At 53.7% G+C, this 57,671-nt stretch carries 50 protein-coding genes and 2 pseudogenes (2 of these 52 only partly in view); 17 read left to right on the top strand and 35 right to left on the bottom strand.

All coding sequences use genetic code 11. The features are described 5' to 3' along the window. From K6K13_RS05430 to K6K13_RS05415, 4 genes and pseudogenes are all read right to left on the bottom strand, one after another. Window positions 1-94 carry the 5' portion of a carbohydrate ABC transporter permease gene (locus tag K6K13_RS05430; RefSeq protein WP_434064605.1) on the bottom strand. Its footprint begins 791 nt before the window's first position, so only the first 94 of its 885 coding nucleotides appear in the window; the start codon lies at window positions 92-94; its stop codon lies beyond the left edge, outside the window. A 22-nt stretch (window positions 95-116) separates the two neighbouring features. Next, a pseudogene (locus K6K13_RS05425) lies at window positions 117-879 on the bottom strand (carbohydrate ABC transporter permease). Between the two features lie 217 nt (window positions 880-1,096). Next, a complete protein-coding gene (locus K6K13_RS05420; RefSeq protein WP_222160975.1) occupies window positions 1,097-2,374 on the bottom strand; it encodes an ABC transporter substrate-binding protein in 1,278 nt (425 codons plus the stop codon). A gap of 465 nt (window positions 2,375-2,839) precedes the next feature. Continuing rightward, the gene (locus K6K13_RS05415) at window positions 2,840-4,132 is read right to left on the bottom strand and encodes a Gfo/Idh/MocA family protein (RefSeq protein ID WP_222159865.1); all 1,293 of its coding nucleotides are present in this window, start codon (window positions 4,130-4,132) and stop codon (window positions 2,840-2,842) included. Between the two features lie 240 nt (window positions 4,133-4,372). Between K6K13_RS05415 and K6K13_RS05410 the strand changes: the two genes are divergently transcribed. Beyond that, window positions 4,373-5,236 (top strand): IclR family transcriptional regulator, encoded by an 864-nt coding sequence (locus K6K13_RS05410; protein ID WP_222159864.1) that lies wholly within the window; start codon window positions 4,373-4,375, stop codon window positions 5,234-5,236. A 59-nt stretch (window positions 5,237-5,295) separates the two neighbouring features. Here the strand turns inward: K6K13_RS05410 and tkt are convergent, their stop codons facing one another. Further along, the gene (gene tkt / locus K6K13_RS05405; RefSeq protein WP_222159863.1) at window positions 5,296-7,290 is read right to left on the bottom strand and encodes a transketolase; all 1,995 of its coding nucleotides are present in this window, start codon (window positions 7,288-7,290) and stop codon (window positions 5,296-5,298) included. Window positions 7,291-7,660: 370 nt separating this feature from the next. Here tkt and loiP point away from each other — a divergent pair, with 370 nt between their 5' ends. Both loiP and K6K13_RS05395 read left to right on the top strand, forming a co-directional pair. Continuing rightward, the gene (gene loiP, locus K6K13_RS05400) at window positions 7,661-8,413 is read left to right on the top strand and encodes a metalloprotease LoiP (protein ID WP_222159862.1); all 753 of its coding nucleotides are present in this window, start codon (window positions 7,661-7,663) and stop codon (window positions 8,411-8,413) included. 569 nt (window positions 8,414-8,982) lie between these two features. Next, a complete protein-coding gene (locus K6K13_RS05395; protein WP_222159861.1) occupies window positions 8,983-9,570 on the top strand; it encodes a helix-turn-helix transcriptional regulator in 588 nt (195 codons plus the stop codon). Window positions 9,571-9,640: 70 nt separating this feature from the next. Here K6K13_RS05395 and speA read toward each other — a convergent pair whose 3' ends face one another. Then, entirely contained in the window at window positions 9,641-11,617 is a 1,977-nt protein-coding gene (speA, locus tag K6K13_RS05390) for a biosynthetic arginine decarboxylase (protein WP_222159860.1), read from the bottom strand. 1,014 nt (window positions 11,618-12,631) lie between these two features. Between speA and metK the strand changes: the two genes are divergently transcribed. The 7 genes from metK (at window position 12,632) to ruvX (ending at window position 18,309) form a co-directional block, all read left to right on the top strand. Beyond that, entirely contained in the window at window positions 12,632-13,783 is a 1,152-nt protein-coding gene (metK, locus tag K6K13_RS05385) for a methionine adenosyltransferase (RefSeq protein ID WP_222159859.1), read from the top strand. A gap of 227 nt (window positions 13,784-14,010) precedes the next feature. Continuing rightward, window positions 14,011-14,523: a SprT family zinc-dependent metalloprotease gene (locus K6K13_RS05380; RefSeq protein ID WP_222159858.1), complete on the top strand. Its 513-nt coding sequence runs from the start codon at window positions 14,011-14,013 to the stop codon at window positions 14,521-14,523. 102 nt (window positions 14,524-14,625) lie between these two features. Continuing rightward, window positions 14,626-15,324 carry a deoxyribonuclease I gene (gene endA / locus K6K13_RS05375; RefSeq protein ID WP_222159857.1) on the top strand — a complete coding sequence of 233 codons (699 nt, stop codon included), beginning with the start codon at window positions 14,626-14,628 and terminating at the stop codon, window positions 15,322-15,324. A 122-nt stretch (window positions 15,325-15,446) separates the two neighbouring features. Continuing rightward, window positions 15,447-16,181 carry a 16S rRNA (uracil(1498)-N(3))-methyltransferase gene (gene rsmE / locus K6K13_RS05370; RefSeq protein WP_222159856.1) on the top strand — a complete coding sequence of 245 codons (735 nt, stop codon included), beginning with the start codon at window positions 15,447-15,449 and terminating at the stop codon, window positions 16,179-16,181. Between the two features lie 12 nt (window positions 16,182-16,193). Beyond that, on the top strand, window positions 16,194-17,153 hold the full coding sequence (gene gshB, locus K6K13_RS05365; protein ID WP_222159855.1) for a glutathione synthase: 960 nt from the start codon (window positions 16,194-16,196) through the stop codon (window positions 17,151-17,153). Between the two features lie 164 nt (window positions 17,154-17,317). Beyond that, the gene (locus tag K6K13_RS05360; protein ID WP_222159854.1) at window positions 17,318-17,881 is read left to right on the top strand and encodes a YqgE/AlgH family protein; all 564 of its coding nucleotides are present in this window, start codon (window positions 17,318-17,320) and stop codon (window positions 17,879-17,881) included. Beyond that, window positions 17,881-18,309 (top strand): Holliday junction resolvase RuvX, encoded by a 429-nt coding sequence (gene ruvX / locus K6K13_RS05355; protein WP_222159853.1) that lies wholly within the window; start codon window positions 17,881-17,883, stop codon window positions 18,307-18,309. The genes K6K13_RS05360 and ruvX overlap by 1 nt, the downstream gene beginning before the upstream one ends. 96 nt (window positions 18,310-18,405) lie before the next feature. Here the strand turns inward: ruvX and fbp are convergent, their stop codons facing one another. Beyond that, window positions 18,406-19,410: a class 1 fructose-bisphosphatase gene (gene fbp / locus K6K13_RS05350; protein WP_222159852.1), complete on the bottom strand. Its 1,005-nt coding sequence runs from the start codon at window positions 19,408-19,410 to the stop codon at window positions 18,406-18,408. Between the two features lie 166 nt (window positions 19,411-19,576). Between fbp and mpl the strand changes: the two genes are divergently transcribed. Beyond that, window positions 19,577-20,968 (top strand): UDP-N-acetylmuramate:L-alanyl-gamma-D-glutamyl-meso-diaminopimelate ligase, encoded by a 1,392-nt coding sequence (gene mpl / locus K6K13_RS05345; RefSeq protein WP_222159851.1) that lies wholly within the window; start codon window positions 19,577-19,579, stop codon window positions 20,966-20,968. A gap of 57 nt (window positions 20,969-21,025) precedes the next feature. Here mpl and K6K13_RS05340 read toward each other — a convergent pair whose 3' ends face one another. The 11 genes from K6K13_RS05340 to nnr all read right to left on the bottom strand — a co-directional run bounded on the left by K6K13_RS05340 (window position 21,026) and on the right by nnr (window position 33,428). Further along, window positions 21,026-22,324: an adenylosuccinate synthase gene (locus K6K13_RS05340; RefSeq protein WP_222159850.1), complete on the bottom strand. Its 1,299-nt coding sequence runs from the start codon at window positions 22,322-22,324 to the stop codon at window positions 21,026-21,028. A gap of 98 nt (window positions 22,325-22,422) precedes the next feature. Further along, a complete protein-coding gene (locus tag K6K13_RS05335; RefSeq protein ID WP_222159849.1) occupies window positions 22,423-22,623 on the bottom strand; it encodes a DUF2065 domain-containing protein in 201 nt (66 codons plus the stop codon). 79 nt (window positions 22,624-22,702) lie between these two features. Then, the gene (hflC, locus tag K6K13_RS05330) at window positions 22,703-23,692 is read right to left on the bottom strand and encodes a protease modulator HflC (protein ID WP_222159848.1); all 990 of its coding nucleotides are present in this window, start codon (window positions 23,690-23,692) and stop codon (window positions 22,703-22,705) included. Between the two features lie 2 nt (window positions 23,693-23,694). Beyond that, window positions 23,695-24,942: an FtsH protease activity modulator HflK gene (gene hflK / locus K6K13_RS05325; RefSeq protein WP_222159847.1), complete on the bottom strand. Its 1,248-nt coding sequence runs from the start codon at window positions 24,940-24,942 to the stop codon at window positions 23,695-23,697. A 91-nt stretch (window positions 24,943-25,033) separates the two neighbouring features. Then, entirely contained in the window at window positions 25,034-26,314 is a 1,281-nt protein-coding gene (gene hflX, locus K6K13_RS05320; protein WP_222159846.1) for a ribosome rescue GTPase HflX, read from the bottom strand. Between the two features lie 92 nt (window positions 26,315-26,406). After that, window positions 26,407-26,706, bottom strand: a complete 300-nt coding sequence (gene hfq / locus K6K13_RS05315) for an RNA chaperone Hfq (RefSeq protein ID WP_222159845.1) — start codon at window positions 26,704-26,706, stop codon at window positions 26,407-26,409. A gap of 149 nt (window positions 26,707-26,855) precedes the next feature. Continuing rightward, on the bottom strand, window positions 26,856-27,800 hold the full coding sequence (miaA, locus tag K6K13_RS05310; protein WP_222159844.1) for a tRNA (adenosine(37)-N6)-dimethylallyltransferase MiaA: 945 nt from the start codon (window positions 27,798-27,800) through the stop codon (window positions 26,856-26,858). Beyond that, window positions 27,797-29,710, bottom strand: a complete 1,914-nt coding sequence (mutL, locus tag K6K13_RS05305; protein ID WP_222159843.1) for a DNA mismatch repair endonuclease MutL — start codon at window positions 29,708-29,710, stop codon at window positions 27,797-27,799. Before mutL ends, miaA begins: the two co-directional genes overlap by 4 nt. Before the next feature lie 42 nt (window positions 29,711-29,752). Next, on the bottom strand, window positions 29,753-31,426 hold the full coding sequence (gene amiB / locus K6K13_RS05300; protein WP_222159842.1) for an N-acetylmuramoyl-L-alanine amidase AmiB: 1,674 nt from the start codon (window positions 31,424-31,426) through the stop codon (window positions 29,753-29,755). Beyond that, window positions 31,423-31,905 (bottom strand): tRNA (adenosine(37)-N6)-threonylcarbamoyltransferase complex ATPase subunit type 1 TsaE, encoded by a 483-nt coding sequence (gene tsaE, locus K6K13_RS05295; protein ID WP_222159841.1) that lies wholly within the window; start codon window positions 31,903-31,905, stop codon window positions 31,423-31,425. The genes amiB and tsaE overlap by 4 nt, the downstream gene beginning before the upstream one ends. Then, window positions 31,902-33,428 (bottom strand): bifunctional ADP-dependent NAD(P)H-hydrate dehydratase/NAD(P)H-hydrate epimerase, encoded by a 1,527-nt coding sequence (gene nnr, locus K6K13_RS05290; RefSeq protein ID WP_222159840.1) that lies wholly within the window; start codon window positions 33,426-33,428, stop codon window positions 31,902-31,904. Before nnr ends, tsaE begins: the two co-directional genes overlap by 4 nt. Before the next feature lie 203 nt (window positions 33,429-33,631). On the opposite strand from nnr, the gene queG reads away from it, so the two are divergent. After that, window positions 33,632-34,771 carry a tRNA epoxyqueuosine(34) reductase QueG gene (gene queG / locus K6K13_RS05285; RefSeq protein WP_222160974.1) on the top strand — a complete coding sequence of 380 codons (1,140 nt, stop codon included), beginning with the start codon at window positions 33,632-33,634 and terminating at the stop codon, window positions 34,769-34,771. Window positions 34,772-35,199: 428 nt separating this feature from the next. On the opposite strand, the gene K6K13_RS05280 is transcribed toward queG, so the two are convergent. The 5 genes from K6K13_RS05280 to K6K13_RS05260 all read right to left on the bottom strand — a co-directional run bounded on the left by K6K13_RS05280 (window position 35,200) and on the right by K6K13_RS05260 (window position 39,354). Further along, entirely contained in the window at window positions 35,200-35,871 is a 672-nt protein-coding gene (locus K6K13_RS05280; protein WP_222159839.1) for a methionine ABC transporter permease, read from the bottom strand. Continuing rightward, complete coding sequence (locus K6K13_RS05275) at window positions 35,856-36,650, bottom strand: methionine ABC transporter ATP-binding protein (RefSeq protein WP_222159838.1); 795 nt, start codon at window positions 36,648-36,650, stop codon at window positions 35,856-35,858. Before K6K13_RS05275 ends, K6K13_RS05280 begins: the two co-directional genes overlap by 16 nt. Then, a complete protein-coding gene (locus K6K13_RS05270; RefSeq protein WP_222159837.1) occupies window positions 36,647-37,459 on the bottom strand; it encodes a MetQ/NlpA family ABC transporter substrate-binding protein in 813 nt (270 codons plus the stop codon). Before K6K13_RS05270 ends, K6K13_RS05275 begins: the two co-directional genes overlap by 4 nt. Window positions 37,460-37,532: 73 nt before the next feature. Next, window positions 37,533-38,564: an isopenicillin N synthase family dioxygenase gene (locus K6K13_RS05265; RefSeq protein WP_222159836.1), complete on the bottom strand. Its 1,032-nt coding sequence runs from the start codon at window positions 38,562-38,564 to the stop codon at window positions 37,533-37,535. 610 nt (window positions 38,565-39,174) lie between these two features. After that, the gene (locus K6K13_RS05260; RefSeq protein WP_222159835.1) at window positions 39,175-39,354 is read right to left on the bottom strand and encodes a TetR family transcriptional regulator C-terminal domain-containing protein; all 180 of its coding nucleotides are present in this window, start codon (window positions 39,352-39,354) and stop codon (window positions 39,175-39,177) included. Between the two features lie 39 nt (window positions 39,355-39,393). On the opposite strand from K6K13_RS05260, the gene K6K13_RS05255 reads away from it, so the two are divergent. The 3 genes from K6K13_RS05255 (at window position 39,394) to K6K13_RS05245 (ending at window position 42,599) form a co-directional block, all read left to right on the top strand. Further along, window positions 39,394-40,566, top strand: a complete 1,173-nt coding sequence (locus K6K13_RS05255) for an MFS transporter (protein ID WP_222159834.1) — start codon at window positions 39,394-39,396, stop codon at window positions 40,564-40,566. Window positions 40,567-40,822: 256 nt separating this feature from the next. Continuing rightward, complete coding sequence (locus K6K13_RS05250; protein ID WP_252120428.1) at window positions 40,823-41,203, top strand: 1,2-dihydroxy-3-keto-5-methylthiopentene dioxygenase; 381 nt, start codon at window positions 40,823-40,825, stop codon at window positions 41,201-41,203. A 229-nt stretch (window positions 41,204-41,432) separates the two neighbouring features. Then, window positions 41,433-42,599: a nucleotide sugar dehydrogenase gene (locus K6K13_RS05245; protein ID WP_222160973.1), complete on the top strand. Its 1,167-nt coding sequence runs from the start codon at window positions 41,433-41,435 to the stop codon at window positions 42,597-42,599. On the opposite strand, the gene nhaA is transcribed toward K6K13_RS05245, so the two are convergent. The 8 genes and pseudogenes from nhaA to K6K13_RS05205 form a co-directional block, all read right to left on the bottom strand. After that, window positions 42,596-43,963 carry a Na+/H+ antiporter NhaA gene (nhaA, locus tag K6K13_RS05240; RefSeq protein WP_222159833.1) on the bottom strand — a complete coding sequence of 456 codons (1,368 nt, stop codon included), beginning with the start codon at window positions 43,961-43,963 and terminating at the stop codon, window positions 42,596-42,598. The two genes, K6K13_RS05245 and nhaA, sit on opposite strands and share 4 nt — an antisense overlap. 136 nt (window positions 43,964-44,099) lie before the next feature. Beyond that, on the bottom strand, window positions 44,100-46,775 hold the full coding sequence (gene kdpD / locus K6K13_RS05235) for a two-component system sensor histidine kinase KdpD (protein ID WP_222159832.1): 2,676 nt from the start codon (window positions 46,773-46,775) through the stop codon (window positions 44,100-44,102). A 43-nt stretch (window positions 46,776-46,818) separates the two neighbouring features. Further along, complete coding sequence (gene kdpC / locus K6K13_RS05230) at window positions 46,819-47,394, bottom strand: potassium-transporting ATPase subunit KdpC (RefSeq protein ID WP_222159831.1); 576 nt, start codon at window positions 47,392-47,394, stop codon at window positions 46,819-46,821. Between the two features lie 11 nt (window positions 47,395-47,405). Then, on the bottom strand, window positions 47,406-49,454 hold the full coding sequence (kdpB, locus tag K6K13_RS05225; RefSeq protein WP_222159830.1) for a potassium-transporting ATPase subunit KdpB: 2,049 nt from the start codon (window positions 49,452-49,454) through the stop codon (window positions 47,406-47,408). A gap of 15 nt (window positions 49,455-49,469) precedes the next feature. Beyond that, entirely contained in the window at window positions 49,470-51,155 is a 1,686-nt protein-coding gene (kdpA, locus tag K6K13_RS05220) for a potassium-transporting ATPase subunit KdpA (protein ID WP_222159829.1), read from the bottom strand. Further along, the gene (kdpF, locus tag K6K13_RS05215; RefSeq protein WP_196907966.1) at window positions 51,155-51,244 is read right to left on the bottom strand and encodes a K(+)-transporting ATPase subunit F; all 90 of its coding nucleotides are present in this window, start codon (window positions 51,242-51,244) and stop codon (window positions 51,155-51,157) included. The genes kdpA and kdpF overlap by 1 nt, the downstream gene beginning before the upstream one ends. Window positions 51,245-51,405: 161 nt before the next feature. After that, window positions 51,406-51,699 (bottom strand): annotated as a pseudogene (locus K6K13_RS05210) (YciI family protein). Between the two features lie 108 nt (window positions 51,700-51,807). Continuing rightward, window positions 51,808-52,011, bottom strand: a complete 204-nt coding sequence (locus tag K6K13_RS05205) for a helix-turn-helix domain-containing protein (protein ID WP_222159828.1) — start codon at window positions 52,009-52,011, stop codon at window positions 51,808-51,810. A 106-nt stretch (window positions 52,012-52,117) separates the two neighbouring features. Here K6K13_RS05205 and K6K13_RS05200 point away from each other — a divergent pair, with 106 nt between their 5' ends. Then, entirely contained in the window at window positions 52,118-52,390 is a 273-nt protein-coding gene (locus K6K13_RS05200) for a helix-turn-helix domain-containing protein (RefSeq protein ID WP_222160972.1), read from the top strand. A 42-nt stretch (window positions 52,391-52,432) separates the two neighbouring features. Next, the gene (locus tag K6K13_RS05195; RefSeq protein ID WP_222159827.1) at window positions 52,433-53,269 is read left to right on the top strand and encodes a hypothetical protein; all 837 of its coding nucleotides are present in this window, start codon (window positions 52,433-52,435) and stop codon (window positions 53,267-53,269) included. Between the two features lie 299 nt (window positions 53,270-53,568). Here the strand turns inward: K6K13_RS05195 and K6K13_RS05190 are convergent, their stop codons facing one another. From K6K13_RS05190 to K6K13_RS05175, 4 genes are all read right to left on the bottom strand, one after another. Further along, window positions 53,569-53,901 carry a hypothetical protein gene (locus K6K13_RS05190; RefSeq protein WP_222159826.1) on the bottom strand — a complete coding sequence of 111 codons (333 nt, stop codon included), beginning with the start codon at window positions 53,899-53,901 and terminating at the stop codon, window positions 53,569-53,571. Beyond that, entirely contained in the window at window positions 53,882-55,585 is a 1,704-nt protein-coding gene (locus tag K6K13_RS05185; protein ID WP_222159825.1) for an AAA family ATPase, read from the bottom strand. The genes K6K13_RS05190 and K6K13_RS05185 overlap by 20 nt, the downstream gene beginning before the upstream one ends. A gap of 326 nt (window positions 55,586-55,911) precedes the next feature. Continuing rightward, complete coding sequence (locus tag K6K13_RS05180) at window positions 55,912-56,787, bottom strand: integrase domain-containing protein (RefSeq protein ID WP_222159824.1); 876 nt, start codon at window positions 56,785-56,787, stop codon at window positions 55,912-55,914. A gap of 782 nt (window positions 56,788-57,569) precedes the next feature. Continuing rightward, window positions 57,570-57,671 carry the 3' end of a helix-turn-helix domain-containing protein gene (locus tag K6K13_RS05175; RefSeq protein ID WP_130640756.1) on the bottom strand. 144 nt of this gene lie beyond the right edge of the window, so only the last 102 of its 246 coding nucleotides appear in the window; its start codon lies off the right edge, out of view — the gene reads right to left on this strand; its stop codon occupies window positions 57,570-57,572.

The raw sequence follows: 57,671 nt of genomic DNA, 5'->3' as shown, positions 1-57,671 counted from the left end.
TCAGCAGGATGGTGTAGCGGATGCTGGCATTGAATTTTTCACGGCGTAACGTCCGGCGCACTTCTGCCGCGGCAATCGCTTCAGCGGACGACATACCCGCGTGGCTTTGAGGTAAATCAGCCATTTTTGCCCCCTTTATCAGCAGAGTAGAACACCCAGTATTTCGATGATTTAAACGCCACCGCCGGTTATCACATAGGGCGCGGTAAACTCCTGAAACGCCTGGGTGGTCTGCATAATAAAGTTAAAGAAGATCACCGGCGTAATCAGCGGCACGGTCACTTTGATGAACATCTGCCATTTGGTGGCACCGTCAATCATCGCCGCTTCGTACTGCGATTGCGGCACGTTTCGCAATGCGGCCAGGAAGATCACCATCGCGGAACCAAACTGCCAGACGCGCAATAGGGTCACTGACATCAGCGCCAGCGACGGTTCACCCAGCCAGTTCACCGCTTCAATGCCGAGAATGCCAAGGAAACTGTTCAGCAGTCCATCAATGGCAAACAGGGCGCGCCACAGCACGGCAATCGCCACGCTACTGCCGAGAATTGACGGAATATAATAGGCGGTACGGAAAAAACCGATGCCGCGCAGCTTGAAGTTAAGAACGAACGCAATGCCTAATGCAAACGCCAGTTTTAACGGAATGGTCAGAAAAACATAGGCAAAGGTTACGCCCATGGATTTCCAGAACAAGGCGTCCTCTGTCAGCATATAACGGTAGTTTTCCACCCCGTTAAATACGGGCGGATTCATTAAATCATATTCAGTAAAACTCAGTACAAACGATGAGACAAAGGGGAATGCCGTAAATATCAACAGCCCTATAATATAGGGTGAGACATAGGCCAGACCCAATAGCTTGTTTTCATTCATGGGTACTTACCTGTTGAGATGTAACAGAGTAATGTTATTTACCCTGTTACAAATAAAAGCCCTGGTGTTGAATATCCCCGCTGATTGACTCATATCAGCGGGAACGTGCGTAACAAATTAAAAAAGTACTCTTGTCGTCGGGTGAAGGTACTGCCTACGCCCGGCATTATTTTTTTGCAGAAAATCAGTGTTTTCTGTCAGATTTTATCAAATACCATCAGATGATTCTTTTCAGTACACGTTCACCTGCTTTCGGGAAACCGGTCGCAACGTCTTCGATAGACAGTTTTCCGTAATCATATTGCTGGAGATAATCCAGGAATACCGACAGCAGTTTTTGGTTCTCAAAATAAGAGGAAACTTTTACATCACCAGACAGCTTATTCACTTGCTCCAACGACTGCGCCTGAATATCACCGCTTTTCAAGATGCCCTCTTTTTCCAACGTCGCGACAGCGATTTTGCTCAGCGGAATACCGCGTTGCAGACCCATGGTTTTGATGCCAGCAGGATCGTTAAGCATGTAGTTAATGAACTTGGCCGCTTCTTCTGGGTTTTTGGTGTTATTCCCGATAGAAAAAATCTGTGAAGGTTTAAAGAACAAACCGGAATCTTTCGCCCCAGGCAGCATCGGGTACGGTCCCAGCACCAGCTGTGACGGCGCCTTAAGGCTGTCAGCGTAAGTGCCTTCAGTGGTCCAGATGTAGGTGCCACCCAGTTTGCCTTCCAGCCACGGGCGAATCTCCCAGGCGTTGGCTTTACCAAAGGCGGTGAAATACTTCATGGAAGGAATAACGTGGTTATCCACCAGCTTTTTATACAAGCCAAAGAATTCCAGCCACTGTTCCGGGGTGTAATTAAACTGTTTTTTCTCTTCATCGATCATGGCGATGTTGTATTTCTGCACCATGTACGAATTGAGGAAGGTCAGAATCGAGGTATCCACCGCGCCGAGGAAGAACGGATAGTATTCATCCCCCAGTTTGCTTTTAAATACCGGACCAGCTTTCAGGATATCATCCCAGGTTTGCGGATATTCCAACCCTGCCTGCTGCCAGACGTTGGCGTTGTAATACATTAAACGAGCAGTTAGCGCGATAGGAATACCGTTCAGTTTTCCACCGCGTGTTACCAGGTTTTTGCCCTGATCGGTAAACTGGCTCAGGTCTATGTACTGAGACAATTTATTCAGATCGTAAAACCCTTCACCATTTTTGGAAAAAAGCTCTAACCAGTTCCAGTTAATCTGCATCACATCAGGTTCTGTTGAACCCGCGAGCTGAGTACTGACGCGGGAAAGATAGCCATCCCACCCGCTTGGCTCTGCTTTTATCGTAACGGTTGGATGTTGCACTTTATACTGATCGATGGTGGCGCGTGTCGCTTCATGGCGTTGGTTCCCTCCCCACCATGAAAAACGCATTTCAGTGTCAGCGTGGCTCAGCGCTGGCGACAACATCATCAATAAAGCGGAATAACGCAGGAGCTTTTTCATTTTCATTTATATCATTCTCCATCATTGATACGTATTGGCAATGTCAGGCATTTATCCGCAGAGTCATATGATGAAGACGTATTAGGACTCACTGCGTGTAGGGTGCGGATAAAGATCTGTTCTTAAAATCGCTATACCCTAAATAATTCGAGTTGCAGGAAGGCGGCAAGGGAGCGAATCCCGATGAGCTTACATAAGTAAGTGATTCGGGTAAGCGAGTGCAGCCAACGCGCATGCAACTCGAATTATTTAGGGTATAATTGGCTATCCATTTCCTCCGATATATCCCCCAGTGTAAGATTGACCCTCTGGTTATACCCTAAATAATTCCAGTCGCGGGAAGGCGGCAAGCGAATGAATCCCGATGAGCTTACTCAAGTAAGTGATTCGGGTGAATAAACACAGCCAACGCACCTGCAACTTGAAGTATGACGGGGATAGAGGGCCATCATGTTAAATAACCACCTATTTACGCGGTGGCAGTTTTACCGCCAGATCCTTAATCCGCACAGGTAATTCAGTACGTAAAGAGCGGTTGGCCGCGATACCAGTCAGAATGGAAAGTGCGCCATCCTGATAATCCGCAGCACGGTTTAGCGGATCGGGTTCCGAGATACCAAACAGATGGCGCAGCATCACATCATCACCGCCGCCGTGCCCGCCAACGCCTTGCACCACGGGGACGACATACGGCTCGTCAAACATCGGGAACACTTTGATTTCACAGCCGCGCAGTGCGCCTTCGTCTGATTTTTTGCCGCCGCCGTTAACGTAGGATTTCTCGACCAGTTTCATCTCGATACGACCGCGGCTGCCGTTAAACACCACGTTCAGCCCTTCCCACGGCAGATAAGCATTCAGCGAGTAGGTCATGATGGCTTTGCTTTTGTAGCGCACGATCACGCCAAGCGTATCTTCGATATTAATGCCATCGTCAAACACGCTCTTATCGCGGTAATAACCATCTTCATGCTCGGCGTTGAGGTACAGCGAGGTCAGTTGCTTGCTGTCTTTCATGTGCAAGGCAAAGGGGTCGTTGGCCGCCGCCTCGCTACCATGGGAGCGGTTATAAAACTCGGTCACGCCGCGCTCTTCCGCATTGGCTTTGCCGTAGAAACGCAAATCGCCCTGTGCATAGACGGTTTCCGGTTCAGAGTTGAGCCAGAAATTGACCAGATCGAAATGGTGTGTGGATTTATGGACTAACAGACCACCGCTGTTACGTTTGTCGCGGTGCCAACGGCGGAAATAATCTGCGCCGTGCTCGGTGTTCAGCAGCCATTCAAAATGCACGGAATACACTTCACCGATAATGTTGGCGGCAATCAGCTCGCGAATCTTGCTGTGGTGTGGTGCATAACGGTAGTTAAAGGTAACGCGCAGGCTACGCCCGGTGCGCGCGACGGCATCGATAATTTCCTGACACTTCTCTTCATCAATGGTCATGGGTTTTTCACTGATAACATCACAGCCCAGTTCCATGGCGCGCACAATATAGTGATGGTGCGTACGATCAATGGAAGTGACGATGACGAAATCAGGACGCGTTTCCGCGATCATTTTATCGAATTCATCCGCCTTGTACGTTGGCACGGACTGATGCTCAAACTCGCCAATCATGGCGTTGGCATAATCCATTCGCGTTTGGTTGCTGTCGCAAAAGGCGACCAGACGACCTTCCTGGCGGTAATCACGCGCTATTGCGGTCAGGAACAGACCGGAGCGGCCCCCCGTCCCCACTAAGGCATACTTTTTCATAACGACTCCGTAGTTATTAACTGCTTTCACTGGTGTGAACCCTGGCTGAGCATCACCTTGGATCTAAAAAAAACGGTATCCCGATATCACTTTCTGTAGCGAATGGCTGACAGCGTGTAACAAGCGCTATCTAATGTGTTGACAGCATCCTATCCGCTCGCTATATTTTCCACATATGGAAATCATTTTTTATATATGGAATTTAAAGTCAGTATAGTGGCCAACAATAAGGTGCACAAGATGAAAAAAAAGCCAGAAACCTGCGTCACGTCTCAAATCATTGAGAAAAATGCAGCTGACACCCCAGAAGCACATGCACCCGTTGACGCTAGCGATGCCCTTTCTCTCGCGACAAAATCCACCGCACCGGCGTTAACCAAAGGGTTTGCAATACTCAATCTGATTGCCAAGGAACCGGGGCTTAACCTGACAGCGATAAAAGACCGCCTGGGACTTCCCAGCAGCAGTTGCCACCACCTGGTCACCACGCTGTGCCAACTGGGTGCCTTACAGCAGCAACCGGTGCAGGGGGGATATATTCTGGGGCTGAAGCTGTTTGAACTGGGCACCATCGCAGCAAATCAACGACGCATTGAAGAATTTGCCTTACCCGCGTTGAAGGCCTTGGCACAGGAACTTCAGTTAACGTGCCATCTGGGCGTGATGGAAGGGAGCGAAGCGGTTTATCTTTTGAAGGTTGAAGGCAACAGCAGCATTCAGGTCAACACCTGGGTAGGAAAACGCCTGTCACTGCACAGCTCCTCGCTGGGCAAGGTGCTGCTTGCCTGGTTACCGGAACAGGCGTTGGAAAAAAAGCTCAGCCATATCGGCTGGCAAACGAAAACAGCCAGTACGCTCACCTCGCCAGACGCCTATCGCCAGCATCTCATCGGTGTTCGTCAGCAGGGATGGGCGTTTGATAATGAAGAAGATATCGTTAATATCCGCTGCCTTGCCGCGCCGATAACCGACAGCAGTGGGCAGGTCATTGCCGCCATCAGTGCGGTTGGCACGGTGCTGGATATCGACCCGGCAAAGCTGGAATGGATTATCGACCCACTGTGCCGCACCGCTGCCCATATCTCCCGGCAGTTGGGGAAGTAAATCAGGCATAAAAAAACGGCGTCTAACAGACGCCGTTTTATACGATTAAACCCGAAGACTTACTTCAGCAGCGCGCTGGCCTTTGCCACCACGTTATCCACCGTAAAGCCAAACACCTCGAACAGTTTTTCCGCCGGAGCCGATTCGCCGAAGCTCGTCATGCCCACAATCGCCCCGTTCAGGCCGACATACTTGTACCAGTAGTCAGCAATGCCCGCTTCGATCGCCACGCGGGCGCTCACCGCTTTCGGCAGCACCGCTTCACGGTAGGCCGCTTCCTGCTTGTCGAACGCATCGGTGGACGGCATGGAAACCACACGTACCTTGTGGCCCTGTGCGCTCAGCACGTCGTAAGCCGCCACCGCCAGTTCCACTTCTGAACCGGTAGCAATCAGGATCAGGTCCGGCTGGCCGTCGCTGTCTTTCAGCACGTAAGCGCCTTTCGCCACGTCCGCCAGTTGCTGCGCGGTGCGTGCCTGTTGGGCCAGGTTTTGACGCGACAGGATCAGCGCTGTCGGGCCATCCTTGCGCTCGATGGCGTATTTCCAGGCCACCGCGGTTTCTACCTGATCCGCCGGACGCCAGGTGCTCATGTTTGGTGTCACGCGCAGGCTCGCCATTTGCTCTACCGGCTGGTGCGTCGGGCCGTCTTCACCCAGACCGATGGAGTCATGGGTATAGACGTAGATGCTGCGGATTTTCATCAGTGCGGCCATACGCACCGCGTTACGGGCATATTCCACAAACATCAGGAAGGTCGCGGTATACGGCAGGAAGCCGCCGTACAGCGCCAGACCGTTGGCGATGGCGGTCATGCCGAACTCGCGCACCCCGTAGTGGATGTAGTTGCCTGCCGGGTCTTTATCCAGCGAGACCGAGCCGGACCAGATGGTCAGGTTGCTCGGTGCCAGGTCGGCAGAGCCGCCGAGGAATTCCGGCAGCAGCTTGCCGTAGGCTTCCAGCGCGTTCTGCGAGGCTTTGCGGCTGGCAATTTTCGCCGGGTTGGCTTGCAGCGCTTCAATGAATTTCTGAGCATCAGCCTGCCAGTTGGTCGGCAGGTCGCCAACGGTGCGGCGTTTGAATTCGGCAGCCAGTTCCGGATAGGCCTTGGCATAGGCGGCAAACGTCTCGCGCCAGGCACTTTCTTTCTGTGCGCCAGCCGCCTTGGCATCCCAGGCGGCATAGATGTCAGCAGGGATTTCAAACGGCGGGTATTTCCAGCCCAGCTGTTCGCGTGAAGCGGCCACTTCAGCGTCACCCAGCGGCGCACCGTGGGAATCGTGCGTGCCGGCCTTGTTCGGTGAACCAAAACCAATCACGGTTTTGCACATCAGCAGAGACGGTTTGTCCGTTACCGCGCGCGCCTGCTCGACAGCGCGGGTGATGGCATCGGCGTCATGGCCGTCGACCCCACGCACCACGTGCCAGCCGTACGCTTCAAAGCGTGCTGCGGTGTCATCGATAAACCAGCCTTCCACGTGACCGTCAATGGAGATGCCGTTGTCATCATAGAACGCCACCAGCTTGCCCAGCTTCAGGGTACCGGCCAGCGAGCACACCTCATGGGAGATGCCTTCCATCATGCAGCCATCACCCATGAACACGTAGGTGAAGTGGTCAACGATATCGTGACCCGGGCGGTTGAACTGCGCCGCCAGCGTGCGTTCCGCCAGGGCCATGCCGACCGCGTTGGCGATACCCTGCCCGAGTGGGCCGGTGGTGGTTTCCACGCCGTCGGTGTAACCGTACTCCGGGTGCCCCGGGGTTTTGGAATGCAGTTGGCGGAAATTCTTGAGCGCTTCAATCGGTAGGTTGTAGCCGGTGAGGTGCAGTAGGCTGTAGATGAGCATGGAAGCGTGACCGTTGGAGAGAACGAAACGGTCGCGGTTGGCCCAGTGCGGGTTAGCCGGGTTGTGATTAAGGTAATCGCGCCACAGGACTTCGGCGATATCTGCCATACCCATGGGTGCGCCCGGGTGACCGGATTTGGCTTTTTGCACGCCATCCATGCTGAGTGCACGGATTGCGTTGGCAAGTTCTTTACGAGAGGACATGCTTTACTCCAGATCGGATTGAACAGATGTCTTGCCAAACATACGTTTAACAATCAATACGTTAGCCAGGAAGACCAAAGAGAGATGGCTATAAATGTACATGAAAATGCAGGCGATTGCACATGGAACCATTGGCGAAATAACAGGATTTCATGGCTATTTTGCGCCAAACAGGATTTTAACTATCATACATGCAACAAACCCTGCTGAAAGTGCGAGTGAATTCGCCGTTTTCCGATATTAAGACCATTCGCTTTCCTCTATTTTGAAACCGAGTTTCATCATAGTGGTCGATTAAAAAGAACATCGTTTCTGCCTTACCGTCAGCAGAACCTGCATGTGTCTAGAAACCAGTGAGGAAAATAAGGGTATGAGGATCAGAATACCGCTGTTAGCTCTGACTATCACCAGCCTGCTGAGCGGCTGTCAAAATCTGGATAACAACACGCTGATGCAATCTGGGGTGCAGGCGTTTCAGGCGGCAACACTGAGCGATGCGCAAGTCAAAACGCTCAGCGAACAGTCTTGTGCACAAATGGATAAAGAGGCCAACATCGCCCCCGCCGATAGCAGCTATACGAAACGACTGAACAGCATCGCCGATGCGCTCGGGCACGACATCAATGGCACTCCCGCTAACTATAAGGTGTACCTGACTAAAGACGTGAATGCCTGGGCAATGGCCAATGGCTGCATTCGCGTCTACAGCGGATTGATGGATATCATGACGGACAATGAAGTCGAAGGGGTGCTGGGGCATGAAATGGGGCATGTGGCCTTAGGTCATAGCCGTAAGGCGATGCAGGTGGCCTATGCCACCAGCGCGGCCCGCACTGCCGTCGCCTCGGCAGGCGGCATGGCAACCTCGTTATCACAATCCCAGTTGGCTGATATGGGAGAACAGTTGGTGAATGCTCAGTTTTCTCAAACGCAAGAGCGTCAGGCCGACGACTACTCTTTCGACTTGCTAAAACGGCGTAACATCGACCAGCAGGGGTTAGCCAGCAGCTTTGAAAAATTGGCCAAACTGGATGCGGGCCGACAAAGCAGTATGTTTGATTCACACCCTGCCGCCGAAGAACGCGCGCAACATATTCGCGATCGTATCGCCGCAGGCAAGTAACCTAACCGATACACTCACCGCAGCGAAGTATCACATCGGTACATCGCTGCAATTATCTGCTGAAGGGATTGTTGCGCCTACGTTATTATTTTGTCCTTAACAGAAAGACCATTTAACCTATAGGGATAATTCATAATAACGATGATGCCCCTTCTGACGGCATAAGAAATAACAGATGTTGACCTTCATCAATACCCCACCATTATTAAAATAAACAAAAGTAATTAATAATAAAAATTCAATCAATTATACTAATTAATCTTTTCGCCAATACCTATTAATTAAATAGCGTAACACACTGTATTTTCAATACATTATATTTTTTAATAGGAAAATTCCCTAAATTTGATATGATAGCCACGCGAGAGTTGTAGAAATTTGTCAATTTTATCATTGAGATAGGATGGTTATTTTCTTTAGTCCTATTTTTGAGATAGTGGATCCGTAAAACAGATAAATATTTCAGATTATTTCACAGTGATTTTTGGATGACTAACCCGACGAGCGCAATATTGACAACAATATTTGAGATATGTTTTTTTTAAATAAACTCATAAAGTCAAAACACCATGGATATGAGAATTTTTAGCAAATGCAACTTTACGCTTGTCGGCTTACGTGAAATTTTTTCACGTGTCTCTACGCTGCATGTAAAGTCCGCAAACCGATTTACATTGATACCCCAAGGAAGAAAAAAATGCATTTTTATCATCGATGGCGCGAGTGAAGGCTTCGAGGAATACTACGCATCGATAAAATGTCACTTTTATGACATTGTTTCCGTTTTCATCATTATCAATAATTCAAACCATGAACCTGTTTGCATTGATGAAAAAACGGTGCTTATTCCTAAATCAACGCCCATTAGCTACTTTTATAACGTGTTGAACGTAAAAGAAATTCATGAGAGTGGTGCCGCTCAGCCAGTGAGACTCTCTAAATCCGAGCATGCGGTATTTCGCTACTGGAGTGAGGGATATTCTCCAGACGTGATCGCGGAACGGGTGGGAATTAATAAAAAGTCAGTACTGAACAGCAAAGCCAGGCTGTTAAACAAATATGGCGTGCACGACAAGAACTCCCTGCTGCTGATTGCCACCATCCTGTTTAAGCGAAAAATCATTAAACTGAGTGAAAGCAGCGAAAACGCGCCTTAAGCGCGTCGGATGCCGTAAACCGAAATAAAAAAGGAGGCTAACGCCTCCTTTTCTTCCTTATGCCTTCAGATTAGGCATCTTCAAGGTAAGTGTAGCCATACAGCCCACTTTCGAACTCATCCAGGAACTGCGACTGAATGTCGGCAGGCAGGTTGGTTTCCTTCACCTGATCGCGGAAACGGGCCATCAGAACTTCGGGATCCAACTGGACGTATTCCAGCATGTCTGCCACCGTATTCCCTTCATCAGACTCTTCCAGTTCAATGGAGCCGTCTTGGAACACGTAAACATCCACCGTCGCCGTATCGCCAAACAGGTTATGCATGTTGCCCAGGATTTCCTGATAGGCACCAATCATAAAGAAGCCCAGCAGCGGCGGGTTTTCCGGATCATAAGGCGGCATCGGCATGGTGGTCGCGATACCATCACCATCAATGTAATGGTCGATGGTCCCATCCGAGTCACAGGTAATATCCAGCAGTACAGCGCGGCGCTCAGGCAGTTTGTCCAGACCTTCTAGCGGCAGCACCGGGAACAGTTGATCGATCCCCCACGCATCCGGCATCGACTGGAACAGCGAAAAATTCACATACAATTTATCCGCCATGCGCTCCTGTAATTCGTCGATGATTGGACGGTGCGCACGGTTGCTGGGATCAAGCTGTTGCTGAATCTGCTGGCAGATGCTGAGATAAAGTTGCTCCGCTTTTGCCCGCTGCGTCAGATTTAACATCCCGTGCGTATATTGAGTATGCACATCATGCAAATCCATCTGGCTGTCGTGCAACCATTCACGCAAGGAACGCCGCGTTCCCGGCATTTTGATCTCCTGCCAGGTTGACCACAGGCTTTCCAACGCACGAGGATCGTCCTCTTCCGGCGGCGTCGGCTCGCTGAATTCGTTGCGCTCTACCCCAATGATATTGGACACCAGCACCGTGTGGTGTGCGGTCACCGCACGCCCGGATTCAGTGATCACCATCGGGTGCGGCAAGCCATGCTCGTTACAGGCATCGCCAATGCCCCAAATCACGTTATTGGCGTATTCGTTCAGGCCATAGTTTACCGAGCAGTCGGACTGAGAACGAGTGCCCTCATAATCCACGCCCAATCCACCACCGACGTCGAAACACTGAATGTTGACGCCCAGCTTGTGCAGCTCCACATAGAAACGGGCAGATTCACGCACGCCCGTGGCGATATCGCGAATATTGGCCAACTGAGAGCCGAGATGGAAGTGCAACAGTTGCAGGCTGTCCAAACGCCCTGCTTCGCGCAGCATCTCGACCAGTTGCAGAACCTGTACGGCGGCCAGACCAAATTTGGATTTTTCGCCGCCGCTGGATTGCCACTTGCCAGAACCTTGCGAGGCCAGACGCGCACGCACGCCGAGGCGGGGCACTACGTTGAGTTGCTCGGCCTCTTCCAGCACCAGTTTAATCTCGGACATCTTCTCGATGACCAGATACACCTTGTGCCCCAATTTCTCGCCGATCAGCGCCAGACGGATGTATTCGCGATCTTTGTAACCGTTACACACGATCACCGTGCGCGTCATACCCGCATGTCCCAACACTGCCATCAATTCAGCTTTTGAGCCCGCTTCCAGTCCCAGCGGTTCACCTGAATTCACCAGCGATTCAATCACACGCCGATGCTGGTTAACCTTGATGGGATACACCAGGAAATAGCCGCCTTCATAGCCGAAGGACTCACGCGCACGACGAAACGCGGCGTTAATCGAACGCAAACGGTGTTGCAGGATTTGCGGAAAACAGAACAGCGCAGGCAAACGCTGATTGTCCTGCTGCATCTCTTTCACCAGCCGCGCCAAATCGACGCGGGCTTCAGGCACGTCCGGATCCGGGCAAACGCTGATATGCCCCAACTCGTTCACGTCGTAATAGTTGTTGCCCCACCAGGCAATGTTGTACGTCCGTAGCATCTCGCTGGCATTGCGGTCATTCATGGCCACCTCTTGCATAGAGCGCAAATATTCACGTTTACCCGTCGCTGACGAGCCATTTTCAATCATATCGTCAGACATAACGAACCTCTTTATTCATTCCACTCATCACATTACGACCTGTCCCAAAACGCTGTGTTACGTCCATCCACGTTGATGGCAACAGCAGTGAAAAAACTGGCTGCATGCAGTATGCCGCCGTTATGTGACCTTTATTAGTGTAGTAAAACACGCTAGCAGACTCCGTCGCACCCGCGAGAGAAAACGTAACAATCCGTGCCTGCGCGACTAAGGCAGCAGCACACGCGTTGGGTTACACACCTAAAAAACGAGAAAGACAACGCACGCAAACGCGGCAAAAACCCTGAACATAGGCGTATCAGCCTGCCCGGGAGTCCTGCGTTAAGCTCATGGACACGCGACTTCGGGAAACAGCAGAGTGAGAAGAAAAAAAGAAAGGCTGAGTATTTGACGCCGATACGTCAAAAGAAACCTGTTGCGATTGCAACGGACTCGGCAAACCGTGGATCATTAAACCTATCACCTCCGTGCCGCCGCAACGATTGCGGTCAGGCTATGGGTAAAAACAGGGAGCGTACACCCTTTCCGCTACGCATTACGGCGCACTGCGACCGCTCGCCGTTTATACCGATATGTGGGGGGAAAAGCAAAATGAAAATCACTTTTCAACCTTTTGTACCCTAAAAAATTCGAGTTGCAGGAAGGCGGCAGGTGCTGTTCCGTAGAGTGAATCATCAGGGATGAGATTTATTTATCCCGATGAGCTTACTCAAGCAAGTGATTCGGGTGACAAATCTGCCGGGAGCAGATTTGAACGCCGCGTGCGGCGGCCTCATCAGAGGTGAGGCCCAGGGATGGGCCGAATAACGAACGCAGCCAACGCATCTGCGTGCTTGAAGTATGGCGGGGAAAACGGCAATACAATATTTCGATGATAGCTGTCCTGAAACAAAAAACCGCTGGTAATCCGTCCGCCAAGTGACCTAGAATAGCCATCCAGATGTTAATCCATCTATACTGTTTTACTGACACATCGCGACTACTACAGCATTTGCTTTGAAGGTATAAAAACGCATGGCTAAACACCTTTTTACGTCGGAATCCGTTTCTGAAGGGCATCCGGACAAGATTGCAGACCAGATCTCTGATGCGGTTCTTGACGCCATTTTGGAACAAGACCCCAAGGCGCGCGTCGCCTGTGAGACTTACGTGAAAACCGGTATGGTGTTAGTGGGCGGTGAGATCACCACCAGCGCCTGGGTGGATATTGAAGAGATCACGCGTCGTACGGTACGTGAGATTGGTTACGTCAACTCCGAGATGGGGTTCGATGCCAACTCCTGCGCCGTGTTAAGCGCCATCGGCAAACAATCGCCAGATATCAATCAGGGCGTCGATCGCAGCAATCCGCTGGAACAAGGTGCGGGCGATCAGGGTCTGATGTTCGGTTATGCCACCAATGAAACCGATGTACTGATGCCAGCGCCTATCACCTACGCTCACCGTTTGGTACAGCGTCAGGCTGAAGTACGCAAGAACGGCACGCTGCCGTGGCTGCGCCCGGATGCAAAAAGCCAGGTTACCTTCCAATATGATGACGGCAAAATTGTCGGTATTGACGCGGTAGTCCTGTCAACACAGCACGCAGAAGACATTGCGCAAAGCGATTTGCATGAAGCGGTGATGGAAGAGATCATCAAGCCGGTTCTGCCGTCTGAATGGCTCTCTGCCAGCACCAAATTCTTTATCAACCCAACAGGCCGTTTTGTTATCGGTGGCCCGATGGGTGACTGCGGTTTGACCGGTCGCAAAATTATCGTGGATACCTACGGCGGTGCCGCGCGTCACGGCGGCGGTGCGTTTTCCGGTAAAGATCCGTCCAAGGTGGACCGCTCTGCGGCCTATGCCGCGCGTTATGTGGCGAAGAACATCATCGCTGCGGGTTTGGCCGATCGCTGTGAGATTCAGGTTTCCTACGCCATCGGCGTTGCCGAACCGACCTCGATCATGATCGAAACCTTTGGCACAGAGAAAATCCCGGCAGAGCGCCTCACTCAGTTAGTACGCGAGTTCTTCGATCTGCGTCCTTACGGGTTGATCCAGATGCTCGATCTGCTGCACCCGATTTATCAGGAAACTGCCGCTTACGGTCACTTTGGCCGCGAGCACTTCCCGTGGGAGAAAACCGACAAGGCCGCACAACTGCGCGCCTCTGCCGGTCTGTAACACCCACAAGGCATTCCGTGCTTTTATACCCTAAATAATTCGGGTTGCAGGAAGGCGGCAAGAGAAGGACAAATCTGTCTGGAACAGATTTGAACGCCGCCTGCGGCGGCCTCGTAAGAGGTGAGGCTCAGGGATGGGCCGAATAACGAACGCCGCCAACGCATCTGCAACTTGAAGTATGACGGGTATAGTTGCATCCCGTTTGGACTCGTTCTATCCTCAACCCCATGAACTCGCCTCGCATCCCTATCGCGCTCCATAACGCTGTCATGCACTGTCTGCGTGAACGCCTGCAATTCGCTAATCAAGCCTTAGGCAGCCAGTATTCGGAGCCCAGCGTCAGCTATCAGCAGCGCGGAGCAACCGCCGGGACCGCCTGGCTCCAGCAATGGGAAATCCGTCTGAACCCGGTGCTGTTGCTGGAAAACCAGCAGGCTTTCATTGATGAGGTCGTCCCCCACGAACTGGCTCATCTGCTGGTGTATGCCCGCTTCGGTCGCGTAGCGCCCCATGGCAAAGAATGGCGCTGGATGATGGAACAGATTCTGCAAACCCCGGCGAAACGCACGCACCGCTTCGCCACGGCCTCAGTGCAGGGCAAAACCTACCCTTATCGTTGCGCCTGTCAGCAGCATCAGCTAAGCGTACGTCGCCATTACCGTGCCCAACGTGGCGATGCCACCTATAGCTGCCTGAAGTGCGGTAAACCACTCCAGTTTGACGCCGTGCCACAGACCTGAGCCTTTCGCTCTCACGGCACAACAAAATGCACAGTATCCATTTGCGTGACAGGTCGACGTTCGCTACTCTGCGCGTTTTACGCCAATGAGTAGATTTGGAACATGCTTCGCAACATTCTTGTTATTTCCACACTGAGTGGTGCACTGTTTTCGGCGTTTGCCGCAGCGCAAACCATCAATAACTTCACTCAGGCCAAAGCCATTGCCGCGCAAATTCATCAGGACGCCCCCGGCTCCTTCTATTGCGGTTGTCGTATCTCCTGGGACGGCAAAAAAGGCACCCCTGACCTCGCCTCCTGCGGTTATACCGTGCGCAAAAATGCCGATCGTGCTCAGCGTATCGAGTGGGAACACGTGGTGCCGGCCTGGCAGTTCGGCCATCAACGCCAATGCTGGCAAGACGGCGGTAGAAAGAACTGTACCCGCGATGAGGTGTATCGCGACATGGAAACCGACCTGCACAACCTGCAACCCAGTGTTGGTGAGGTGAATGGCGATCGCGGTAACTTCATGTATGGCCAATGGAACGGTGGCGAAGGCCAATACGGCCAATGCGCGATGAAGATTGATTTCAAAAACAAGCTGGCAGAACCGCCCGAGCGGGCACGCGGGGCTATCGCCCGGACCTATTTTTATATGCGCGATCGCTACCAGCTGCGGCTTTCAAGCCAGCAAACTCAATTGTTTACCGCATGGGACAAGCGCTACCCGGTGACCCCCTGGGAATGCACCCGTGACCAGCGCATTGCCGAGCAGCAGGGAAATCATAATCCTTACGTTCAGCAGGCTTGCCAGCGCTAGTTCCACTACCTACTATAGAGCGTTCAACCAACGCCGCTGACCACGACATTTGCGGCGGCGATAACGTAGCAACATCGCCGCCAGACACGCGCTTGTGAATCACCGAAGGCCAAGATAGACCTATGCGAATACCGCGTATTTTTCACCCCGCGACCGTGCCGCTCACGGGGGGTGACATCGAATTAAGCGACGATGCTGCCAATCATGTGGGCCGCGTGCTGCGCATGAATCCGGGCGAAGCAGTGCAACTTTTTGACGGCAGCAACCACGTTTTTGCCGCCGAGATCCTATCGGTCAGTAAAAAACAGGTTATCGTCCGCACGCAGCCTGGCGTTTGGCAGGACAAAGAGTCACCGCTCCATCTGCATCTGGGTCAGGTGATGTCGCGCGGCGAGAAGATGGAGTTCACCGTGCAAAAATCCATTGAGCTCGGGGTTAATGTCATCACACCGCTGTTTTCTGAACGTTGCGGCGTGAAGCTGGACGGTGAGCGACTCGAGAAAAAAATCGCGCAGTGGCAAAAAATCGCCATCGCCGCCTGTGAACAGTGTGGCCGAAACAAGATCCCTGAAATCCGGCCCGCCATGTCGCTCGACGCGTGGTGTACCGAGCACGATGAAGCGCTGAAATTGAATTTACACCCGCGCGCGAAGCACAGCATTAATACGCTGCCTGCACCGCTCTCGCGCGTTCGGTTACTCATTGGTCCCGAAGGGGGCCTGTCTGCCGATGAGATCGCGATGACGGCCCAGCACCACTTCACTGACATTCTGTTGGGGCCGCGCGTTTTACGTACTGAAACGACTGCACTTACCGCCATTACCGCCTTACAGGTGCGTTTCGGCGATGTGGGGTAAAGGAGAAAAACCATGATCAAGCTCGGCATCGTGATGGATCCTATCGATTCCATCAACATCAAGAAAGACACCAGCTTTGCCATGCTGTTAGAAGCGCAACGCCGCGGTTATGAGCTGCATTACATGGAGATGAACGACCTCTATCTTCATGCCGGTGAAGCCCGTGCCACCACGCGTCGCCTCAGCGTACAGTACGACTATGACGGCTGGTACGATTTTCACGGTGAGCAGGATATTGCCCTGCACGAACTGGATGCGGTCCTGATGCGTAAGGATCCGCCGTTCGATACCGAATTCATCTATGCCACCTATATTCTGGAACGGGCAGAAGAAAAAGGCACGCTGATCGTCAACAAACCGCAAAGTCTGCGTGACTGTAACGAGAAGCTGTTTACCGCCTGGTTCCCACACCTGACGCCGGATACGCTGGTCACGCGCCGCGCCGACAAGCTGCGTCAGTTCCACCAGCAGCATGGTGATGTGATCCTCAAACCGCTGGATGGTATGGGCGGCGCGTCAATTTTCCGGTTGAAACAGGATGACGCTAACGTTTCGGTTATCATCGAAACCCTGACCGAACACGGCCAGCGCTATTGCATGGCGCAAAACTACCTGCCCGCCATCAAAGACGGTGACAAACGCATTCTGGTGGTGGACGGCGAACCCGTGCCCTATTGCCTGGCGCGTATCCCGAAAAGCGGGGAAACGCGCGGTAATCTGGCCGCAGGCGGACGCGGTGAAGCACGCCCGCTGACGGAAAGCGATTGGCAAATCGCTCGTGCGGTAGCACCTACGTTGAAACAGAAAGGGCTGATTTTTGTCGGTCTTGATGTCATCGGCGATCGACTGACCGAAATCAACGTGACCAGCCCTACCTGCGTGCGGGAAATCGAAGCGGCATTTCCTGATGTTTCCATCACCGGTATGCTGATGGATGCCATTGAGCACCGCCTGGCCGATCGCCAGCGTTAATGTTCTAAACGTTAAGGTTCTTGGCAGTAATGTGCTCTACGTTAAGGCACTTCGCGTTAAGGTATCTTGCATTGCGGTGCCCAGCATGAGGGATATCCACCGATACCAGCCCGTGGCAACACGGGCTTCCCCTTCTCCCTGACAAGAGCGAATAACCACGCACAATGAATTTACAGCATCATTTTCTTATCGCCATGCCAGCCGTTCAGGACCCGGTGTTCAAACGCGCCCTGATCTATATTTTCGAGCACAACGAAGACGGCGCAATGGGGCTTATCGTCAACAAACCGATGGACCAATTTTCGGTAGAAGATATCCTGAGCAAGCTGCATATCGAACCAACGCCGCGCGATCCCGATATTCGTCTGGATAAACCGGTGTTTTCCGGTGGTCCACTGGCGGACGATCGTGGTTTTATTCTGCACACGCCGCAATCGGGTTTTGGCTCCAGCATCAGTATTTCCAGCGATGTGATGGTTACCACGTCAAAAGATGTGCTGGAGACACTGGGCACGCCGACACAGCCCCGAGAAACGATGGTTGCTTTGGGCTATTCCGGCTGGGAACAGGGACAATTGGAAACTGAGCTGCTGGAGAACGTGTGGCTCACCGCCCCGGCAGAAGCCGATATCCTGTTCCATACCCCGATAGCCAAGCGTTGGCGCATGGCAGCCAAAAGGATTGGTATCGATATCCATAATATCGTCGCCGATGCGGGGCATGCCTGATGACCAACCGAACCCTGATGGCCTTCGATTTTGGCACCAAAAGCATCGGCGTAGCCATCGGCCAAGAGGTCACCGGCACCGCGCGACCGCTTACCGCGTTCAAGGCGCAGGATGGCGTGCCTGACTGGAATCAGGTAGAAAAAGTGATCAACGAGTGGCAGCCTGATTTACTGGTGGTGGGATTACCGCTGAACATGGATGGCAGCGAGCAGGAGCTGACAGCAAGAGCACGCAAGTTCGCCAACCGCTTACACGGTCGTTTCGGCAAACCGGTCGAACTACAGGATGAACGTCTGAGCACCGTAGAAGCACGGGCAGACCTGTTTGAACGCGGCGGGTTTCGCGCATTGAATAAAGGCCAGGTGGATGCCACCTCGGCCGTCATTATTCTGGAAAGCTGGTTCAGTCGTCAAACGCCGGGGCAGTAAAGCGATACCCAGTCAGTTTCACGCAGCAAGGATATTGGCCACGCGAAGCCGCTAGGGTATGGCAATACCTCTCAGCGGCGTTCGTGCAAACCGTCGCTATTCGTCCGGGAACTCAGCGATGAAATGTTCCACGTCGTTCACCATGGATTCGGTGCCGACAAAGAACGGGCAGCGCTGGTGCAATTTCTCCGGCACAATATCAAGAATACGGCGTGCGCCATCGCTGGCTTTACCGCCTGCCTGTTCTGCCAGGAATGCCATCGGATTGCATTCGTACAGTAAGCGCAGTTTTCCTTTCGGATAGCTTGCGGTGCTCGGATACAAGTAGATGCCGCCTTTCAGCAGGTTACGGTGAAAATCCGCCACCAGTGAGCCGATATAGCGCGAGGTGTAAGGACGCTGCGTGGCTTCATCCTGTTCCTGGCAATACTTGATGTATTTCTTCACACCTTGCGGGAATTTGATGTAGTTCCCTTCGTTAATCGAGTACATGTTCCCTTTTTCCGGGAAATGCACACGCTCGTGCGACAGGCAGAAAACGCCCAGGGAAGGATCATAGGTAAAGGCATGCACGCCGTGACCGGTGGTATACACCAGCATGGTTGAAGAACCGTACACGATATACCCTGCTGCCACCTGTTTGTTACCCGGTTGCAGGAAATCGGCTTCCGTAACCGGCGTACCCAACGGGGTAATACGACGATAAATGGAGAAGATGGTGCCAACAGATACGTTAACATCAATGTTGGAAGAACCATCCAGCGGATCCATTAACACCACATATTTGGCATTTAGACCACGGTCGCCTTCAAAAACGACGATCTCATCTTCTTCTTCGGAGGCAATCCCCGCTACTTCACCACGCGCTTTCAGTGCCGCTTTCAGTTTTTCATTGGCATACAGATCCAGCTTCATCTGCACTTCGCCCTGAACGTTCGACACGCCGCTGGTTCCCAGGATATCAACCAATCCAGCTTTGTTGATATCACGGTGAATAATTTTGGCGCCAAGTTTGAGTGCGGACAACAGCGCGGTCAGTTCACCGGTTGCGTGAGAGAAATCGTGCTGTTTTTCGACGATAAATTCGCCTAACGTTTTCATAACACTATTCCAGAATCTACGAATGAAAAGCGGTTTCAATTTTCACCGCTCATGTTTGCGCATGCAGTGTAGCCCAAACAGAAAGCCGCACCTAGTCAAATCCATTTCTTATGCGTAATCCAGGCGCTAGAATACGCGAAGACTTTCAGGAACTGATGGAAAATGTATGCGTATTCATATTTTGGGCATCTGCGGCACCTTTATGGGCGGTTTGGCACTGCTCGCGCGTTCACTGGGACATGAGGTTACCGGTTCGGATGCCAACGTCTATCCTCCGATGAGCACGTTGCTGGAAGAACAAGGCATCAGCCTCATTCAGGGATATGATCCCGCACAGCTAGACCCTGCGCCAGATTTGGTGATCATCGGCAACGCCATGAGCCGCGGCAACCCCTGCGTTGAAGCGGTGCTGGAAAAAAACATTCCCTACGTCTCTGGGCCGCAGTGGCTGCATGACGCCGTGCTGCGTGAACGCTGGGTGATTGCCGTTGCGGGCACACACGGTAAAACCACCACTGCCGGAATGGTAACCTGGATTCTGGAAGCCTGCGGCTACCAGCCCGGATTCGTCATCGGCGGGGTACCCGGCAACTTCACCGTTTCTGCCCGTCTGGGCGGCGGCACCTTTATGGTAGTGGAAGCCGACGAATATGACTGTGCGTTCTTCGACAAACGTTCGAAATTCGTGCACTACGCGCCGCGCACGCTGATTCTTAACAACCTGGAATTCGATCATGCCGATATCTTTGACGATCTGAAAGCCATTCAGAAACAGTTCCACCATCTGGTTCGCCTGGTGCCGGGGACTGGAAAAATTATAATACCTGACAATGACTTACACCTTAAGCAGGTGATCGGCATGGGCTGTTGGAGCGAGCAGGAACTGGTGGGCGACGACGGTGTGTGGAACGCGAAGAAGGTCACGACCGATGCCAGTGAATTTCAGGTTTATCTGAATGATGAGTGGGTCGGCGAAGTGCGCTGGAAGCTGGTGGGCGAGCACAACATGCACAACGCGCTGATGGCCATCGCGGCGGCGCGCCATGTCGGCGTACCCGCGGCCGAAGCTTGCCGTGCGCTGGGTGGGTTTATTAACGCCCGTCGCCGCCTGGAACTACGCGGTACCGTCAACAATATCAGCGTCTATGACGATTTTGCGCACCACCCGACGGCGATTCTCGCCACGCTGGCGGCATTACGCAGTAAAGTGGGTGGAACGGCACGCATTCTGGCCGTGCTGGAGCCGCGCTCAAACACCATGAAAATGGGGGTTATCAAGAATGAGCTGGCGCCGTCATTAGGGCGTGCTGACGAGGTATTCCTGTTCCAGCCGCAGCATATTCCGTGGCAAGTGGTTGAAGTGGCTGATGCCTGTGTGCAGCCGGCACACTGGAGCGCGGATATCGACACGCTGGTCGAGATGATGGCCAAAACCGCTCAACCGGGCGATCATATTCTGGTGATGAGTAACGGTGGGTTCGGGAATATTCACAACACACTGTTGGCAGCGTTGGAGAAGAAAGCGGCATCCGCTCAGGGTGAAAGCGACGCGCTGTAAAATACAACAAAAAAGGACGGTTTCCCGTCCTTTTTTCGTTTATGCGCGTAGTGTTATTTACGCATCAAACGGATCGCGCAGGATCATGGTTTCGCTACGGTCAGGACCGGTGGAGATAATATCAACCGGCACTCCGGTGACTTCTTCCACGCGCTTGATGTAGTCCAGCGCAGCCTGCGGCAGTTTGCTGTGATCTTGCACACCGAAGGTGCTTTCCGTCCAGCCTGGCAGGGTTTCATAGATAGGCTCGATGCCTTCCCAACCTTCAGCCGCCAGCGGCGTCACATCCACTTCGTCGCCGTTCAGCATACGATAGCCAACGCAGATCTTCACTTCTTTCAGACCATCCAGCACGTCCAGTTTGGTCATGCAGAAACCGGACAGGGAGTTGATCTGTACCGCACGGCGCACAGCAACCGCATCCAGCCAACCGGTACGGCGACGACGGCCAGTGGTTGCACCAAACTCGTTGCCTTTCTGCGACAGATGTTCACCAACATCATCAAACAGTTCGGTAGGGAATGGACCTGCACCCACGCGGGTAGAGTAAGCTTTGACGATACCCAGCACGTAATCCACGTAACGCGGCCCCAGGCCAGAACCGGTAGCAACGCCGCCCGCCGTGGTGTTAGAGGAGGTGACGTACGGATAGGTACCGTGATCAATGTCCAGCAGCGTGCCTTGCGCGCCTTCGAACATCACCAGATCGCCACGTTGATGCGCTTTGAACAGCAGATCGGAGACATCCACCACCATAGCAGTGAGAATATCGGCAATCGCCAGCACGTCATCCAGCACTTTCTGGTAGTCCACCGCTTCCACTTTGTAATAGTTAACCAACTGGAAGTTATGGTACTCGACGATCTCTTTCAGTTTGACGGCAAACGTCTGCTTGTCGAACAGATCGCCCACGCGCAAACCACGACGTGCCACTTTATCTTCATACGCCGGGCCGATACCACGACCGGTAGTACCGATAGCTTTCTCGCCACGTGCTTTTTCGCGCGCGTTATCCAACGCAACGTGATAAGGAAGAATCAGCGGACAAGCTTCTGAAAGCAGCAGACGTTCGCGTACCGGAACACCGCGCGCTTCCAATGCGGTCATCTCTTTCATCAATGCATCAGGGGCCAGCACAACACCGTTACCGATGATGCTAACCACGTTTTCACGCAGGATGCCAGAGGGGATTAAGTGGAGGACGGTTTTCTCACCGTTGATAACCAGAGTGTGACCAGCATTGTGACCACCCTGGTAGCGCACAACATACTTAGCCCGTTCAGTCAGCAGGTCAACGACCTTGCCTTTACCTTCGTCACCCCATTGGGTGCCCAGTACGACGACGTTCTTACCCATTTCAAGAATCACCAGGTTGCTTAAAAATGGATTCTATCATCTCACTTGGTTGCTTTCAGTACTTTTAGCATACTTTTGCGCACATTTTTTGAGACCATTTAGCTTCCCGCGCGATGACGCAACATGTAGTAGATCACAATGCCGGCAACCACTAATCCACCGCCACAACGGCGTAAAATCGTGTCTGGCTGCTGCGCCATTGCCAGAATAATGCGCCGCCAAATACGAGGAAACAGCAGCGGCCCCAGCCCTTCCACAATCAAGACCAGGCCCAGTGCCAGCCAAATGGTGATACTCATACCCACTCCAATGGAAAATTTTGCCATTAAAAAAGCCCGTATAACCATACGGGCTTTTGGTGAAAAACGGTAAGACTAATCAGCGTGCAAGCGAGGTCGCGGGTGAACGCATATAGCGGAAGAAATCGCTGTCCGGGCTCAGCACCATTACGTCCTGGTTGTCGTTGAAGCTGGCTTCATAGGCACGCAGGCTACGGATAAAGGCATAGAAGTTCGGATCTTCGCTAAACGCGTTGGCAAACAACCGGGCCGCTTCCGCATCCCCTTCACCGCGCATGATCAGCGCTTCACGTTCCGCTTCGGCCAGGGTGCGCGTCACCAAATAATCTGCCGCCGCTTTCAGTTTCTCAGCCTGTTCCTGACCTTGAGAACGGTGACGACGGGCAACCGCTTCACGTTCTGCACGCATACGGGCGAAGATCGCATCCGACACTTCCGTCGGCAGGTTGATCTGCTTGATACGCACATCGATCACTTCAATACCGAGAGCCGCCATACTGTTCGGGTTGATATGCGGCTGTGCACCCTTGGTCTCTTGCTCCACGCGTGCAGCAGCAGAGGCAATGGCACTATCCGCTTCGGTGGTTTCACCGGTACCGGTATTCAGCGCATCACGCACGTCCAACATCAGTCGACCGCGGGAATCGGTAACAATACCGCGCACGTCCAAACGACCGATTTCAGAACGCAAGCGGTCACTGAACTTACGTTTGAGCAGCACTTCTGCCTGAGAAATATCACCACCGCCCGTTGCCAGGTAGTAGCGGCTGAAATCACTGATACGCCATTTGATGTAAGAATCCACGATCAGGTCTTTCTGCTCCGAAGTGATGAAGCGATCAGCCTGGTTTTCCATGGTCTGAATGCGCGCATCCAGCATCTTCACGGTATCAATAAACGGTACTTTAAACTGCAAGCCTGGCACATAGATAACAGGCTTGTTCTCATCATCGCGCAATACTTTGCCAAAGCGCATCACAATGCCGCGCTGGCCTTCCTGCACCACAAACATTGAGGCATACAGCGCCATCAGCACCAGGACGAGGATAAAAACGATAGACTTACGCATTATTATTCTCTCCCAAAATCACGCTGCGCGTTTGCGCGACGCTGGTCCATGACGGTTCCACCCGTGCTGGTACGGGTTTGTCCGGTGGTTGCTCCGTTGTTGTTCGGTGCAGAGGGCAGACGCATCGGCGCAGCCGTCGTGTTACTGGTGGCGTTACCGCTAGCATTGCCTGTCTGACCGCGCATCAGTTGATCCAACGGCAGCACCATCAGGCTGTTGCCTTTGTCATTAACCAACACTTTCCGGGTATGTCCCAGTACGCGCTCCATGCTTTCGATATACAGACGTTCGCGGGTAATTTCTGGCGCGGCTTTGTATTCCGGCAGAATCTTGGCAAAACGCGCCACTTCACCCTGCGCTTCAAGCGTGATGCGCGCGCGATAAGCACGAGCCTCTTCCAGCACACGCTGTGCCTGACCGTTCGCACGCGGTTGCACTTCGTTGGCGTAGGCTTCGGCCTCACGAATGTATTGCTGTTCGTTCTCGCGTGCCGCGATAGCGTCATCAAACGCGGCTTTCACTTCCTCCGGCGGACGCGCCGCCTGGAAGTTAACGTCCAACAGGGTTAACCCCATGTTGTACGGACGAATGGTTTCTTCCAATACGCGTTGCGTGTCAGTACGCACGATGGAGCGTCCCTCAGTGAGGATTTTGTCCATGGTGTATTTACCGATAACGCCGCGCAGGGCGCTGTCGGTGGCCTGACGCAGACTGTCATCGGCATTGGTCACGCTAAACAGATAGCGCTCAGGCTCTGTGACACGATACTGAACGTTCATCTCTACGCGCACCACGTTTTCATCGGACGTCAACATCACGCCCGAGGTGGCCAATTCACGCACCGATTCCACGTTTACCGCACGCACCGAGTCGATAAATGTCGGTTTCCAGTTCAGACCCGGCCCTACCAGGTGGCTGAACTTGCCAAAGCGTGTCACTACACCGCGCTCGGCTTCACGGATGGTGTAAAAGCCGCTCGCCGCCCAAATCACCACGGCAGCTACCGCGACAATACCCACGACCCGGCCACCCAGACCGCTGCCAGAGGTGCCGCCGCCGTTACCTGAATTCCTGCTTCCGCCCAGTTCGCCCAGCTTTTTGCTCAGCTTGCGGAAGATATCATCCAGATCGGGAGGACCCTGATCCCGGCCGCCTTTATTATTGTTTCCGCCAGAGTTGCCGCCTTGATTATTGCTGCTCCCCCACGGGTCGCGGTCCTGTCCGTTATTACCGGGCTGATTCCACGCCATGTTTTAGCTCCATTCTTTTATGATTGGTGTTCTTCAGGTTCAATATCCCAGAGTCCGCAGAACCGTGCCGAGACTGACCAACAGGTCAGTCTCAAACCACATAATCCGCGAGTTCTTGCTCTTGTTTGCAAAGACGACGCCAGTCCACCATCGGCATACGCACGATAAGCCCCATGCGGCCGTCTTCCTCAATCCATTCTTTTTCTATTGCCTGAAGCTGGTAAAAACGACTACGAAGGCGTCCTGCCTGCGGAGGAAGGCTCAGAGAATAATGTGCGATGTCCCCTGATAGCCGCTCCGTCAATGCCTGAAATAACAACGAAATCCCGTCACCCGTCTGAGCAGAAAGCCATACCCTGACCGGCACATTCTCTTCGTTGCGATCGATACGCGGAACGAAACCGTCCAGCATGTCGATTTTGTTCATCACGAGCAGTACAGGAATCTCATCAGCCTCGATTTCTGCCAACACCTCGTTTACCGCTGCAATATTCTCGTCGATACGAGGATCGGCAGCGTCCACTAAGTGCAGCAACAACGACGCCTGCCGCGTTTCCTGCAATGTCGCTTTAAACGCCGCCACCAAATCGTGCGGCAAGTGACGAATAAATCCTACGGTATCGGCCAACACCGTGTCCCCGACATCCACAACATTAATCCGTCGCAGCGTAGGATCCAGTGTGGCAAACAACTGATCGGCAGCATAAACACCTGCAGCTGTCATTTCGTTAAACAGGGTGGATTTTCCGGCGTTGGTATAGCCCACCAGCGCAACCGTAGGCACATCCGCACGCGTTCGGGCACGACGCCCTTGTTCACGCTGCTTCTCCACGCGCTCAAGGCGAGAGAGGATCTGGCTAATACGGTTACGCAACAAGCGACGGTCGGTTTCGAGCTGGGTTTCACCCGGCCCACGCAGGCCAATCCCCCCTTTCTGACGCTCAAGGTGCGTCCATCCCCTCACCAAACGTGTGGCAAGGTGACGCAACTGCGCCAGTTCAACCTGCAATTTCCCCTCGTGGGTACGCGCACGCTGGGCAAAAATATCCAGAATCAATCCGGTTCTGTCGATAACACGGCATTCGCACAAACGCTCAAGGTTACGCTCCTGAGCAGGCGTCAGCGCATGATTGAACAGCACAACAAAGGCATCGGTGGCTTTCACCGCCTGTGCAATTTCTTCCGCCTTGCCTTCACCCACAAAATATTTGGAGTGCGGTGCCTTGCGGCTACCGGTGATCACCTGCAATGACTCGATACCGGCGGAGGAAACCAGAGATTCAAACTCCAGCAAATCGTCCGTATCTCTGTCTTGCGAAAAATAAATATGAACCAATACGGCCCGTTCACCGGCTTCATAACGGTCAAACAAACGTGCAACCTCTCAAACAAACGAAAAACACCCTGGTGGCAAGCGCTAGCGATGTGTACAAGCTCCCCATCGGGGTGAAAGCGCAATACGCGTTATTCCGCGTCATCACTATCCTGCGCCGACGACTGCTGATTTGCAGACGAACCACCATGGTAGTTGCTGGTGCCAGGGTTATTGCTGTGATGAGAAACCGGACGAGACGGCACCACGGTGGAGATAGCGTGCTTATACACCATCTGGCTAACCGTGTTTTTCAACAAGATAACGAACTGATCGAAAGACTCGATCTGGCCCTGCAACTTGATACCATTCACCAAATAAATAGAAACCGGAACACGTTCGCGACGCAGCGCGTTCAGGAACGGGTCTTGCAAAGATTGCCCCTTAGCCATTCTATATTTTCCTTATTTGCTTGTTGTTTGTAACAAAGAACCCCAAGGCTCTAAAATAATGATGTAAAAAACTTGTGCGCTGAGACTCGCCAATTGTACACAATCGGCCACCCTATGCACTAACTATGCGCGTATAATAAACCCGCACATCAAGGTGCCTGTACCACCGCCATCACACGTTCAAACGCATCCTGCGGTTTTTCACTGTCCAACCAATGAACGCCGTCCCAACCGCGCAGCCAGGTCATTTGACGCTTCGCCAACTGACGTGTCGCACAGATACCACGGAACACCATCTCATCGTAATCATACTCGCCGGATAAATATGACCACATCTGGCGATAACCAACGCAACGAACAGACGGCAAATCCTGATGTAAATCGCCCCGGGCAAAGAGCGAACGGACTTCCGTCTCAAATCCTGCCGCCAGCATCTGCTGAAAACGCAACGCAATGCGTTCGTGCAACAGCTCGCGCGTCACCGGTGCAATGGCAAACTGATGCACACGGTAAGGCAACGCCTCACCCGCTGTTTTTGTCAGCTCTGTTAAAGTGTTACCTGAAACGAAAAAAACTTCCAGTGCCCGACACAGTCTCTGCGGATCATTTGGATGAATCCGAGCCGCTGCAACGGGATCAATCTCACACAATTGGCGGTGAAGCGCTTCCCACCCTTGCTCACGCGCCTGCGCTTCGATGCGCTGGCGCACGGCCATGTCGGCTGACGGCAACGGTGACAACCCCTCCAGCAGCGCCTTGAAGTACAGCATGGTTCCCCCCACCAACAGGGGAATGCGCCCGGCAGCGGTAATTTCCGCCATCTCCCGCAACGCATCGCGGCGAAAATCCGCGGCAGAATAAGCCTGCGTCGGATCAAGAATATTGATCAGACGGTGCGGCGCCTGCGCCAGCTCCTCAGCGCTGGGTTTGGCACTGCCGATATCCATTCCTTTATAGATAAGGGCGGAGTCCACACTAATCAACTCAACGGGCAACGATTGTCGCAACGCCATCGCCAGCGCAGTTTTTCCTGAAGCCGTCGGTCCCATGATAAAAATCGCCGGGGGAAGGGGCGCGCTCGATAATTCAGTCATACTTTCAAAGCCTTAATGGCATCTTCCACGCTAACCCGCTGCAACAGCGATGCGGGCGGCTGTTTCGCCAGCCCCGGACAAAGTCGCTCTATTTCCGTCAACAGTTGTATCGCCTGCGCCTGGCTCCAACGCTCGTGGTCGCTGTGCAGTTGTTCCGACAACCAGGTCGCCAGTTGCTCAGCCGTGCATGCAGGTTGCAGCGCAAGATAGCCTAACAGTTCAGAGATCAAGTTTTGTAAATTTTGTTGGCGCAATGGTAAAGGTACAGCGCGCAGTAGCGCTCTCTGAGACTCCAGCGCGATATCGATACCAAACTGTGCCAATAACGCCTGATGATGCAGCAGCGCTTCGCGTTCATTTTTTTCCACGGTCAAACGCTGTGGAATCAATAATGGCTGAGGACGCAACCCTTGTTCCGGCGGTAACAGCTGCGCGCGCTTGAGGTAACGCTCGGCGTGCGTCAGTGACACCATCGCCAACCCGTGCTGATATTCCACCAGCGCGAAGCTGGGCGGAAATACAGTTAACAGACGGCCAAAGCCTTGCGTCACGCTGGCCGGTTCAAAATCCGGCACAGCTGCCGCCACGGCGGTGTTGTTGGGTTCTTGAACCGCCTCCGCGACCGATGCGGGTTTCAAGAGGGTCTGGTAAAGCTCACCCTGCTTTTTCTGATAGGGCGCGCCAGCATTGGGCATAGGTCCCCGCCCTTGTGTTTGAGCACCGCGTGACTGATAGGCCGGGGCACTCTCCTTCATCTGGCGTGTAGGAACGCTTGCTGCTTGCGGCGGTGCATGCTCCACAGGGCGTGCGGGCTGCGCAAACTGGTTTTCTCCTGCGGCGATACGAGTTTCCGGCTGCCACGCGATGGCCTCGGTTGCCGCGTCAAAGGCCACCGTCGCCAACGGCAGCTCAGACGCCTGCTGTAATACACTCACCACCGCCTGATAGATAAAATCGTGCACCAGACGCGACTCATGGAAACGCACTTCGTGCTTAGCCGGATGCACATTGACATCAACCTGATGCGGATCCACTTCGAGAAACAGCAGGTAGGCGGGCTGCTGTTCACCGTGCAAACTGTCCTGGTAGGCCTGACGGATAGCGTGATTGATGAGCCGATCGCGCATCATGCGTTGATTGACATAGCAATACTGCATGTCGGTCAGTTGCTTTGCGCCCTCGGGATCGACCACCCAGCCGTGAATGGATAAATCGCCGTGCTGCCAGGAAATACGCAGCGCGTGTTGCAAAAACAGCGGCCCACAAATGCTGCCGACGCGGCGTTCATGCTGTGAGGCGTCCGACGCGGCACGGTATTGGCGGATCGTTTTACCATTATGGTTGAGGGTGATCGCCACATCGAAGCGCGCCAGCGCGATGCGGCGCACCACTTCATCGATATGTGCGAATTCTGTCTTTTCTGTGCGCATGAATTTGCGCCGCGCGGGGGTGTTGTAAAATAGATCGAGCACTTCCAGCGTGGTACCCACCGGGTGTGCCGCCGGTTTTACCGTCACCGCCATATCACGGCCTTCCGCATAGGCCTGCCATGCTTCATTCTGATCCGCCGTGCGGGACGTCAGCGTTAAGCGCGAAACCGAACTGATACTCGCCAGCGCCTCGCCGCGAAAACCCAGGCTGATGATCGCTTCGAGATCGTCCAGCGTGGCAATTTTGCTGGTCGCATGACGTGCCAGCGCTAAGGCCAGATCGTCTTTGCCAATTCCTGTGCCGTTATCACGAATCCGAATACGTTTTGCCCCGCCGCGATCGATATCAATATCAATTCGGGTCGCCCCGGCATCGAGACTGTTCTCCACCAGTTCCTTCACCACAGAAGCAGGGCGTTCCACCACTTCTCCGGCGGCAATCTGGTTAGCCAGTTGGGGAGGCAAAACCTGAATCGGCATGCGAGTTCCTCTGTTATTGACGCACGCGCGTCGCGAACGGCATCAGGCTGACGGGATAATCAGCGTCTGCCCAAGTTGTACCGTGCCGGACGTCATGTCATTGGCACGTTGGATCTCCTTCATACTTACACCATATCGCATGGCAATGGCACTCAGGCTATCTCCTTTTACCACTTTATGTTTGACCGGAACGGCGGTACGCGGTACCGGGGCCGTCGATGTGCGAGCCCCCGCCGGGATACGCAACTTCTGCCCCACCCAGACGCCGTCTTTTTTCAGATTATTCTCACTACGCAATGCCGCCATACTGACGCCGTAACGCGCTGCAATACCCGAAAGAGACTCACCGCGCGCCACAGAATGGTGCGTAACCGCGGTACTACTGGATGCCGAGGTTATGGGCGTCCCAGCCTTACGGTTGACCGGCTGTACGACCGGTCGGTTTTCCTGCTTTGGGACGGATTGTACTGGATGCGCCTGGAAATAGCTGCGCAACCCCCGGTAGATCGCTGTGGCGATTTTATCCTGATAATCGCTGCTTCCCAGCAGACGCTCCTCGGTCAGGTTGCTGATAAAGCCCGTTTCCACCAGCAACGAGGGAATATCCGGCGAGCGCAGTACACCCAGGCTGGCGTGCTCCGGGCGGCGTTTGTGCAACGACCCGACGCGCTGCATTTCCTGCAACACTTTGACCGCCACGTCATAACCGACGCGCTGAGAGTGACCGAACTGCAAATCCAGCACTGCCTGACTCAGGTAAGGATCGGCACTGTTGTTTGCCAGCAGATCCCCTGCGCCACCCAGCAGTTCCGACTGCTTCTCGTGTTGTTCCAGCCAGTTGGCCATCTCACTGTTAGCACGCCGGTTGGAGAGCACCCATACGGAAGCGCCGGAAGCCCCACGGTTTGGCGCGGCATCCGCGTGAATGGAGACCAGCAGGTTGGCACCTTGCTTGCGCGCCACATCGGAGCGTCCCATGACAGAGACAAAGTAATCGCCGTCACGCGTCATCACGCCTTTAAAATTAGGATCGCTATTAAGCAGGGTGTGCAATTTGCGCCCAATCGCCAGCGTCACGTTTTTCTCGCGCAAGCCAGAAGGCCCAATGGCACCGGGGTCCTGTCCACCGTGTCCGGCATCAATGGCGACGATCACCGGTTCGCTGGCACCGCCAGAACGCGGCGTTGCTGCACGCGCTGAGGCATTGCTGTTCACCACCACGGTAGGTTTGTTGTTAAACGGATTACCACCCGATTCAACCGGTGCCGTGTTACGGGTTTCACGCGTCACGGGAGCCGCTGTCGGCGCTTTAGCCACCTTCGCTTTCTGCTGACCGGCAACGGTAAACACCACGTTAAAGCCGGCGCCAGCTTTCTGTGTCGAAGCGCGCGTTTTGGCCGGTTGGGTCAAATCCAGCACCAGTCGCAGGCTCTGTGCATCCTTCGCCTGGCTGGTACGAATGCGTTTGATAATGTTTTGCCCACTGAACTCCAGCGGCAACCCTTGAACCACACCAGTCTGCCGGATGTCGATCACCACCCGATCCGGGTTGTTTAGCGGGAAAAAGGCATAGATTGGCTGTCCGCTGAAATTCAGGCTGACCGTTGCCTGATTATCACCGTTTTCCACCTTGATATCAGAAAGGTTGGCGGCCCAACCCGTACTGGCCAGCAGCAGCCCAGCCCACATCACCAGAGCGAGCACGCGTTTCATCATGGCGTTTCACTCTCCGGCAGAGAAGGAATCTGCGCCAGAATATGTTCACCCAGCGCCGATATGGCAATCAGCTGCGCATGCCGCCCTTGCGCTTCATAGTTCAGATGCACTTCAAGATCGGCACTGGGGAGAATACCGTCTCCCTGCTGCGGCCACTCAATCAGGCAGATGGCATCCTGCGTCACGTAGTCGCGGATCCCCATAAACTCTAGCTCTTCAGGATCTGCCAGACGGTAAAGGTCAAAATGATACACCGCCAGCGGTGACAGCGCGTACGGCTCGACCAGCGTATACGTGGGGCTTTTCACATTGCCCTGGTGACCGCGTGCCTGAAGGAAACCACGACTGAACGTGGTTTTACCGGCACCCAGATCGCCAAAAAGATAAATACTGCATGCGCTGTCACAGGCCTGCGCCAACGATGCCCCTAATGCGATGGTAGCTGCCTCATCCGGCAGCGGAAAATCTACTTTTTTCATTCTGTCTTTTCTAAGGGTATCCACTCAGGATTAACATAGCGGGACAATACTGGCATCAAATCGGTTGCCAACATCCCTCGCGTGCCGTGCTGCTCAGCCAGCGCATCGGCCGCTGCACCGTGCACCACGCAGCCTGCGCAAGCTGCCGCATAGCGTGACAATTTTTGTCCAAGCAATGCGCCAATAATACCAGACAATACGTCGCCCATACCGCCGCTCGCCATGCCAGGATTGCCGACGTCAGCCAGCGCCAGCGCATCAGACTCATCGGCAATCACGGTACCTGCACCTTTTAGCACGACCGTACCGCCATAGCGTTGTACCAGTTTCCGGGCAGCAAGTAAGCGATCACTTTCAATCTCAGCCACTCGGCAATTCAGCAGGCGGGCCGCTTCCCCCGGATGTGGGGTTAAAATACGATTTTGACGTTTAAAAGGGCTCATTGCCAGCAGGTTTAGCGCATCCGCATCCCATAGCATGGGTTTGTTACAATTTTCCACGGCGCGCAGGGCGCTTTTCGCCCAGCTATCTTGCCCCAGTCCCGGCCCAATCACCACCACGTCGGCCCAGTCAAGTCCTTCACGCAGCGTGGTATCACTCAGCGCGTGCACCATCAGTTCCGGGCGCGCCATCAGCAGCGCCGCGGCGTATTGCGTGTGAGTGAGTACTCGCACCAATCCCGCACCGCTGCGCAATGCGGCTTCTCCCGCCATCGCAATCGCCCCGCCCATCCCGGCATTGCCCCCCACCAGCAGCAATCGACCGTGTTCGCCTTTGTGCTCCAGCGGCGAACGCGGCGTTAGCCAGCCCGGTAAATGTTCACGGGATAAACGTCGCATCGGCGCGGGATGCTGCTGCAACCAGGTGGACAGGCCCAAATCCGCATAGTGTAACGCACCGACACAAGCGCGCGCCCTGCCCGTTAACAGCCCGGGTTTTAGCGCAATAAAGGTAACGGTGCAGGCAGCAACGATCGCCTCTCCGGCACAGGCGCCAGTTTGCGCATTCAACCCGGAGGGAATATCCAGCGCCAGCACCGGCGCAGCGTGGGCATTAGCACGTGCGATCAACGCCTCATACGGGGCACGCGGCGCGGAGGATAACCCAGTCCCCAGCAGGCCGTCGATAATCAAATCGATTCCGTCAGGCCAGGGGTCGTCGGGCGTTAATGCCACATCCCCCGCCTTCTGCCATGTCGCGTAGGCACACTGCGCTTCCTCTGGCAGAGGCCGTGCAGACCGGCACGCGACCACGGTGGTGTCAATCCCTGCGGCGCGAGCCAGCGTAGCCACCACATAGCCATCGCCGCCGTTGTTACCCTGTCCGCACAGCACCAGCCAACGGCGCGCATTCGGGTAGCAGCGACGGGCATGTTGGTAAGCGGCTTCGCCGGCACGTTGCATCAACGCATAGAGCGTTATCCCCGTTTGCTGCGCGGCATCAGGCTCTTCGCGGCGCAGCCAATCGGGTGGATAAACGCGGTCTGGTAGCCTTCGCTGATGAGCAGGTACGGTATAGGGCATGAGTTCCTCCCGGGCAACATAAGCGCTTGTAGCAAAAACGAATAACGCATGGTTATCTTTATGTCTCAACTTAGCAAGGTCTGATACCGGTCGCCAGAAACCTATAGGGTAAATGTCGCATGGCATCGATGATCCTCAGCGCACAGACGTCCGTCAGTCGATGTGATAAAATAGCCGTGTTTATCTCTCCCAAATGGTTTCTCATGACTTATCCCTACGACCTTAACCAACTCGCCTACCTCATCAAACAGTGGGGACGTGAATTGGGCTTTCAGCAGGTAGGGATCTGCGATACCGATCTTTCCCATGAAGAACCACGGCTTCAGGCATGGCTGGATAAGCAGTATCACGGTGAAATGGCGTGGATGGCGCGCCACGGTATGCTACGCGCGCGCCCACATGAACTGTTGCCCGGCACGCTACGCGTTATCAGCGTGCGCATGAACTATCTGCCCGCCAAAGCGGCCTTTGCCAAGACCCTGAATAACCCGACGCTCGGTTATGTCAGCCGCTACGCGCTGGGGCGTGATTACCACAAACTGTTGCGTCAGCGGCTGAAAAAGTTGGGTGACCGGATACAGGAACATTGCGGCAGCCTGCAATTCCGCCCTTTCGTCGATTCCGCACCGATTATGGAGCGCCCGCTGGCGGCCAAGGCTGGGTTAGGTTGGGTGGGTAAACACTCGCTGATCCTCAATCGGGAAGCGGGATCCTGGTTTTTCCTCGGGGAACTGCTTATCGACCTGCCGTTGCCGGTCGATCAACCGCTGGAAGAACAGTGCGGACGCTGTGTCGCCTGCATGACAACCTGCCCAACGGGAGCCATCGTGGCACCGTACACCGTGGATGCCCGGCGCTGCATCTCCTACCTGACCATTGAGCTGGAAGGTGCCATTCCCGAAGCGTTACGTCCACTGATGGGTAACCGTATTTACGGCTGTGATGATTGCCAACTGATTTGCCCTTGGAACCGCTTTTCACAGTTGACCGATGAAGATGATTTTAGCCCGCGCGCCGCGCTGCATACGCCTGCGCTGCTGGACCTGTTTCAGTGGGATGAAGCGAAATTCCTGCGCATCACGGAAGGTTCAGCCATTCGCCGCATCGGTCACCAGCGCTGGCTGCGTAATATCGCCGTGGCGCTGGGGAATGCCCCCTATGAGGAAAATGTTGTGCCTGCTTTACAAGCGCGACTCGGGCAGAGCGCGCTGATCGATGAGCATATTCACTGGGCGATTGAACAGCAATTGGCACGCCGCGCCGCTCACGCTATCGACGTGCAGTTGCCACAGAAAAAACGGCTTATTCGTGCTATTGAAAAAGGATTACCGCGCGATGCCTGAAGTGTTTCCAGCCTGCCATATCATCCTGGCCCGCCCTGTGCATAAATATAAAACTCCTTGCCAATCAATCCGTGAAGAAAGTGCAAGTGATCGTCTTAACATTTTGATAAGTTATTTTTATCAATAAATATCAGCAAGATACAAATATACTTTTGACAATCTTGCCACAGATCATTTTATGCAGGCGAAGAGAAGCCTGTGGATAAGTCTGTTAAGAAAATTATGAGATTTTATATTACATGAAACGCAAAAGAGAGGAGTAAACACTTCGACACCTGCAAACGCGCTGAACAAAAAATAGCCTATTACGCGAGCGGGACGCAATTGTGGACTGGTTAGTCTCGGAGCACAAGCAATTTATCTTTCATCTGCGATTGAACGCCTAAAATATAATCACAGAAACGATCTTGCGCCACAGCAACGATCGATCATCGTCGATGGGATAACGCGCGCACCAAACGATCGCCGAACGATTGCACGCCCTGAACTAAAATCACCAGAACCACCACCGTACCCGCCATCACCTGATCGTTAAAACGCTGATAGCCATAGCGGATCGCCAAATCACCCAACCCACCGCCGCCGATCACGCCCGCCATGGAAGAGAACCCGATCAACAACACCACTGTTAACGTCACGCCGGCCAGAATGGTTGGCAGCGCTTCTGGCAGCAACACTTTACCGATCACGTGCCAGAGCGATCCCCCCATTGATTGGATCGCCTCAATACGTCCGCGATCTACCTCATCCAACGCATTTTCCACTACGCGGGAAAAAAAGGGAAAAGCCCCGATGGTGATCGGTACGATCGCCGCTGTACTTCCAAGCGTGGTGCCCACGATCAGTCGAGTCAGCGGGATCAGCGCAATCAACAACACCACAAACGGTAACGAGCGTCCCACGTTGATCACCGCGCCCAACCCCCGATTTAACCAAGACAAGGGCGCAACTCCGTCAGATCGCGTGATAAACAACACCACGCCCAACGGCAGGCCAATCAGCACGGTAAACAGCGCTGCCAGCCCCACCATGTACCCCGTCTCTAACGTGGCATTCCACATCAACGCAATAAACTCATCCCAGCTCAGGCGACCTTGCATAAGGCACTCCCCTCAATGATGCCGTGACGGCGAAGAAACGCCTGTTCTGCCGCATAATCGGGCAGCAACGCGCTACGCAGTTGGGAATCAGGCGCCGCAAGCAACGTCGACAGCGCCCCGCTTTCCACAATCTGGCCTTGCTCCATTAGCGCCGCGTGATCGCAAATGGCTTTTACCACCGCCAGTTCGTGCGTGATCAACACGATCGTCACACCTAACTGACGGTTAGTGTCTGCCAGCAGCGCCAGCACCGATGCCGTGGTTTCAGGATCGAGCGCGCTGGTCGCCTCGTCGCACAGCAAATAGCTCGGCTTTGCCGCCAACGCACGCGCAATACCGACACGCTGTTGCTGCCCACCGGATAACTGCGAGGGGAAGGCGCGCGCTTTGTCACTGAGTCCCACCCATTCCAGCAACGCACTGACTCGCGCTTCTCGCTCGTGACGCGCAACCCCGGCTATCTCAAGCGGAACAGCGACGTTGTCCTGCACATTACGCGCATGCAGCAAGTTGAAGTGCTGAAAAATCATGCTGGTGCGCAACCGGTGTTGGCGCAACGCCCGTGAAGAAAGTGACGTAATCTCTTCGCCATCCACCACAATCCGGCCCGATGAGGGCCGTTCCAGCAGGTTAAGACAGCGCAGCAGAGAGCTTTTGCCCGCGCCACTGCGCCCCAAAATGCCATAAACAGAACCCTCGGGAATCGTCAGCGACACGTCATCCAATGCCGGACGATCGCACCCTGGGTAACATTTTCCCACGTGTTCAATGACGATCATGGCTTCTGGCTCGCCACCGGGATCACCGAACCGTTATAGCGCTGCGTAATAAAATCAGCGATCGCCTTGGATTCCAGATCGGCGGCCAGCTTTTTAATGCGCGGATCGTTTTGCAAAGCAGGCGTCGTCACCAATATGTTGGCATAGGGGTTATGCTCTGCGCGTTCTAATCCCAGCGCATCTTTGGCCGGAACCAACCCCGCTTCCAGCGCATAATTGCCATTGATCACCGCTAGATCGACATCGTCCAGCGAACGCGGGATCTGCGCCGCTTCCACTTCCTTGATCTTCAGTTTCTTCGGGTTTTCCGCGATATCTTTCGGCGTTGCCTGATCCTTGGCCGGATCGCTGTAGCCCGGTTTCAGTTTCACCAGACCCTGACTTTGTAATAAATACAGCGCGCGGCTGAGGTTGGTGACATTGTTCGGTACGGCCACCGTGCCGCCTTCCGGCACCTCGCTAAAGCTTTTGTGCTTACGTGAGTAAATACCCAACGGTTCCACATGCACGGTAGCGGCGACAACAAACTGTTTCCCCAACGCTTTTTCCTGATCGCGCAGATAGGGAACGTGTTGGAAATAGTTGGCATCCACATCGCCATGCGCCAGCAGTTCATTGGCGTTTACACCACTGGTCAGTTCGATCACTTTCAGGGTGTTCTGTGGATCAATTTTCTGCACCTGCGCCAGGATCTCACTGTGGGGTACGGGATCGGCAGCCACGCGCAACGCCTGCGACGCGGAGGCAGAGAAGGTCACGCTAACGGCTAATGCAACACTGCTAACAAAAAATGCGACACGCTTGTTCATACAGGCTTCCTTTTATCGCTTCGTTTTAGGTATTGGGGTTTATGCCTGCCGCAAAGGCAGAGACAGAAAAGCGTCAGTGAGCGGCGTGTTCCGCTTTCGCTACCACATCGGCGTAATAACGCTGTGCAACATCAGGATGCGAACGCAGTCGCCCTTTCAGGTAGTTCCAACCCACATCACGCAACAACGGATTGTGCGGATCGCTGGAAGGCCCCTGTGCCAGACGCGCAACCTGCGGAGGCAGTTGATACACCGGTACCACCGCATCCAGCTGTGCACCGAGGAAAAAGGCGATAGAGAGACGCTCTTGCCCGACAGGCGGTGAAACCACACGGTGTACCGTGGCACGCAAATAGCCATTGGTCGCCAGCTCCAGCAGTTCACCGATATTCACGACAAAGGATCCCGGCAGCGGCGGCGCATCAATCCAACGATCGGGAGCCACTTCGACCTGTAAACCGGCCTGCTCATCCTGCAACAGGAAGCTCAGAAAGCCAGAGTCCTTGTGTGCGCCCACGCCTTGCTGGCTGCCCTGCGCCGATTGCCCCGGATAGCGAATCAGCTTGATATGTTCGTTAGGCCTTTCACCGTACAACGCATCAAAGGTGTGTGGCGCTAACGCCAGCGCCTCAGCAAAAGCACGCAGCAGTTGCTGGGCCATCGCAGTCATCGCTTGTTGCCAGGTCAGCAGCGTGGTTTTCAGTGTAGGCTGCGCGTCCGGCCACAAATTGGGGCCTTGTAACTGCCACCAACGCGGATCCTGTGGTGTCAATGGCAGGGCGGCGCGTTCAGCGCCAATGTCAAACTGCTCGCGCCAGTCGGGCTGGTTGCGCGTCAATTCGGCCCCGGCACGGTTGTAGCCGCGAAAATGGGGCGAATGGATCATGGCTACGCGCTGTTTTTCCTCATCAGGCAAGGCAAAGAAAGCGCGAGCCTGCTGCTGCAACTGCTGCTGTAGCGTTTCGGAAATACCGTGGTGAGTGAGATAAAAGAAACCGACATCGCGCGCGGCCTCATTGAGTGAGGTTAAAAACGTCCGCCGCTGCTCGGGGTTGCCGTGCTGGTGTGATAAATCAAGGAGAGGTAATCTGTTTATGATACTCATTGCGTACTCCATCAATTATTCCATGTTCAACCGGAAAATAAATGCAGGAGCCGCAACAACAACGATAGCCCGTCATGGTTCACCTCATCAGAAAGCGGAGTGATTTGAAAGCGTTCACCTGTACCAGCGCAACGCCCCAATCATCACAAGGTAAAGTAACCGATGTTTTTCGACATCTGATGCTATTAACCCTGAATTACAGCGACGGGTAAAATACAAAGAGTGGCAAAGTTAAGCAGCGCTTTAGCTATACCCTAAATAATTCGAGTTGCTGGAAGGCGGCAAGTGAAGGACAAATCTGTCTGGAACAGATTTGAACAGCGCCTGCGCTGGCCCGTAGGGTGAATCTCAGGGATGAGATTCATTTATCCCGATGAGCTTACTCAGGTAAGTGATTCGGGTGACAAATCTGCCTGGAGCAGATTTGAACGCCGCTTGCGGCGGCCTCGTAAGAGGTGAGGCCCAGGGATGGGCCGAATAACGAGCGCAGCCAACGCACCTGCAACGTGAAGTATGACGGGTATATGCGACCAACCTTGCCATGGTGGCGAGTGTGATAACCACATGTCACCCGGCATTGTCGGGAGACAACGCCCGATCTCGTGTAGGGCTACACCTGTTCCGACGGCGTAGCTAGCGCCGTCAACAATCGCTGGATATCCTGCGGCGTAGGCGTCTCACAGGTGAATAAAATGCGGTACATTAGCGGGGCAATAATGCGCTCAATGATCTGTTGCGCACTGGCAGGCACTTCCTGCCGCGCCAGTGCACGCTCGCGGATTACCTCCAACTGCTGCGCGGTGAAACCGGCACACTTGCCCGAGCTTTCATGCCCCGGCGCGATGCACTCACACTCGCATTACATAGCCTCACGCTGATCGCCTTTATGGCAGCCTCCAGCGTGCCGACGCCGCTCTATCGGTTGTACCAACACGATTGGGGATTTTCCGCGACGCTGCTCACTGTCATCTTCGCCGCCTATGCTTTTGCCCTACTGTGCGCCCTGCTGATCGCTGGCCGACTTTCTGACCACGTGGGGCGACGTCCGGTGATTGCGGTGGCGTTACTGCTTAACATCGCCGCCATGCTCTGTTTTCTCTTTGCATCGCATCCTTATGGGTTTGTCGCGGCGCGCATCGTGCAAGGCTTTGCGACCGGGCTTGCAACCGCTGCGGTGGGTGCCGCTCTGCTGGATGTGCATCCCGAACGCGGATCGTTGGTCAACAGCATTGCGCCACTGACCGGGATGGCCGCCGGTGCGATGTTGAGCTGCGCCCTACTGGCGTATCAACTGGCGCCGCTCCACAGCGGCTATCTGCTGCTGCTCGGCATCTTTGTGCTGCTGTTGGCAGGACTGGCATGTACGCCGGAAACCGGCCTGCGCCGCAACGGAGCCTGGGCCAGCCTGCGACCCAGCGTTGCCATACCACCACAGGCCAGAACGGCATTCTGGCGTGTGATGCCGGGCAACGTTGCGGTGTGGATGGTGGGCGGCTTCTATCTCTCGCTGATGCCCTCGTTATTGGCGCAAAATACGCCAACGGTTTCCCCCTGGCTCAGCGGAATATCCGTTGCAGCCCTGACACTAAGTGGTGCCGTGGCGATTCTGCTGGCACGGCGCACTGCCGCGACACCAACACTGCGCGCGGGCGCACTCTGCCTGATCGTCGGCATGACGCTGATGCTGTTCGCGGTCCATCGCGCCAGCACCGGCTGGCTGCTAGCAGGGGCATGTATTACCGGGCTGGGGTTTGGCATGGCATTCCTCGGCGCGTTACGCAGCGTACTTCCGTTGGCAAAGCCGCACGAACGCGCGGGCCTCACTGCCGTGTTCTATATCGAAAGCTATTTGGCCAACAGCGTGCCCGCGATCATCGCAGGCTATCTGACGCAACATTTAGGGTTGATCGACACCACCTATGTATACGGTAGCGTGATCATTACGCTGGCGACGTTGGCCATCGTGCTAACAGTCATCCCACGGTTAACCAAAAAGAAATAAAATTAACAAAATCATAATACTAAACAATCTGACAGCATAAGATATAAAGAATTCGTCTTGCGATTTATCCCTGTAAAGCGAATGGTTATGGTCTACCTCTTTTGCGGAGAATACCATGACCACATTATCCATATTCCAACTGCCGCACACGACACAGCCCGCAGAGCAACTGGCCGCCTTTGGCGATATCGCCGAGCTGCTGGCAGGTGCCGGAATCCAGCTCGAACGCTGAGAGATTGGCTCGCTGCCCGCAACGGTGGACAGCGACAGCCTGCTCAGTCATTTTCAGCAAAATATCGAGCGCCTTAAACAGCAAGAGGGTTACACCGCCGCCGATGTGATTCGCATTACGCCCGATCACCCCGACAAACAGGCGCTGCGTGAAAAGTTTTTACAAGAACATACTCACAGCGAAGATGAGGTACGTTTTTTTGTCACGGGTAGCGGCACGTTCTTCGTTCCACTGGGCGATAAGGTGTTCCGTTTAACCTGCGAAGCGGGTGACCTGCTGCGTGTTCCGGCCAACACCCGACACTGGTTTGACTGCGGTGCACAGCCAGACTTCACCGCCATCCGTATTTTCACCAATCCGACAGGATGGGTGGGGCATTTCACCGGTCAGAAAACCTTCTATTAGCCCACACCGAACCATCGCACTCACCAATAACGACCTTCTCCTGTAACGCCACCCACAACCCAGCGTGGCGTTTTTTGATAGCAAACATCAGCCATTTACCCTATTGCTAGCAACACCCCTTACGGCGAATCTGAAATAACGCAACGAGCACCGCATCGTTTGGGCAATGTTTAAAATTCACGCACGCTCTCTATACTGTCCCCGGATTTTTTCAAGCGGATTTAACATGATGAAATGTACTATCGCGGGCACCGGTTACGTCGGGTTGTCGAACGCCGTGCTATTGGCCCAGCATAATCAGGTGGTGGCTATCGACGTTGTCGAACACAGGGTGGAACTTTTGAACCAGAACCTGTCGCCGATCGTTGATAAAGATATCGATCATTACCTCAAAGAAAAACCGCTCAATCTGGTGGCAACAACGGATAAACAGGTGGCCTATCAGGATGCGGATATCGTGATTATCGCCACGCCGACCAACTACGATCCCATCACCAATGCGTTCGATACCCAGTCGATTGAATCCGTGGTGCAGGATGTGTTGTCCATCAATCCCGATGCGCTTATCGTCATAAAATCAACGGTTCCCGTGGGATACACCCAGCAACTGCGGCGCACCTTTGCCACGGATAACATTATTTTTTCCCCCGAATTTCTGCGCGAGGGAAAAGCACTCCATGACAATCTCTACCCATCACGCATTGTCATTGGGGAACGCTCGCCGCGCGCACAACGTTTTGCCGCCTTGCTGCTGCAAGGGGCCATCAAGAAAACGGCCCCCGTGCTCTACACCGATGCCACGGAGGCGGAGGCCATTAAGCTGTTTGCCAATACCTATCTCGCCATACGCGTCGCCTATTTTAACGAGCTCGATAGCTATGCACAGATGCATACGCTGGATAGCAAACAGATTATTGAGGGGGTCGGGTTAGATCCGCGTATCGGCTCGCATTACAACAACCCGTCATTTGGCTATGGGGGCTACTGTTTACCCAAAGACACCAAGCAGTTGTTAGCCAACTATGCCAGCGTCCCTAACCGGCTGATTTGTGCCATCGTCGAGGCAAATCGCACGCGTAAAGATTTCATTGCCGATGACATTCTCAAGCATAATCCCAGCGTGGTAGGGGTTTATCGTCTGGTGATGAAAACCGGCTCCGATAACTACCGCGCGTCGGCAATTCAAGGCATCATGAAACGGCTCAAAGCCAAAGGTATTGGCGTGGTGGTCTATGAACCCGTGCTGACGGAAGCGACATTCTTCCGTTCTCCGGTGATAAACGATCTGGCAACGTTCAAACACAAGGCAGATTTGATCATCTCAAACCGCATGGCACCGGAGTTGGAGGATGTCGCGGATAAAGTCTATACCCGCGACCTGTTTGGTTTGGATTAGACCGATTGACCAGCCTGATGCACACGGCGGCGACGCGCATAATACCGGCCCCACAGCAGGCCCAGCGTGGCCGCAATCAGCGAGCCCAACAGCACCCCTAGCTTGGCCGCACCCAACAGTTGCGGATCGTCGAAGGCCAGCATGGCGATAAAGATCGACATGGTAAAACCGATACCGGCGAGCAGCCCTATCAAAAACACACCGCGCCAGGACACGTCTGCCGGTAGCTGGCACCCGCCAAAGCGTACCATGAGCCAGCTAACACTGACCACGCCCAGCAACTTACCGGCGACCAGTGCCAGTGTAACCCCCATCATCACGCCCAGTGGCCCCGCGCCCGACAGATCAATGCCATTCACGCTCACTCCCGCGTTCGCCAAGGCAAACAGCGGCATCACGCCATACGCCACCCAGGGGTGCAGCGCCCTCTGCACGCGGGTGACAGGCGGCAGCACTTCACGCTGAGCATCGCGTAACTGCTTAAGCGGTGCAGCCAACTGCTCCACAGCGCGTGTATCCTGCTTGTGCATCAGATCGCGCACAATGTGAGAAACACGCTCCAAGGGGCGCTCTTTCATCACCCGCACGGAGGCTACCGGGGTGATAAGCCCCAAAACGACGCCCGCTAATGTCGGATGCGCTCCCGTGAGCAAAAAGCCCAACCAGACGATGATGCCGGGAATGACATAGGCCCACGCCGATCCAATACCCATCTTCTGTAGCCCAAACACCAGTAATACGCCCACCAGTACGGGGATCACGCCGTGGTACTCAAGCCCACCGGAGTAGAAGAACGCGATAATCAAGACGGCGATAATGTCATCGATAATGGCTAGCGCCAGCAAAAACACCCGCACATTGCCGGGAATGCCTTTCCCCAACAATGCCAGCACACCGACGGCAAACGCGATATCCGTTGCCGTCGGCACCGCCCAGCCTTGTTGCTGCAACGGCGCGCTGTTCACGCTCAGATAAATCAGCGCGGGTACTATCACGCCGCCCACGGCGGCAGCGATCGGAAGCATAGCTTGCCGCAGGCTGCTCAGCGCACCTTCGTGAATTTCACGACGGATCTCCATGCCGACCACTAAGAAGAACAGGGTCATAAAGGCGTCGTTGATCCAGAAATGCAGTGAATGCGCGATTTCCGTGGTGCCAATGCTAAAAGAGATCGGTAGATGCCACAGCGCATGGTAGCTTTCCGCCCACGGCGAATTGGCCCAAACCAATGCAGCAGCAGCAGCCACAAGCAGCATAATGCCGCTTACCGCTTCAATATGGAGAAAACGTTCAAGGGTGGCGAAAGCGCGTTCCGCCAAACGCTGAGCACGAGGAATGCCCTGCGGGGACAGGTGTCGATTCATGGTTGTTATCACTCCGCGTGGCGGCCCGACCAACGCACAAACCTGTCTCACCACAACATGTGGCTAACACCCGTCACCTTTTTACCGACAATGTTGGATGAGTTCAAGTATTTTACATTGATTTACAGGCTATTTATTAAGAAGATTCCACCATTTCCGGCACCGGTGACAGGGGAAGTTGAACCGTAAAACAGGCTCCCCCTTCTGGCCGATTTGCTGCACTGATCTCCCCGTGATGAAGCATCACGATTGCACGACAAATCGCTAATCCCATCCCGACGCCCGGAATGGAGGACTCCTCATTGCCCCGAGTGAATTTCTCAAAAATATGCTGTTCGCTGCCCGAGGTGATTCCGGGGCCATCGTCCCATACCTCGATCCTGATTTTCCCCTGCAACGTACGAGCACGAATGCCTATCGCCCGCGTTCTACCCGCGTATTTCAATGCGTTTTCCAGCAAGTTCGCGAATACCCGTTCCAGCAGGGCACCATCAGCCTGAAGCAACACCATCTCCTGCGGTAGATCCAATTGCACCGCTTCGGCGGGCAAAAGCGCTTCAAGGGATTTCAGCGCGCCGCCAATCACCTCATCCAGCGCGACCCAATCGGTTTGCAGGCGGAAGCCTTCTCCTTCAATACGAGCCATATCCAGCATGTTGTTCACCAGGCGAATGGTACTCAGCGTTTGCAGGCGAAGGGCACCGGCTTGCGGCGCGTGCGGCGATCCTTCCGTAGAAAGATCGAGCAGCAGGATCTCCGCCTGACCAAACAGCACCGTCAACGGTGTGCGCAGATCGTGAGACAGCGCAGCCAGCAAGGAATTACGCAGCTCTTCCCGCTCCGCCACCAGACGTGAATGCTGTTCACGCCGCGTCAGTGCCAGACGCAGCAGCGCACCGGAAATCAGCATGACAAAGGTATCCAGCAGCCGCTGCTGTTCAGGTATTAACAGGTGGCGCAGGTTGCTTGGCTCAATAATCAGCAACCCTAATGTGTCCTCGGAAGAGAGTAACGGCAGCACTTTATAAGGCACGCCGGGCAGCGTATCCGTTCCTGCGCCCGCCACATGCCCTTTCTCAAAGCTCCATTTAATGATGGCAGGATCGGGAATGGTATGCAGCAAGCGTTCAGTTGGCGCGTTCAGCTTTCCCTGCGCGTCTGGTAGCCAGATTTCACAGCGGGCAAACAGTGCGCTGCCCATTACACGCTGGCAAACCGGCGCAATGTCATTCGGGGCTCGCACCCGGCTCAGCCCGTCGGCCATTTCGTACAGGTAGCGCGCGCGCTGCTCCCGATGTCGGGCAACCCGCGCCTGATAGCGCACGCCCGCCGTCAGGTTACCGGTGATCGCGCCCACGGTTAGCATTACCGCAAAGGTCACCAGATACTGCGCATCGCTGACGGCAAAAGTGCCTTCCGGCGCGACAAAAAACAGATCGAACGCCACGATATTGAGTATTGCCGCCACCACCGAAGGCAAACGGCCAAAGCCAATGGCAATCAGCACCACGCCCAATAAATAGACCATCACCAGATTGATCGGCGAAAAGTCGGGCAAAATCCACTTGCTCACCAGCGTAATCAACGCGCACAGCGCGGTTGCCGCCAGACAGCCGCGCGCTTTCTGACGCAGCTTATCCGGGCTGAGGTGCGTGTCTATGCGCGGTGCCGTATGCACGTCTGGCGCATCATCCAGGGCGACAATCATCAAGTCGAGATCCGGCCCAAGGCGGCTTAGCCGTCGCGCAAAGCGATTTGGCAGCGCCCAACGCTGCTGCGGCGGCCTTCCCACAATGATCTTGCCGAGGTTATGCTCACGCGCGTAACGCAGTACTGCTTTCGCTTCATCGGGCTCCGACAAGGTGGCGGTAACGGCCCCCAATTTTTGTGCCAGTTGCAAGGTACGCAGAATTCCACGTCGCCGCGCTTCGCCCTGCCGATGCAGTGTGGGCGTCTCCACCGTTACTGCATGCCATTCGCTGCCGAGTTTGGCGGCCAGCCGGGCAGCGATGCGCACCAGCTTTTCGCTGCCGGTGTTAGCGCCAATGCACAGTAGGATCGCATCACGGGTGTGCCAGACGCGTTCCTCTCGCCCGCTGGCATCACGCCAGGCGCGCATCTGATCGTCAACGCGATCCGCCGTGCGACGTAGCGCCAGTTCGCGCAGCGCAAACAGATTACCTTTGCGGAAAAAATTCTCGATGGCGCGCTCTGCACGATCGCCCACGTACACCTTGCCCTCTTTCAACCGTTGCCTCAGATCGTCCGGAGGTAAATCCACCAGCACCACTTCAGTCGCCGAGTCAAAAAAAGGATCGGGGACGGTTTCTTGCACCCGAATCCCCGTGACGCCGCTGACCACATCATTGAGGCTTTCCAGATGCTGCACGTTCACCGTAGTCAGCACATCAATGCCGGCATCCAACAGTTCATCGATGTCTTGCCAACGCTTGGGATGGCGCGAACCCGGCGCGTTGGAATGCGCCAGTTCATCCATCAGAATCACGGCAGGATGCCGCGCCAGGGCGGCATCCAGATCGAACTCCAGATGACGATGTCGTCCCGTTGCGCGTCGGGCAAGGGTTTCCAACCCTTCCAGCAGCGCGGCGGTCTCCTGTCGGCCATGCGTTTCCACCACTCCCACCAGCACATCCAACCCCTGCGCGCGCAATCGTCGCGCTTCTTGCAGCATGGCCCAGGTTTTCCCGACGCCTGCGCAGGCCCCAAAGTAGATTTTCAGTTTGCCGCGCCCTTCGCGGTCAGACTGAGCCAGCAGCGCATCCGGATCGGGACGCAGGGGTTCTTCCGTCATCACAATACCTTTCAAGTCATCCTCTGTTGAGAATAGCGAAGCCTCACGGTTTCGGCACGGCATCCAGCTCCATGTTTAACGCCAGTACATTCACCACCGGTTCTCCAATAAAGGGCAACAGCGGACGGCGCGTGTTCTCCAGCACCAACTGACGCAACGTTGCTTCGGGTAGGTGGCGCGCTTGTGCCACACGCGGAATTTGCCACGCCGCCGCGGCCGGAGAAATGTGCGGATCCAACCCGCTGGCGGAGGCCGTCACCAGTTCCACCGGAACGAAAGCATTGGCCTGAGGGTTCGCCTTACGCCACGCGGCAACGCGCTGCGTTATGGCTTCATCCAATGCCGGATTGCTGGGTGCCAGATTACTGCCAGAGGAGGCCAACGCATTATAGGGTGCGTCAGCCGTTGCCGAGGGCCGTCCCTGAAAATAATCCGGGCGGGTAAAAGACTGACCGATCAGGGCCGAACCGCGCACCTTGCCTTCCGGCATCACCAGCGAGCCGTTAGCTTGCGCAGGAAACCACCACTGTGCCAACCCGGTTGTCAGCAACGGATAGCCGGCCCCGACAATCAGTGTCAGCAGGATAAAAAGCGAAATTGCAGGACGTAACAGGTTCATTGATATTCTCCTTAAACCCAACCCAGCGCGGTCAGTATCAGGTCAATCGCTTTGATACCCATAAAAGGCACCGCCAGCCCCCCGACGCCATAAATCCACAGGTTGCGGCGCAACAGCGCGGCCGCGGGCATCGGGCGGTAGCTCACCCCTTTCAATGCCAGTGGAATCAGCAGCACGATAATCAAGGCATTAAAAATCACCGCTGACAAAATAGCCGAGGCTGGGGAATGCAGCCCCATCACGTTAAGGGCATTCAGCGATGGATAGGTCACCGCAAAGGCGGCGGGGATAATGGCAAAGTATTTAGCGACATCGTTGGCGATACTGAACGTGGTTAACGAACCGCGCGTCATCAGCATCTGCTTACCGATATGCACTACTTCGAGCAGCTTGGTCGGGTTGGAGTCAAGATCCACCATGTTGCCTGCTTCTTTCGCCGCTTGTGTACCAGAGTTCATCGCCACCGCCACATCCGCCTGCGCCAATGCGGGGGCGTCGTTGGTGCCATCCCCCGTCATCGCCACCATGCGCCCTTCTGCCTGATATTGACGAATCAGCGCCAGCTTGGCTTCGGGCGTGGCCTCCGACAAAAAATCATCGACCCCCGCTTCGGCAGCAATGGCGGCGGCGGTCAGAGGGTTATCACCCGTGACCATTACCGTCTTGATCCCCATGCGGCGCAGTTCAGCAAAGCGCTCTTTAATCCCACCTTTGACGATATCCTTGAGCGCCACCACACCCATGACGGTATTATCTTCCGCCACCACCAGCGGTGTGCCGCCTTTGCGCGCCACCGACTCTACCAGTGCGACCACATCCGCAGGGAACCGCCCCCCGTTGCTTTCAACGTGCCGACGAATCGCGTCCGCCGCGCCTTTACGTAACATTTTTTGCCCGACATTGACGCCACTCATGCGGGTTTGCGCCGAAAAAGGGATAAAGGTAGCGTTCAGACTCTGCAAATCACGCTCGCGCAGATTGAATTTTTGCTTAGCCAACACCACGATACTGCGCCCTTCCGGCGTTTCATCGGCCAGTGAGGCCAGTTGCGCCGCGTTTGCCAGCGCGGATTCACTGATGCCGCTGGCGGGCAGGAAGGCGCTGGCCTGGCGGTTACCCAACGTGATGGTGCCGGTTTTATCCAGCAGCAGCACATCCACATCGCCAGCAGCTTCCACCGCGCGTCCACTGGTGGCGATCACATTTGCCCCCAGCATACGGCTCATGCCCGCAATACCAATTGCTGAGAGCAAGGCGCCAATGGTGGTAGGAATCAAACAGACCAACAGCGCAACCAGTAGCGTAATGCTGACAGGTGCACCGCCCCAGGCAGAAAACGGATACAGCGTTACCGTCGCCAACAGAAACACAATCGTGAGTGAAATCAGCAGGATGGTTAGTGCCACTTCATTCGGCGTTTTACGCCGTTTAGCGCCTTCCACCATGGCGATCATACGATCCAGAAAGGTTTCACCGGGATTGACGCTGCACCGAATCACCAACCAGTCAGAGAGAATGCGCGTGCCGCCGGTGACTGAGGCGAAATCACCGCCGGCCTCGCGAATCACTGGCGCAGACTCACCGGTAATCGCGCTTTCATCCACGGAAGCGCCCCCGGCCAGCACTTCGCCATCACACGGGATAATGTCACCCGCATCCACCCGCACATAATCGCCTTTGCGCACGCTGTCTGCGGCAACTTTTTGCTGGGCAGACTCCGGTTCAGGGCCAGACAGCTTTTTCGCCCAATTGGTGCGCGTAATGCCTTTTAAACTCTCAGCCTGCGCCTTACTACGCCCTTCCGCCAGCGCTTCGGCAACATTTGCAAACAGCACGGTGAACCACAGCCACAGGCTAATGGCGGCTGTGAAACCCAGTTGTCCCTCACTCCACCCCAGCGCCATGCCCACGGCCAGCAACGTGGTGAGAATGCTGCCCAGATACACCACAAACATCACCGGGTTACGGTATTGCACGCGGGGGCTAAGTTTGGTCAATGATTCAACCAGCGCAGCACGCCACAGTGTGCCGCGTTGTGAAGACGCGATTTGATGTGTCATAGAATTCTCCGGCGATTAGCGCGCCAGTAACTGCAAATGTTCGATAACAGGCCCCAGCGCCAGCGCAGGGATAAACGTCAGTGCGCCAATCAGCAACACGGTGCCAATAATCAGCGCGACAAACAGTGCGCCGTGCGTCGGCAAGGTGCCAGGGCTGGCAGGCTGGATCTTGCGTGCTGCCAATGAACCGGCAATGGCCAGCAGCGGAATAAAAGGGGCAAAGCGTCCAATCAACATCGCCGCGCCCAGCAGCAGGTTCCAGAACGGCGTATTGGCCGACAGCCCGGCAAAGGCGCTGCCGTTGTTGTTGGCCGCAGAAGAGAGCGCATAGAGCACCTCGCTAAAACCGTGCGGCCCCGGGTTGAAGATTCCAGCGCGCCCGGCATCGGTCATCATCGCCAGCGCCGTACCCAACAGCACCAGTGATGGGGTGATCAGGATATAAATCGCCGCCATCTTCATTTCCGGTACACCGATTTTCTTTCCCAGATATTCCGGCGTGCGGCCAATCATTAACCCGGCAATAAACACCGCCAGCAGCACGTTCATCAGCATGCCGTACAGCCCCGAGCCAACACCGCCAAACACCACTTCCCCCAGTTGCATCAACCACAGAGGAATCATCCCCCCCAGCGCGGTAAAGGAGTCATGCATGGCGTTGACCGCACCGCACGATGCCGCCGTGGTGATCACGGCAAACAGGCTGGCGTTAAGAATACCGAAGCGGCTCTCTTTCCCTTCCCAATTCATTGCGCTGTCAGCGCCAAGCAGCGTCAAATTCGGGTTACCCTTCACCTCCGCCATCATCACCAGCACCGCCGCCACAACAAACATCAGCGTCATGGCCCACAGCAGGGTTCGTCCCTGCGCCCGGCTGCGCACCGTTTCGCCGAAGGTGAAACACAGCGCGGCAGGAATGAGAAAAATCGCCAGCATTTGTACAAAATTAGTCAACGCGGTGGGGTTTTCGAACGGGTGAGCGGAGTTGGCATTGAAAAAACCACCGCCGTTAGTGCCGAGCATTTTGATCGCTTCCTGCGACGCCACTGGCCCCATCGGCAACGTCTGCTGTGCGCCTTCAAGCGTGGTGAGCGTCAGGTACGGATTAACATTCTGAATCACCCCCTGACTGACCAGAAACAGCGCCATCAGCAGTGACAGTGGCAACAACACAAACAGCGTAATGCGCGTCAGATCGCGCCAGACGTTGCCAAGTGCGTCAGTGCTCTGACGGGAAAAGCCACGCATCAGCGCAAACAGCACCGCGATCCCGGTGGCAGCCGATAAGAAATTCTGTACCGCAAGCCCCACCATCTGGCTGAAATAGCTCAGGGTGGATTCTCCGGCGTAGGATTGCCAGTTAGTGTTACTGACAAAGCTGATGGCGGTGTTCAGCGCCAAATGCCAGGACAAGCCGGGCAACTGCTGGGGGTTATAGGGCAAGCTCCCCTGCGCCATCAACAGTACCACCAGAAAAAACAGCCCAAGGGTGTTAAACAGCAGAATGGCGCACAGATACTGACGCCAGTTCATCTCGCTGTCTGACACGCCACACACGCGCCAAACGCCCTGTTCGAACGCCGCCACGCCGGGTAAAGCACGATCGAGCACCATGCCCGTCATCAACCGACCTAACGGCTGGGCCAGCACCAATAATACGGCCAGAAAGCTGGCCAGAAGTAAAAACGCATTGGCCGCCATCAGAATTCCTCCGCCCGGAACAGGGCGTAAAACAGATAGCCCAATAATAGAAATACCAGCACGATGCCGGTCATCAGTCCCACATTCACGGTTTATCTCCCCGCGTTTATTGAATGTGGTTCGAGTGTAAGAATCAGGGCGTAAAAATGTCGTTAATATCGCAGGCGGGGGTGTAAAAAAGGTATAAAAATGCCGAGGGCATAACCAGCTCAATCAGCATCGATGAGCCGGCCGGGTTAACACGAAGGGGTCACAGCAGGCCTTGCAGCGCAGGGGCCGTCATACTGGCATCAAACGGAATGATGTCTGCGTTGGCCAGCCCCAGTTTCTGAAACGGATCCTGACTAAGGCGCGCCTGCAACTGTTCGAGGCTGTCACTTTTCGCCAGAATGATGCCGCCAGTGCGCGGAATGCGGCGGCCGGAAGCGAGAAAAATACCGTCGGCATAGCCCTGTTTTAACCATTAAACATGGGCAGGAATCTGTTGATCAATCGCTTCAAGCGGCTGCACATAGGTCAGTACCACCACATAAACCACACTCATTGTAAATTCCATGTATTACGTAAGGGATAACACAAGGCTACTCCTCGACAGGAGAGGGATGAAGCGATTTTTTGATAAAGAATCAGGGTATATGCCACTCTCTGTGGGCTAATAGCGCGAAGGCCAAATCTCTTCTGGCCGTTTGCTCAATGCCTTGGCAATCAGCCGCTCGCCTTTGGGCCAGCGTCGCACCAACGCATTTGCCAGTGTTGATGACGCCAATCCCGCTTCTCGGGAAAGCGCTGACAGCGTCGTGCCACGCTTTTTCAAACCCGCTACGATATCTGCCGGGTGCCAGTCCTTACCGTCCATTACCATCCCCCGCTGTTATTACGTGCAAATGTTCAGCATATCTAAACAACGGCGATATTAAGTAATGCTAAACACTAAGTCAATATCGATTATCGATGGTGCCATGATGCTACCTGCTCGCCTTAAATCCGCCCGCCTGCATGCCAAGTTGACTCAGGAAAAACTGGGAGTGCTCGCAGGCATCGAAGAAGCGACCGCGCGATCGCGTGTCTCACAGTATGAAAGCGGCACCTATCGCCCCACATTTGAGATGATGTGCGCCTTCGCCCGCGTACTCGGCGTACCGGAAAGCTATTTTTATACCGTCGATGATGACTTCGCAGAACGCATTTTGCAGTTGTATGAAAGTGACCGCATACAGCAAGCAAAGAATGCATAGGACCGCGTAAAAAAAACGCGCTAAACAAGGGAAGGAACCCCAGTGCAATTACCTGACAGGGATGCGTTTTCAGATTTTTTTGCTGCTGAGAATGATGAATGGGCCTGCGCCAGGCGTCATGCATTTTTCAACGACCATGAAGAGAGCGCGCAAACAGCGTCCTCACGAGATGACTATCAGTCAACTTTTATGAGCGTCTACGGCATCCATATCGACTGGCGGGAGGGGATTTTCAGCCTGCTGGAGGGGATCTCGCTCGGCCTGGAAGACCCGGTGTTTTCTACTGAATTTGACTACGACAGCGACGTTGAAACCGCTACGGCCAACGTTGCTGGCGTTCAGCACGTTTTTCATCACTATTCGCTGGGATCAGAGGAGTATGATGCGGAGCAGGCGCGCATTGAACATCTACTACTTACCCGCGGATATGCCTTGCGCGTGCATACCGAAAGCCAGATGAGCGACACGCTGTCTTTTTTGTTGATGCCCGTCAGCGCATGGCAATACGTTGAGCAGCAGTTCGGTACTGAATCAGTATCGAAATACTTCGTCCCGTATGCCAGTCAGTGCGCTGCGCCAGACAGTGAGCCCCCCGCCCCGACGCCCCCCCTTAATGCATCACCACGTCCCGTGCCGTTCGAAATACGCCTCGCCCTCATCGGTTTTTGGTGTGGGTTTACGGTACTCGTCGGGTTCCTTCTTTATGTCCTGTGGGGGATATTAACGAGAACGGAACCGCTGCCCCCACCTCAGCCTAAAGGCTGTGAAAACGTGGAAAAAATACACGCACGCTTACGCCCAGAAGTGGCAGAACCGCTCAAAGCACAAATGCGTAAAAGTTTAGGGTGTGAAGCTGTGGAGAGTGAGCTGCATCGATAATCACATTATGCCAGTGGAGAGCTCATGTCAGGATTGCAGGCAAAAAAAAAGACCTTTCGGTCTATTTTTTAATACGTTGCAGAATCATTGAGTATTCCACACATCGCATTTTGGAGCGGGAAACGAGAAAGGCATTTCTCGCCCAATCGGCTGATTCAACAAGGGTTTTCGGTACACCTTGTTGGTTGACTGGCTATATTGTGTACTAGGTTGGGGATGTTGGCAAGTATGCAATATTCGAAACAAAGCATTCGCTAAAATGCCTACCAACGATTCAATCAGTAGGCATATAATTGTCATTATTTCAAAGCTAAGTTAATTGAATTAATTAGGGCAGAGCAATTTTCAATCTCATCTTTACTTAAATTTGTAGCACTATGGTCCCTTGACCATCTAAGGAATGACTTAGCCAATTTATACTTGGAAAAATCACTACCTATTTCTCTTTTAAAAACATCTACAATAGGCTGTTCTGAAGCATCTGAAGCTGCTTCAGATATATCCCAATTAAGATAATCTTTCGCAACATTAATGAGCGTGTTGCGTAAAAGATCTTCAATCTCAGCTTTTTCAACTTTTGGCTTTGTATAGTCAGATGTTCGTATAATTCTTTTAGCACCTAAACGGTGCACTAACACTTCCTGCTTCCTGCTTCGCTGCTTGATCACCTGCATTATCAGAATCCAGAAGCGCAGCTACTTTTAAATTATGGGAAACCAGAATTGTGGCAAAATAAACAACTTTACTAGCGGTATTTGCAGGAATTAAAGAAATTTTATCATTAAGATATGTCTTATTAGATTCTTTAAATAAATTCGATATAGCTTCAATATACCAATAATCAGTAAGTCCTTCCAGAATTAAATTTCTTTGATTTGAAAAAAGGCTTTGTGCGAGATCATAGCCAAGTGCTTCCTGCAAAGGTAATAAAGCTGCGGGATCGCTAGAAGATACAGTTGTATGGACTTTAGTACCAACTCGTCTATCAGTTAGCTCTACGACTCTTACTAAGTCCAGTTCATCAGGTCCCACCATAAATGGTGAGTGAGTTGAATATATTGTTTGATTCTCATTGGCCAGTAACGAAATAGTCTTTCTAAATTCTCGCTGTTTCAGCGCATGTAAGCTAACCCCTGGTTCATCTAATAATAATATCGTATTTTTATGTTTTCCTTTAGCCTCTGCAAAAAACACGATAAAAAATGAGACAAGCCATTGGAAGCCTTCTGAACGTTGGTCTAGCTCAACTTCAATGCCTATATCATCTTCAACAACAACCTTTAAATATTGTCCATCAGCCACAAGTTTTAATTTACTGGCTTCACTTTTACTCTCATTTGGATTCCAAACTTTTACTATGTGAGTAGTTAGTTCAACGCTAGCTGCGTTAAGTTCATAGCTTCGTTTGTCCAGCTTTTCACGATAAGTATCAAGATTATTTGTTGTATGACTTGGATCGGCCACCTTACCCAAGTCAGATAATTCTTCAGCGGAAAACCCTAGCAAGTTAAGTAAACATATATTTCCGTAATCATAGGAATCATCATCTAACGTATTTGATGCAATGCGCTTGGCAAGATTCCCAAGATGGATAATTGGTTTTACCCTAAAATAATTGCTATACAACACAAATATAGGTTTATTATTATCTAGATATTTCAAAAAATCCCCATATTCAATTATATAATTTATTTCATCACTTAATTTTCTCCAACGTTCACTTTCTTTTTCATTCTCTTCATCAACATGAACCAACTTACTATCAAGCCAAGTCTTCAAAGTTGACGCATCATTAGTTATTATTTTATTATCCGCCCAATCATTTATTAATTTTTCTAAACTTTTCTCATGCTCTTTAACGCCCTCCTGAGGGATATTCCGGTCAAGATGATAAACAAGCTTAAGAAGATCTATTTTAACATCAGAAAAAACAGGGCGATCAACTCCAATCAATTGATGACAAGCAGAGTTATCCAAACGACGTTCAAACTTATATAGAATTTCTTTTTCTGTTAATCTTTTTGGAGCTTTTTCTCTATCTTCATCATCCAGCTTAAATATAACAGACACCACATTAATATCTTTAGGCTCTATATCACCTCTACTTATTTTCGTATATTGAGACCTAGGATAATCTCTAAGTGGATTTAGTTTTTTTACATTCGGGGGAGGATTTATTTGTTGAAGTGCTTGCAGTATTGCCGTCTTCCCTGCTTCATTTGGACCAACTAAAATCGTTTTAAGTTGTTCAACTTCGAACTCTCCAGTATCAATGATACTTCTATAATTCTGTATTCTAGCTCTACTGAGTCTCATATTTTATCCTTACTAATACGATTGAATATTCATTGATTGATTGATGATATAGAATGAAAAACATATATTATACGGCCATATATAACCATTACGGCTAACTAATGTGCATAAAACAGCATTCGAAAAATATAATACCATATGGTTACTACATTTATGTTAAATCTATACCTATCTATAGTATAGAATGAAAAAATATATAATTCGATACTATATCTTCATAGGTGTATGATTTGCTGCAAAGAGTTCTATCTGTAATCATAGTCCTGAATAGGCTATTACTAAAAGCCCGTAAACACAAAACAAGCCAACCCGATAAAGAAAATAGCCTACCCTGTTTTCCCATAAACCCGTTCAACATACCGCCCTCGCCCATCCCCATGCCCTAAATCCATCGACACCAGCGCACTTGCTTCCCGGTTGCTGAAACCCTGCTGCCGATAATAACGCATTGCATCTTGTACCCACGCGTAACGCAAGCTGTGCGGGGAGTATTGCCCCTTTAGTCCAGCCAAGGCAGTTTGCGAGCGCCAGCGATTGATGGCGCTTTTCAGATCCGGTTTATCAATCAGTCGACCATTGCGAGTATAGGCCACCGCCAGCGCCTGACTCACTGTTTGCGTTACCGCTTCCCGATCCAGCACCCGCGTTTGCCGGGGCCGTCCACCTTTGGTGCCGAATACCACAGTCAATTGTTCATGGCCTCGCTCCAGCGCTGCGGCCCATGTCTGTAGCGACTGCGAACACTGCACCGCTTCCTGTGAGCGTAGGCCCATCATCCGTGCCAGTTGCAACGTCAGCGCAAGTCCGGCATCTTTCTGTTGCAGGATTGCCAGCGCCGCCCGATAGCGCTCCGGCGTAATCGCCTTTCGGGTGCCGTCCCGGCTGGCGCCGCTCAGCCCTAACGCCTTGTTGCTCAGCCGTTCCGCATCCGCCAGCTTGTTCCGTCCAGCGATACGCAACATCACCCGTACCGCTGCCATTTCATTATGCAGCGTGCGCAAAGTAATTCCCTGTTCTAAGCGCTCGGCGATATAGCATTCGATATGTTTCGCTTTCAGATGCTGCACCGTGCGTATCTGAATATTCAAAGACAGCAGGTGACTGGCAAGCCGCTCTGCAATTTTTAGTCGGTCATGCACCGTCTTATGGCTGCAGCCAGCCTGTCGGGCCAACGTCTGTATTTCCCGGCTTAAGCGTGACATATACTATCCCCCATCCTCAATAACCTCTGTTCTCCGGCGCACGGCGATTCACGACACGGTATCCCGTGCCGTGCTGAACAATACCTGCGCGCCGGAGCGGCAGCGGTTGAGGTATGACGGGGACATCGGTTATGCACTCGGTGCAGCCGCCTGCATCAGCAGGGTGATCCCCTCAGGCTGAAAGCCTGCCTCAGGTATCGGTTCAGTCCTCCTCTGATAAGTGAGTTGATGTAAATTGACGCAGGAAATGTGCGTCAGATGACAGGTCGTGCAGGAAAGCGCTGTGGCGTAAGGGCTGGCGCAGAGATCGTTCGTGGCGTCACTTGCAACGGCCTTCAGCCGTATGAAGTGACGCCGCTGCCTCATGGATGCATTCGCTGAGGCAGCAAAAGGCCGCGGACGGTTGCACCAGCTATCAAGGTTGTTACGCATCAATGCGTATGCGAAAGGCAGAACAAACGGGATGCAGCCCTAAGGCGTTGAGACAAGTTAGCTACCATCGCCGCAGCGATCACCCGCAAAAGGGTAGCGTGGCGGGTTGGGAATCGACCACACAGGCTTGGCCTGCGCGTTGCCCTAAAGGTCGTGGCAACATCGGAGTGCTGCTTGCAGCAGCGGTGTAACACTGACAATCTACTGCGCCAAAATCCGTATATCAAGCGGCTAACGCGCTGCGCTTGTTGGCTCCTTACTGGATTTCTATTCCATAGAAATCCAGTAAGGAGCGTCTAAATCCACTAACAGTATGAAAAAGATTTTGTAAATTTTCACCGGATAGGTTTTCAATCTACCTCCCTTTCTCCACCCTGCCCGCGCCCGATATCCTGATAACGTGAAGGCCAGATCTCTTCCGGCTGTTTTTTCAGTGCATCAGCAATTAAGCG

It is taken from the genome of Symbiopectobacterium purcellii (genome assembly GCF_019797845.1).
Classification (GTDB): Bacteria; Pseudomonadota; Gammaproteobacteria; order Enterobacterales; family Enterobacteriaceae; genus Symbiopectobacterium; species Symbiopectobacterium purcellii.
Note: the sequence above shows the minus strand (reverse complement) of the source record. Positions and strands in the feature narration are given on the sequence as shown.

Bases quoted from the DNA above. Each gene is read 5' to 3' on its own strand.
- K6K13_RS05420 (WP_222160975.1), bottom strand. From the start codon at position 2,374: ATGAAAAAGCTCCTGCGTTATTCCGCTTTATTGATGATGTTGTCGCCA.
- K6K13_RS05415 (WP_222159865.1), bottom strand. From the start codon at position 4,132: ATGAAAAAGTATGCCTTAGTGGGGACGGGGGGCCGCTCCGGTCTGTTC.
- K6K13_RS05410 (WP_222159864.1), top strand. From the start codon at position 4,373: ATGAAAAAAAAGCCAGAAACCTGCGTCACGTCTCAAATCATTGAGAAA.
- tkt (WP_222159863.1), bottom strand. From the start codon at position 7,290: ATGTCCTCTCGTAAAGAACTTGCCAACGCAATCCGTGCACTCAGCATG.
- loiP (WP_222159862.1), top strand. From the start codon at position 7,661: ATGAGGATCAGAATACCGCTGTTAGCTCTGACTATCACCAGCCTGCTG.
- K6K13_RS05395 (WP_222159861.1), top strand. From the start codon at position 8,983: ATGGATATGAGAATTTTTAGCAAATGCAACTTTACGCTTGTCGGCTTA.
- speA (WP_222159860.1), bottom strand. From the start codon at position 11,617: ATGTCTGACGATATGATTGAAAATGGCTCGTCAGCGACGGGTAAACGT.
- metK (WP_222159859.1), top strand. From the start codon at position 12,632: ATGGCTAAACACCTTTTTACGTCGGAATCCGTTTCTGAAGGGCATCCG.
- K6K13_RS05380 (WP_222159858.1), top strand. From the start codon at position 14,011: ATGAACTCGCCTCGCATCCCTATCGCGCTCCATAACGCTGTCATGCAC.
- endA (WP_222159857.1), top strand. From the start codon at position 14,626: ATGCTTCGCAACATTCTTGTTATTTCCACACTGAGTGGTGCACTGTTT.
- rsmE (WP_222159856.1), top strand. From the start codon at position 15,447: ATGCGAATACCGCGTATTTTTCACCCCGCGACCGTGCCGCTCACGGGG.
- gshB (WP_222159855.1), top strand. From the start codon at position 16,194: ATGATCAAGCTCGGCATCGTGATGGATCCTATCGATTCCATCAACATC.
- K6K13_RS05360 (WP_222159854.1), top strand. From the start codon at position 17,318: ATGAATTTACAGCATCATTTTCTTATCGCCATGCCAGCCGTTCAGGAC.
- ruvX (WP_222159853.1), top strand. From the start codon at position 17,881: ATGACCAACCGAACCCTGATGGCCTTCGATTTTGGCACCAAAAGCATC.
- fbp (WP_222159852.1), bottom strand. From the start codon at position 19,410: ATGAAAACGTTAGGCGAATTTATCGTCGAAAAACAGCACGATTTCTCT.
- mpl (WP_222159851.1), top strand. From the start codon at position 19,577: ATGCGTATTCATATTTTGGGCATCTGCGGCACCTTTATGGGCGGTTTG.
- K6K13_RS05340 (WP_222159850.1), bottom strand. From the start codon at position 22,324: ATGGGTAAGAACGTCGTCGTACTGGGCACCCAATGGGGTGACGAAGGT.
- K6K13_RS05335 (WP_222159849.1), bottom strand. From the start codon at position 22,623: ATGAGTATCACCATTTGGCTGGCACTGGGCCTGGTCTTGATTGTGGAA.
- hflC (WP_222159848.1), bottom strand. From the start codon at position 23,692: ATGCGTAAGTCTATCGTTTTTATCCTCGTCCTGGTGCTGATGGCGCTG.
- hflK (WP_222159847.1), bottom strand. From the start codon at position 24,942: ATGGCGTGGAATCAGCCCGGTAATAACGGACAGGACCGCGACCCGTGG.
- hfq (WP_222159845.1), bottom strand. From the start codon at position 26,706: ATGGCTAAGGGGCAATCTTTGCAAGACCCGTTCCTGAACGCGCTGCGT.
- miaA (WP_222159844.1), bottom strand. From the start codon at position 27,800: ATGACTGAATTATCGAGCGCGCCCCTTCCCCCGGCGATTTTTATCATG.
- mutL (WP_222159843.1), bottom strand. From the start codon at position 29,710: ATGCCGATTCAGGTTTTGCCTCCCCAACTGGCTAACCAGATTGCCGCC.
- amiB (WP_222159842.1), bottom strand. From the start codon at position 31,426: ATGATGAAACGCGTGCTCGCTCTGGTGATGTGGGCTGGGCTGCTGCTG.
- tsaE (WP_222159841.1), bottom strand. From the start codon at position 31,905: ATGAAAAAAGTAGATTTTCCGCTGCCGGATGAGGCAGCTACCATCGCA.
- nnr (WP_222159840.1), bottom strand. From the start codon at position 33,428: ATGCCCTATACCGTACCTGCTCATCAGCGAAGGCTACCAGACCGCGTT.
- queG (WP_222160974.1), top strand. From the start codon at position 33,632: ATGACTTATCCCTACGACCTTAACCAACTCGCCTACCTCATCAAACAG.
- K6K13_RS05280 (WP_222159839.1), bottom strand. From the start codon at position 35,871: ATGCAAGGTCGCCTGAGCTGGGATGAGTTTATTGCGTTGATGTGGAAT.
- K6K13_RS05275 (WP_222159838.1), bottom strand. From the start codon at position 36,650: ATGATCGTCATTGAACACGTGGGAAAATGTTACCCAGGGTGCGATCGT.
- K6K13_RS05270 (WP_222159837.1), bottom strand. From the start codon at position 37,459: ATGAACAAGCGTGTCGCATTTTTTGTTAGCAGTGTTGCATTAGCCGTT.
- K6K13_RS05265 (WP_222159836.1), bottom strand. From the start codon at position 38,564: ATGAGTATCATAAACAGATTACCTCTCCTTGATTTATCACACCAGCAC.
- K6K13_RS05255 (WP_222159834.1), top strand. From the start codon at position 39,394: ATGCCCCGGCGCGATGCACTCACACTCGCATTACATAGCCTCACGCTG.
- K6K13_RS05245 (WP_222160973.1), top strand. From the start codon at position 41,433: ATGAAATGTACTATCGCGGGCACCGGTTACGTCGGGTTGTCGAACGCC.
- nhaA (WP_222159833.1), bottom strand. From the start codon at position 43,963: ATGAATCGACACCTGTCCCCGCAGGGCATTCCTCGTGCTCAGCGTTTG.
- kdpD (WP_222159832.1), bottom strand. From the start codon at position 46,775: ATGACGGAAGAACCCCTGCGTCCCGATCCGGATGCGCTGCTGGCTCAG.
- kdpC (WP_222159831.1), bottom strand. From the start codon at position 47,394: ATGAACCTGTTACGTCCTGCAATTTCGCTTTTTATCCTGCTGACACTG.
- kdpB (WP_222159830.1), bottom strand. From the start codon at position 49,454: ATGACACATCAAATCGCGTCTTCACAACGCGGCACACTGTGGCGTGCT.
- kdpA (WP_222159829.1), bottom strand. From the start codon at position 51,155: ATGGCGGCCAATGCGTTTTTACTTCTGGCCAGCTTTCTGGCCGTATTA.
- K6K13_RS05205 (WP_222159828.1), bottom strand. From the start codon at position 52,011: ATGGACGGTAAGGACTGGCACCCGGCAGATATCGTAGCGGGTTTGAAA.
- K6K13_RS05200 (WP_222160972.1), top strand. From the start codon at position 52,118: ATGCTACCTGCTCGCCTTAAATCCGCCCGCCTGCATGCCAAGTTGACT.
- K6K13_RS05185 (WP_222159825.1), bottom strand. From the start codon at position 55,585: ATGAGACTCAGTAGAGCTAGAATACAGAATTATAGAAGTATCATTGAT.
- K6K13_RS05180 (WP_222159824.1), bottom strand. From the start codon at position 56,787: ATGTCACGCTTAAGCCGGGAAATACAGACGTTGGCCCGACAGGCTGGC.